The sequence below is a fragment of the Kitasatospora sp. NPDC088160 genome (assembly GCF_044741445.1).
Taxonomy (GTDB): domain Bacteria; phylum Actinomycetota; class Actinomycetes; order Streptomycetales; family Streptomycetaceae; genus Kitasatospora.
In genome coordinates this window covers 57,445-114,869 of record NZ_JBIUSS010000004.1, presented here as the reverse complement: position 1 = coordinate 114,869, position 57,425 = coordinate 57,445, and the positions used below count along the sequence as shown (strand labels likewise).

Here is a 57,425-nt window from a genome sequence, read left to right as displayed (position 1 = left end):
GCCGAGACCTTCCGCGAGCACAACGAGGCGCTGTACACCTCCAGCTTCCGGGCGCAGTTCATCTCCGGGATCATCCAGCCCGCGATGATGCTGATCGGCAACCTGCAGTACGTGCTGGTCGCGGTCGTCGGCGGCCTGCGGGTGGCCAGCGGCGCGCTGTCCATCGGCGACGTGCAGGCGTTCATCCAGTACTCGCGGCAGTTCAGCCAGCCGCTCACCCAGGTCGCCAGCATGGCCAACCTGGTGCAGTCCGGGGTCGCCTCCGCCGAGCGCGTCTTCGAGCTGCTGGACGCCCCCGAGCAGACCCCCGAACCGGCCGTGTCCGAGCGGCCCGACACCATCCACGGCCGGGTCGCCTTCCAGGACGTGTCCTTCCGCTACGACCCCGAGAAGCCGCTCATCGAGGACCTCTCGCTCAAGGTCGAACCCGGCCAGACCGTCGCCATCGTCGGCCCCACCGGCGCCGGCAAGACCACCCTGGTCAACCTCCTGATGCGGTTCTACGAGGTCAGCTCCGGGCGGATCACCCTCGACGGGGTCGACGTCTCCGCGATGTCCCGCGAGGAACTGCGCTCCGGCATCGGCATGGTGCTCCAGGACACCTGGCTGTTCGGCGGCACCATCGCCGACAACATCGCCTACGGCGCCCAGGGAGCCACCCGCGAGCAGGTCGTCGAGGCCGCCAAGGCCGCCCACGTCGACCGCTTCGTGCGCACCCTGCCGGACGGCTACGACACCGTCATCGACGACGACGGCGCCGGGGTCAGCGCGGGCGAGAAGCAGCTGATCACCATCGCCCGGGCGTTCCTCGCCCAGCCGTCGATCCTCGTCCTGGACGAGGCGACCAGCTCCGTCGACACCCGCACCGAGGTGCTGATCCAGCGGGCCATGGCCCGGCTGCGCACCGGCCGCACCAGCTTCGTGATCGCGCACCGGCTCTCCACCATCCGGGACGCCGACGTGATCCTGGTGATGGAGAACGGCTCGATCGTCGAACAGGGCTCGCACGACGAGCTGATCGCCGCGCACGGCGCCTACGCGCGGCTGTACCAGGCGCAGTTCGCGGAGGCCGTGGCCGAGGTGGACTGACCGTCGCACACCGCCGGTGCCGAGCCGGGGCGGGCCCGAACCGCCCCGGCTCCTCGTCCGTGGTGCGCTGCGGTGGCCCGCTCCGGCGGAGAGAACGAGGGTGGGGAGAACGAGGAGGGGCCCGGGCGGTTGTCCGCCCGGGCCCCTCTCACGCGCCTGTGGTTACTTCTTTTCCTTCGGCGCCTCGGCGTCGGTGGACAGCGCGGCGATGAAGGCCTCCTGCGGGACCTCCACGCGGCCGACCATCTTCATCCGCTTCTTGCCTTCCTTCTGCTTCTCCAGCAGCTTGCGCTTGCGCGAGATGTCACCGCCGTAGCACTTGGCGAGGACGTCCTTGCGGATCGCGCGGACCGTCTCACGGGCGATCACCCGGGAGCCGATGGCCGCCTGGATCGGCACCTCGAACTGCTGGCGCGGGATCAGCTTCTGCAGCTTGCCCGCCATCATCACGCCGTAGCCGTAGGCCTTGTCCTTGTGCACGATCGCGGAGAAGGCGTCCACCGCGTCGCCGTGCAGCAGGATGTCGACCTTCACCAGCTGGGCGGACTGCTCGCCGATGGGCTCGTAGTCGAGCGAGGCGTAGCCGCGGGTCTTGGACTTCAGCTGGTCGAAGAAGTCGAAGACGATCTCGGCGAGCGGCAGGGTGTAGCGCAGCTCGACCCGGTCCTCGGACAGGTAGTCCATGCCCTGGAGGTTGCCGCGGCGGGACTGGCAGAGCTCCATGATCGCGCCGACGAACTCGTTGGGCGCCAGGATGGTGCCGCGCACGACCGGCTCGTACACCTCGGCGATCTTGCCGGTCGGGAACTCGCTCGGGTTGGTGACGATGTGCTCGGTACCGTCCTCCATGATCACCCGGTAGACCACGTTCGGGGCGGTGGAGATCAGGTCGAGGTTGAACTCGCGCTCCAGGCGCTCCCGGATGATCTCCAGGTGCAGCAGGCCGAGGAAGCCGCAGCGGTAGCCGAAGCCGAGCGCGACCGAGGTCTCCGGCTCGTACACCAGCGCGGCGTCGTTCAGCCGCAGCTTGTCCAGGGCGTCGCGCAGCAGCGGGTAGTCCGAGCCGTCCAGCGGGTACAGGCCGGAGAACACCATCGGGCGCGGGTCCTTGTAGCCGCCCAGCGCCTCGGTCGCACCCTTGTGCATCGAGGTGATGGTGTCACCGACCTTGGACTGCCGGACGTCCTTCACGCCGGTGATGATGTAACCCACCTCGCCGACGCCCAGGCCGTCGGAGACCTTCGGCTCGGGCGAGATGACGCCGATCTCCAGCAGCTCGTGGGTGGCGCCGGTGGACATCATCGCGATCCGCTCGCGCTTGGTGAGCTGTCCGTCCACGACACGCACGTAGGTGACCACGCCGCGGTAGGAGTCGTACACCGAGTCGAAGATCATCGCGCGGGCCGGGGCGTCCTTGACGCCGACCGGGGCCGGGACGGTGTTGACGATGTGGTCCAGCAGGTCCTCGACGCCGAGGCCGGTCTTGGCGCTGACCTGCAGCACGTCCGAGGGGTCGCAGCCGATGATGTGCGCGATCTCCGCCGCGTACTTCTCCGGCTGGGCGGCCGGCAGGTCGATCTTGTTCAGCACCGGGACGATCGTGAGGTCGTTCTCCAGCGCCAGGTACAGGTTGGCGAGGGTCTGCGCCTCGATGCCCTGGGCCGCGTCGACCACCAGGATGGTGCCCTCGCAGGCCGCGAGGGAGCGGGACACCTCGTACGTGAAGTCCACGTGGCCGGGGGTGTCGATCATGTTGAGGATGTGCGTCGTCCCGGCATTCGGACCGGTCCTCGGCGCCCACGGGAGGCGGACCGCCTGCGACTTGATGGTGATGCCGCGCTCGCGCTCGATGTCCATGCGGTCGAGGTACTGGGCGCGCATCTGCCGCGGGTCGACGACGCCCGTGATCTGCAGCATCCGGTCTGCGAGCGTCGACTTGCCGTGGTCGATGTGGGCGATGATGCAGAAGTTGCGGATCAGCGCCGGGTCGGTACGGCTGGGCTCTGGCACATTGCTGGGGGTCGCGGGCACCTTGGTCCGATTCTCCGTTGGTCCGGGGCCGGGGGTGTCCTGGTCATCGCTGACCGGTTTTCCCGGGGACCGGACAGTCTCGTCCGATCGAAATAGTTCCTCCCATCCTCCCACGACCACGGCGCGGGCCGCCGTTCGGTCCGCCCGGACCTTCTCCGGGCCCGCGCCAGACGGCAGGATGGCACCCCGTGATCCTCGAAAGCGCCCTGCTCGACGTCCTGCCCGGCCAGGAGGACGAGTTCCTCGCCGCCTTCGCCGAGGCCCGGCCCCTGATCGCCGTCCAGCAGGGCTTCCGCTCCCTGCAACTGCGCCGCTGCCTCGACGAAGGACGCGGCTCGCGATTCCTCCTCCAGGTGGAATGGGAGACGCTCGCGGACCACACCGAGGGCTTCCGCGGCTCAGCCGAGTACCGGCGGTGGCGGGAGCTGCTGCACCGCTTCTACCGGCCGTTCCCGGAGGTCGAGCACTACGGGGAGCCGGTGCTCAGTGCGTAGACGGCCCACTACCGCGCAGGCGACCCGGCCACGGGGCCGGGCGCCCGGTTTGGGGCGGGTGGCGGGCCCCTGGTAGCGTGGGCTGCTGCACCTGGCCCCGGCATGCCCTCTCAGCTGCCCGGCGGCCGCGCGGTGCAGCCCGTTCAATCCTTTTAGACAAGACTGAGGCTCCTTCGTGGCGAACATCAAGTCCCAGATCAAGCGCAACAAGACCAACGAGAAGGCGCGCCTGCGCAACAAGGCCGTCAAGTCCTCGCTGAAGACCGCCCTGCGCAAGGCCCGCGAGGCCGCTGCCGCCGGCGAGACCGAGAAGGCCACCGTGCTGGCCCGCGCCGCCTCCAAGGCGCTGGACAAGGCCGTGAGCAAGGGCGTCATCCACGCCAACCAGGCCGCCAACAAGAAGTCGGCCATCACCAAGCGCGTCAACGCGGCCGCCCAGGCCTGACGCCCCGGGGGCCTCGGCCCCCACCGCCTCGGGACGGACCCGGCCCTCTACCCGGACCCCTGAGGCGCGAGAGACTCGCACCGCACGCGGCCTGCGTTCGCCACGCGGGTGCGGTGTACGAAGCAGTACGACAGGCGCCGTAGTCGGCCTCTCCCCAGAGGCCCGCTACGGCGCCTGTCGCGTTCCGCGGCCCGGTCGCTGTCGTCTGGCCGGTCACGCGCGTCCGGGGCTCCGGACGGCGCTGCGGGCCGATGCCTGGGAAGCCGTCCGCTCGATGGGCGCGTAGGCGGGTCGGCGGGTGAGCAGGTGGTGGCAGGCGGGTCGGCGGGTGGCCGGGCAGGCGCGGGCCGGGTCCGGCCCCGGTCCGGTGGACGGGTCCGGTCCGGTGGCCGCGCCGTCAGTACGCCGGGCGGGACCCGGCCCGGGCCGCCCGGGCGACGGCCACCACCGCGCGCTCCAGCGCGAAGGCCGGATCGTCCGAGCCGCCCTTGACGGCGGCGTCGGCCTGGGCGATCGCGGTCAGCGCGGTGGCCACCCCGTCGCCGGTCCAGCCGCGCATCTGCTGGCGCACCCGATCGACCTTCCACGGCGGCATGCCCAACTCGCGGGCCAGGTCCGCCGGACGCATGTTCCGCCCGGTGGTCGCCAGCCGCCCGATGCTGCGCACGCCGGAGGCCAGCGCGTAGGTGATACCGGTCGGCGGCTGGCCCACCGCCAGGGCCCAGCGCAGCCGCTCCAACGCCTCCGCGGCCCGGCCGGTGACCGCCAGATCGGCCACCTCGAAACCCGTCGCCTCGGCCCGGCCGCTGTAGTAGCGGGCCACCACCGTCTCGTCGATCGCGCCCTCGACGTCCGAGGTCAACTGGCTGCACGCGGCCGCCAGCTCGCGCAGGTCGCTACCGAGCGAGTCCAGCAGGGCCTGGCAGGCCTCCGGCGTCGCCGAGCGGCCCAGCGTACGGAACTCACCCCGGACGAAGGCCAGCCGCTCGCTCGCCTTGGTCAGCTTCGCGCACGCCACCTCGCGACCGCCCGCCTTGCGCCCGGCGTCCAGCAGGCCCTTGCCCTTGGCCCCGCCCGCGTGCGCCAACACCATGATCACTTCTTCGGCCGGCGCCTCGATGTACGCCTTGACCTCCTTCACCGAGTCGGCGGAGAGGTCCTGCGCGGCCCGCACCACGATCACCTTGCGCTCGGCGAACAGCGACGGCGTGGTCAGCTCGGCCAGGCTGCCCGGCTGCAGGCCGCCGGGCGGCAGATCCCGCACGTCGGTGTCCGGGTCCGCCGCCTTCGCCGCCGCCACCACCTGGGCGACCGCGCGGTCCAGCAGCAGCTCCTCCTGGCCGACCGCGAGGGTCAGCGGGGCGAGCAGGTCGTCGGGTGCACTCTTCCTGGCCATCGCCTACCAGCATCCCACGGGGCGCGGACACTCCCGCCCGGGGCGACCCCGGCCCCTGGCCCCGCCCGGTCCCGCCTCTCCGGCCCGACCTACCCGACCCGACCCGCCTGACCCGACCTGCCCGACCGTGCCGATCACCCGACCTGGAGAATGGTCCGGTGACCGAGAACCACACCACCGACCTGCCGGACGTCAACGACCCGCACGCCCGGCAACTGCTCGTCCTGCCCGACCGCGACGCCGCCGAGGACGCCGCCGAGGAGCTCAGCGCCGCCCACCCCGACCTCGGCGAGCTCGACCTCGTCCGGGACGCCCTGGCCGGCGAGGACGACGCCGAGGACGCCCAGTGGCTGGTCGTCGTCGAGCCCCCGGAGGACGGCTGGACCCCGGCCCTGCTGCACGCCCTGGACGCCATCGCCGTCGAGCACGAGGGCTGGCGCGAGGAAGGCTGACACCGACGGCCGGACCCCGGCCCGGCCCGGAACCTTCGAGGGGAACGGACCCGGACGCGGCGCTGCGCCCGTTCCGGGCCGAGGAGCACGAGGCCACCTCCACCCCGCGCCGCCGGGTCCGACCACCTCGGCGTCAACCCTCGACGAGCCACACCCCCGTCGAGTGATTCACCGTCAATTCCGTGCCTCCTCACACCAAGTGCGTGTCATTCTGCGCACGTTGCTTCGGCCACGAATCCTTGAGCGTCCGAGCCGGCTGCCCGCAGGGGCTCAGCGGCTCGGTCCACGCCACCGAAGGAGTGCAGATGTCCGTATCCCGCGCCCTGTCCCGGACCCGGTCCCGCGTTCTGGCCGTGCTGAGCGCCGCCGCAGTCGCGAGCGGGCTGGCGGTCGCCGTTCCGGCGACGCCCGCCTCCGCCGACGGGTTCGTGGTCAGCGAGGCCCAGTTCAACCAGATGTTCCCGAACCGGAACTCCTTCTACACGTACGACGGCCTGGTCAATGCGCTGAGCGCCTACCCCGGGTTCGCCACCACCGGGGACGACGCGACGCGCAGGCGGGAGGCGGCCGCCTTCCTCGCCAACGTCAGCCACGAGACCGGCGGCCTGCGGTACGTCGTCGAGCAGAACACCGCCAACTACAGCCACTACTGCGACGCCTCGCAGCCCTACGGCTGTCCGGCCGGCCAGAGCGCCTACTACGGGCGCGGCCCGCTCCAGATCAGCTGGAACTTCAACTACAAGGCGGCGGGCGACGCCCTGAACATCGACCTGCTGGACAACCCCTACCAGGTGGAGCAGGACCCCGCCGTCTCCTGGAAGACCGGCCTCTGGTTCTGGGACACCCAGAACGGCGCCGGGACGATGACCCCGCACGACGCCATCGTCAACGGCAGGGGCTTCGGCGAGACCATCCGCAGCATCAACGGCGCCCTGGAATGCAACGGCCAGAACCCGGACGAGCGCAACGACCGCATCAACCTCTTCCAGAACTTCGTCGGCATCCTCGGCACCGACGTCGGCGGCGGCAACATCTCCTGCTGACCCGGCTGGCCCTGCCAACAGCTCACGCTCGACGGTCGAGCGCGACGCACCACCGTAGGTGCCCGTACTTCGGCGCGCTCCGGGCAGGGCCCGGAGCGCGCCGCGATCGTTCTCCGGGCCCCGCCCCGCCCCCCTCCCTCCTCCCCACCCCCACCCCTTTCCCTTCCCCCACCTGATGGCTGGGAGGAGAGGAGGGCGGGGTCAGCCGGGCGGGGCTCGCGGGGTGTGCGAGCCCTGCCCGGTACGGGAGTCGGGCGCTCCGTCCGCAGCGCGCGAGCGGGGCTTGCGCGCCTCGTGCGCCGTCTGCGGGTGCACGGACACCCCGAGGACGGCCGGCGAGCCGCCCGTCACCGCGATGTCGCCCACCCGATCGGTGCGCAGCACGCTCGCGCCCAGCGCGCGCAGCCGGTCCACCGTCCGCACGGACGGATGCCCGTACGCGTTTCCCTCGCCGCACGAGATCAATGCCAGCCGGGGACGCAACGCACCGGTCAAGGCCCAGTCCTGATGCGCGGATCCGTGGTGCGCCACCTTCAGGACGTCCACCCGCCCCAACCGGCCCAGCAGCGCCGACTGGGCGGGCGGTTCGAGGTCCCCGAGCAACGCCATCCGCAGTCCGCCCGCCACCGACACCACCAGCGCGACGCTCGCATTGTTCGCCCCCGGTGCCTCGGCAGCCGCCCCGGCGTCGGGCCAGACCACCTCCCAGGACAGCCCCGGCCCCACCGAACGCCGTTCACCGCGCCCCGCGCGCAGCAGCGGGACTCCGGCACCAGCCGCCCAGCCCGCCACCCGGGCCGCCTCACCCGGTGGATCGTCCAGGGTCGTGCCCTCGATCGCTCCGACCCGGCGGCCCCGGAACACCCCCGGCACACCCTCGACGTGATCGGCGTGGAAGTGCGTCACCACCAACAACGGCACTTCCGTGACACCCAGATCCCGCAGGCACCTGTCGGCGGCGTTCGGATCCGGCCCCGCATCGACCACCACCGCACTGTCCTGTGCACCGGCCGCGAGCACCAGCATGTCCCCTTGGCCCACGTCGCACATCACCATCCGCCACCCCGGCGGCGGCCAGCCGGTCGCGATCCGGGTGAGCTGCGGTGGCCGCAGCAGCACGGCCAGCAGGACCACGAGCAGGACCCCCGCCACCAGCGCCCGCACCCACCGCCGCCGGGCGCGGACGGGCTTGCCGGACGGCGCCCGCCGTGGCAGCAGGAGCGGCATCACCCAGCAGACCGCCAGGGTGGCCAGCGCGACCGTCGCCGTCCCGAACCACCCGCCCGGCCAGGAAAGTTGGCTGCCCGGAAGTTCGGCACCGCGCCGCGCCACCAGGGCGAGCCAGCCGACCGGCACGCCGGCCGGCCCCGCGAGCAGCCGGGCCAGGTCCGGGAGGAGCGGCTGCAGCACGAGCACCCCGAAGCCGAGCAAGGTCGCCGGGGCCACCGCCAGTTCGGCCAGCAGGTTGCACGGGATCGCGACCAGGCTGACGTGCCCGGACAGCACCACCGTCACCGGCGCGCACAGGGCCTGGGCGGCGGCCGTCGCCGCCAGGGCACCCGCCAGGTGGTGCGGCCAGCGCCGGGACCGCAGCGCCTCGGCCCAGTGCGGCCCGAGGACGAGCAGCCCGGCCGTGGCGAGCACCGAGAGCAGGAATCCGAAGGAACGCGCCAGGAACGGGTCGAGCAGGACGAGCACCAGGACCGCCCCGGCGAGCGCGGGCACCGCCTGCCGGGGCCGGCCGGTGGCCAGCGCGAGCATGCCGATCAGCCCCGTCCCGGCCGCGCGCAGCACGCTGGGCTCCGGCCGGCAGACGGCGACGAAGGCCAGCGTCAGCGCCGTCCCGAGCAGCGCGCTGGTGCGCAGCGAGAGCCCCAGCAACGCGGCCAGCCCGCGCCGTTCCGGGGTGCCGGCCTGCCCCGGGGCGCCCAGCAGCGCGCCGAGGACGATCGCCAGGTTGGCCCCGCTCACCGCCACCAGGTGCACCAGGTCGGTGGCCCGGAAGGCGTCCTCAAGGTCATCGGGCAGTCGCGAGGTGTCGCCCACGACCAGGCCCGGGAGCAGTCCGCGCGCGTCCGGCGGGAGCCCGTCGCTGGCCGTGCGCAGACCGGCACGCAGCCGCCCGGCGATCCGCTGCGGCAGGCTCGGCGGCGCGAGGTGCCGGGGAGGGCCGTGGACGACCAGCAGCGCCGCGCACGAGGTGTCGTAGCCGTCTCCCGCGGGCCGCACCTCGGCCTCCACCGCCAGCCGCTCCGACGGGAGCAGCCCCTGCCAGGGCCCGGATTCCGCGCCCCGGACCATGACGGTCACCGGGGTCCGCGTCCGGGTGCTCCGCCCGTCCGGCAGGAGCGTGACCCGGTCGGCCACCGCGTCGACGGTGAGGAGGGTCTGCCCGCCGGTGGTCCCGCCCCGGGCCGCGTGGGCCTTCGGGTCCCCGGCGACGGTCAGCTCCACCTCCACCATCCGAACGGGCTCGCCCTGGGACCGCGGCGGGGCGTGCTCGGCCGCTCGGACGAGCTCCGGCAGCGGCCCCCGGTGCAGATCGGCGGTGTGCAGAGGGGTGGCCACCGCCGCGGCGGCTCCGGTGAGCAGGACGGCGGCCAAGGTCACCGCCGCTGCGCGTCGGCGCAGGAGCGCGGGCCTGACGAGCAGCAGGACGGCCGCCGGCGCGGCGGCACCCGCCAGGCCGAAGGCGAGGACGTCGTACCCCGGCTCCAGGCCGAGGAGCGCGGCCGTCACCACCCAGGCCGAGACGGCGGGAAGCAGCAGCCGGAAGTCGGCACCGGTGGAGCGGTTCGGCAGGTTCGGTTCGGTGGTGGCAGGCACGGCGGTACCTCCCTTCGGCGGGTGGCGGCGACGGACGAAGGACGACGGACGACGACGGACGGACGGGAGAACAGGCGGGCAAGGGGACGGACGGGGAGGTCAGAGGGTCAGCAGCGGACGGAGTTCCGCGAACGTGCGCGCCCCGATGCCGCTGACCTGCCGGAGCTGGTCGAGCGTGCGGAACGAGCCGTGCGATGTGCGGTAGGCGAGGATGCGCTGGGCGAGGGTCGGGCCGACGCCGGGGAGGGCGTCGAGCTGTTCGAGGCCTGCGCGGTTGAGGCTGACGGGCGGTCTGGGCGTGCCGGCCGCCGGCGGTCCGTTGCCGGCTCCGGCGCCCGGGGCGGAGGCCTGAGCCGGCTCGCCGACCAGGATCTGTTCACCGTCCGTCAGTACCCGGGCCAGGTTGAGGCTTCGGGTGTCCGTCTCCGGCAGCGGACCACCCGCCGCCCGCAGGGCGTCGGCCACCCGCGAGCCGCCGGGCAGGGTGTGCAGGCCTGCGAGGTGCACCCGCCCGCCGATGTCGACCACGACGACCGCCCCGCCCCCGGCGCCGACGGGATCGGCCGCCGAGACCGAGGCCGGGCCCGGGCCCGAGGCCGGAGCCGGCACGGACGCGGATGTCGCCCCCGGTGAATCCGGTGAATCCGGTGAGACCGGTGAGACCGGGGCAGAGGCCAACGCCGGCACGGCCACCGCCTGCGGTCTGGCCAGCCAGAAGTGCTGCACGGCGTAGCCGACCGCGAACAGCAGCAGGACGGCCAACCCGGCCACCGCCCGCCGGTCGAGTGCCATCGCCGAGCCGAATCGAAGACCCGACCCGGCCCCCGGCTCCGGCGGATCCATGTCACCGCCCGCCCTGACCGGGTCCAACGGCACAGGTGGCACAGGCGGCGCAGGCCCCGCCGGCGGAGGCCGTTCCCCCGCCCCGGACGGAACCGCGCCCGAAGGCTGCCCGGTCGACGCGAGCGCGCCCACCGCGGCACCGAAGCCCACCGGCCCGCCAGCCCCGACCCCGACCCCGACCCCGACCCCTGCCCCACCGCCCACGGCGCTGCTGCCGCCGGTCGGCAGCAGCGCCGCCATCCGCAGCCGGACGGTCTCGTTGATCTCGTGGCGCTTCGCCGCGCCCAGGCCCATGGTCGTCATGCCGAGGACGGTAGGAGTCCTCGGCAGAGTGCGCAGAAATTACCGAACCCCTGTGGATAACTCGGGGGTTGTGGACAAAACAGATCACTCACACGAGTGATCGGTGCCGCGAAAAGTTGACCAGAGCCCGCGACGCGGCGCGACCGGCCCGCTCAGCGCGGCGCGACGACCACCGCGAGCAGCCCCGGCCCGACGTGCGCGCCGATCACCGCCCCCACCTCGCCCACGTACAGCTCCCGCAGCCCCGGCACCCGGGCCCGCAGCCGCTCCGCGAGCGGCTCCGCCCGTTCCTCGGCCGCCAGGTGGTGCACGGTGATGTCGACCTCCCCGCCCCCCGACCGCTCGACCGCGATCTCCTCCAAGCGCGCGATCGCCCGTGACGCGGTGCGCACCTTCTCCAGCGGTTCGATCCGCCCCCCGTCCAGGTGCAGCAGCGGCTTGACCGCCAGCGCCGACCCGAGCAGCGCCCGCGCCGCCCCGATCCGGCCGCCCCTGCGCAGGTGCTCCAGGGTGTCGACGTAGAAGAACCCGCTGGTCACGGCCGCCCGCCGGGTGGCGGCCTCGGCCGCCGCCGCCAGGTCCCGCCCGTCCGCGATCGCCTCGGCCGCCGCCAGCACCGCGTATCCGAGGGCCATGCCGACCAGTCGGCTGTCCACCACCCGCACGGGTACCGGAGCCTCGGCGGCCGCCAGCCGGGCGGCCTCCACCGTGCCGGACAGCTCGCCGGAGATGTGCACCGAGACGATGCCCTTCGCCCCGGCCTCGGCGGCGGCCCGATAGGCGGCGGCGAAGGCCTCGGGGTTCGGTCGGGAGGTCGTCACCCGCTGCTTGTCGCGCAGCGCCTCGGCGACGTCCTTGGGGGAGATCTCAACGCCTTCGCACAGGACCGCGTCACCGACCGCGACGCTCAGCGGGACCACCGTGATCCCGTACCGGTCGAGGGTCTCCTGCGGCAGGTAGGCCGTGGAGTCGGTGACAAGTGCGAGGTCAGAGGGCATGAGGCGGAGATTACTCCCCGTTCGTCCGGGAGGACAGCGCCCGGGTGCGAACCCCGAAGGGCCCCGAGGGCGCCGCCGGAACAAGCACGCGGCACCCGCCGAAACACGGCCGCAGCACCCGGCGCGGGGTGCTCAGCCCGCCGTGGGCCCCGCCGACGGCTTCCGCAGCCGCTGGGCCAGCTTGGCCAGCGGGTCGGCGAGCCCGAGCAGTTCCTCCGCGCTCGGGCGCCCCTTCCCGTCCGTCAGCCCAGCCCGCGCAGCACCGCCGGAGGCCGCCCCTGAACGCGTACCCGCAGACGCGGACGCGGAGCCAGAGGAGCCAGCGGAACCAGTGGCAGCAGCGGAACCAGCGCCAGCAGCGGAGCCAGCGGCGGCAGCAGAGCCTGCGGAACCGGCGCCGGCAGCGGAGCCACCGGAGGAGGACGCGGACGACGACTCCCCCGAGGTGTCCCAGTGCCGCAGCGCCCCCGCCTCGCTCTCGCACTCCTGGCTGAGCCGGCTCAGCTCATCGTCCGCGAACCGGTGCATCCGGTCCTGCGCGGCCCAGCGCATGGTCTCCGCGGAGTGGGTGATCCGTTCGGCGCGCTCGCGCAGCTCCGGCAGCTTGGCCGCGATCCGCGCGGTGTCCGGCTCCCGCTCCAGCATCCGCAGTTCGCCGTCGAGTTCGGCGGCGTGCGTGTCGAGCCTGCCGAGCAGGGCGAGGGACTCGCCGAGCTGGCCGTCCTGGGGGAGGCCGCTCTCCAGCACCTGCCGGGTGCCGTCGAGCGAGGTGCGCAGGCCGAGCCGGACGGCGGCGATCTGGCCGGGCGGTCCGACCTTGGTGAAGGTCTTCGCCTTGAGGGTCGCGTTCTCCACGGCGCGCCGGGCATTGGCCTCGTGCCGCCCGATCTTCGTGGCTACGGCCTTCGCCGCCTTGACCGTGCCGACCACGGCCAGGACGAACGCCGCGATCCCGAAGAGCAGGACCAGGCCGATCATCACGCCGAACGCGTCCATCGCGAGCCACCTTCCGCCACCGTTTCGGCCCCCACCGGACCCAACGCGGGCCGTACTGCCGAGGGTTCCACGGTAGCCGCCGGATCGGGCCCGGAGCGGACGGAACGGGCCCGGGCGGCGGAGATCAGGGACAGATCGGGGATCTCCCCGAGGGTTCGCGGGTCCTCCCGGGGCTCCGGGCACGAGCAAGGGCGGGCGTCCCGAAGGACACCCGCCCCAGCAGCCTCAGCCGACCGACTACCAGTCGACCGACCTGAGCCTCGGCCTCTCAGCCTCAGCCGGTAACGATGTTCACCAGCTTCGGCGCCCGCGCGATCACCTTGCGCACCGGCGCCTCGCCGATCGCCGCGACGACGGCCGGGTCGGCCAGCGCCAGCGCCTCCAGCTCGGCGTCCGAGATCGTCGGCGCGACCTCCAGCCGGGCCTTCACCTTGCCCTTGAGCTGCACCACGCAGGTCACCGTCTCGTCCACCACGTACGCCGGGTCGGCGACCGGGTAGTCGGCGTGCGCCAGCGACTCGCCGTGGCCCAGCCGGCGCCACAGCTCCTCGGCGATGTGCGGGGCCAGCGGTGCGACGACCAGGACCAGCTGCTCGGCCACGGCGCGCGGCGTGGAGCCGCGCTTGACCAGGTAGTTGTTCAGCTCGATCGCCTTGGCGACGGCCGTGTTGAACCGCAGCCCGGCCATGTCGCCGCGGATGCCGTCGATCGCCTTGTGCAGGGCACGCAGCGTCGCCTCGTCCGGCTCCTCCTCGGTGACGACCAGGTCACCGGTGGCCTCCGAGACGACGTTGCGCCACAGCCGCTGCAGGAAGCGGTACGAGCCGACGACGGCGCGGGTGTCCCAGGGGCGGGAGACGTCCAGCGGGCCCATGGACATCTCGTACAGGCGCAGCGTGTCGGCGCCGTACTCGTCGGCGATGTCGTCGGGCGCGACGGCGTTCTTCAGGGACTTGCCCATCTTGCCGGCCTCGCGCTTGACGGCCTCGCCCTGCCAGAAGTACTGGCCGTCGCGCTCCTCGACCTCGGCGGCGGACACCGGGAAGCCGCGCTCGTCGCGGTAGACGTCGGCGGTGATCATGCCCTGGTTGAACAGCTTGTGGAACGGCTCGACGGACGAGACGTGGCCCAGGTCGTGCAGCACCTTGTGCCAGAAGCGCGCGTACAGCAGGTGCAGCACGGCGTGCTCGGCACCGCCGACGTACAGGTCGGCGCCGCCGGCCGGCTTGGTGGCCGTGGGGCCCAGCCAGTACTTCTCGTTGGCCGGGTCGACGACCGCCGAGGAGTTCGACGGGTCGACGTAGCGCAGCTCGTACCAGCACGAACCCGCCCAGTTGGGCATGGTGTTGGTCTCGCGCCGGTACGTGCGAACGCCGTCGCCCAGGTCCAGTTCGACGTTGACCCAGGCCTCGTTGCGCGACAGCGGGGTCTTCGGCGAGGAGGTGGCGTCGTACGGGTCGTAGGTGTGCGGCGAGTAGTCCTCGACCTCGGGGACCTCGACCGGCAGCATCGACTCGGGCAGGGCGTGCATGACGCCGTCCTCGTCGTAGACGATCGGGAAGGGCTCGCCCCAGTACCGCTGGCGGCTGAACAGCCAGTCCCGCAGGCGGTAGTTGACGGTGCCCTCGCCGATGCCGCGCTCGGCCAGCCAGGCGGTGACGGCGGCCTTGGCGTCGACGACGCTCAGCCCGTCCAGCGTCAGCCCGTCCCGGGAGGAGTTGACGATGACGGAGTCGTAGGTGTCGAAGGCGTCGTCCCAGGCGGCCGGGTCCTCGCCGCGCCCGTCGGTGGGCTGGACGACGCAGCGCATCGGCAGCGCGAAGGCGCGGGCGAAGGCGAAGTCGCGGTGGTCGTGGGCGGGGACGGCCATGATGGCGCCGGTGCCGTAGCCCATCAGCACGTAGTCGGCGATGAACACCGGGACGGACGCGCCGCTGACCGGGTTCACGGCGTAGGCGCCGGTGAAGACGCCGGTCTTGACCTTGGCCTCGACCTGCCGCTCGACGTCCGACTTGGCGGCGGCGGTGGCCCGGTAGGCGGCGACGGCCTCGGCGGGGGTGGCGGCGCCGCCGGTCCACTCGGCGGGCACGTCCACGGGCCAGGCGGCCGGGACGATCGAGTCGACCAGGCCGTGCTCGGGGGCCAGCACCATGTAGGTGGCGCCGAACAGGGTGTCGGGCCGGGTGGTGAAGACGGTGATCTTCTCATCGGAACCGACGGCGAAGTCGACCCGGGCGCCCTCGGAGCGACCGATCCAGTTGCGCTGCTGCAGCTTGATGGCCTCGGGCCAGTCCAGCAGGTCCAGGTCGGAGATCAGGCGGTCGGAGTACGCGGTGATGCGCATCATCCACTGGCGCAGGTTGGACTTGAACACCGGGAAGTTGCCGCGCTCGGAGCGGCCGTCCGCGGTGACCTCCTCGTTGGCCAGGACGGTGCCCAGGCCGGGGCACCAGTTGACCGGCACCTCCTTGGAGTACGCCAGCCGGTACTCGCCCAGCAGTTCGTCGCGCTCGGCGGCGGACAGGTCGGCCCACGGGCGCCCGTCCGGGGTCGGCTTCGCGCCGGACTCGAACCGGGCGATCAGCTCGGCGATCGGCCGGGCCCCGCCGGCCTGCTCGTCGTACCAGGAGTTGAAGATCTGCAGGAAGATCCACTGGGTCCAGCGGTAGTACTCCGGGTCGATCGTGGAGATCGAGCGGCGCGGGTCGTGGCCCAGGCCCAGCCGGCGCAGCTGCTGGCGCATGTTGGCGATGTTGGCCTCGGTGGAGACCCGCGGGTGGGTGCCGGTCTGCACCGCGTACTGCTCGGCGGGCAGGCCGAACGCGTCGTAGCCCAGCGTGTGCAGCACGTTGTGGCCGGTCATCCGCTGGTAGCGGGCGTAGACGTCGGTGGCGATGTAGCCCAGCGGGTGGCCGACGTGCAGGCCCGCGCCCGAGGGGTACGGGAACATGTCCATGATGAAGCTGTGCGGCTTCGCGGCGACGTCACCGGCCTCCGGGTCGGCCAGCGCACCGGCGGGGTTGGGGGCGTTGAAGGTGCCCTCCTTCTCCCAGAGGTCCTGCCAGCGGGACTCGATCTCCGCCGCCAGCGCGGCGCTGTACCGGAACGGCTCGGTCGCGGTCTCGGCCGTGCCGGACGCAGGGGTCGTCTCGCTCATGGTCCTTCAAGCTCCATCGATGTCAGTTGGCGAACCGCGCACACGGCCGGCCCGTGAACGGGGGCGGAAAACAAAAAATCCCCTCGCAGGAGGGGACGCCACGCCGACTCCGGCACCGCCCGAGGGCGTAACCGGTCCTGGTCAGCGCGGCCGGCTAAGGAGCAGGCGCACGGTTCGCATGGGCTCAGGGTACCGCAAGCAGATCAGCGCGCTCCCGGGTATCCACCGGGGCCCGACGGCCCCGGGCCCGCCCCCGCACGGGCCTCACCGCCCCGCCGACGCCGCCGCCCGCGTCGCCGCGTCGAAGTCGCGCAGCGCCCGCGCCAGCCGCTCGGACTGCATGCCCGCCGCGAGCGCCCGGGCGAGCGACGCGGTGCGGGCGGCCTCCCGCTGGTCGCCGAGGCGCCGGTGGGTCTCGGCGAGGCGGACCATCAGCAGCGCCTTGGACCGCCCGCGGCCGGCCCCCAGCCCGGCGACGGCCTCGGCGAGCAGCGCCTTGGCCATCCGGTGCTGGCCGAGTGCCAGCCGCCCCTCCCCCACCATCCCGGCGAGTTCGGCGCGGGCCGCCTCCGTGCCGGGCACGCCGTCGAGTTCGGCGAAGGCCCGGGCGGCGGCGGCCTCGGCCTGCTCGGCCTCGCCCCGGCGGCCGTGCGCGCGGGCGATCCGGCCGAGTTGCCGGGCCCGGCCGGCGGGGCTCAGTACGGAGCCGTGCCGGGCCAGGGCCGTGTTGAGCGCGGCGACGGCGTCCAGGCCGCGTCCGCCGGCGCCCTGGGTGGCGAGCACCACCAGGCCGCCGAGCACGGCGACGCCGAGCCGGGCGTCGCCGCTGACGTGGGCGGCCCGCAGGGCGGCGACGAAGGCGCGCTGGGCGGCCGCGTCGTGGCCGAGGTCGTACGCGGCCCAGCCGGCCAGCCGGGCGAGCCGGCTGGCCGTGCCGTACAGCTCGCGGCCGACCCGTTCGTCGTAGGCGCCGAGTTCCAGCAGCTTGGCCAGCATGGCGAGTTCGGCCCGGGTGGGGCCGAGGACGAGTCCGCCGCCGCAGGAGCGTTCGAGCCGCTGCTTGCTGCGGTAGGACAGGCCGAGGTCGCCGACGAGGCCGGGGTCGATGCGCAGCGCCCCTTCGCCGCCCCCGACGGGCGGGGGCGGGGAGGCGAGCCGTTCGGCGGCCTGGTCGAGGTCGGCGCCGCGGAAGAGGTCGGTGAGGCGGACGGGCCCGGCGTCGGTGGCGGCCTCGCGCAGCGCGGTCTGGGCGGTGTCGGCGGTCCACGGGTCGGTGAGCAGCCGGGGCGAGAGGATCTTGGCGCCGCGGTGGCCGCCCATCCGGCCCCAGAGCTGTTCGTAGGTGACGGCGATGCCGAGGGTGCGGCTGAGCACTTCGCAGACGGTCTGGTCGTGCGGGCTGCGAGGCACCATGCCGCGGTCGCGCCACTTGTAGGGGGCGGTGGAGCTGATGGCCAGGCCTGGCGGCAGGGCGAGGCTCACCTCGCGGGCGAGCCGTTCCGGACTCCAGCCGAGCTGGTGCAGTATCCGGGCCAGTTCCTCGTTCCGCCTTCTCTCCAGATCGGCCATGGAACGACGGTAGCGGTCTTTCCCGCCGTTCCGCCGGTGGCATGCGCAGAACGCCGAAGGGCCGCCCCCCATTTCGGGAGGCGGCCCTCGACTGCTGTGGAGCTACGGGGAATTGAACCCCGGACCTCTTGCATGCCATGCAAGCGCTCTACCAACTGAGCTACAGCCCCTTGACCTGCGATGTCACCGGGGGCTTTCGACCGTTTCCGTCCGGTTTCCCTCGGCGACATCGACTACTTTACACGGTCCCGGGGGTGCTCCACGAATCCGTTCCCGGGGGCCCGCGTTCCCACTCCCTCAGGCCCGCGCTCGCCCTCCCCGGAGCCCGCGCTCCCCCACCCCGGGCCCCGCACTGCCGCCCCCACTCCAAGCCCCGCACTGCCGCCCGCGCCCCGCCTCGGAGGCGGCCCGGCAACGCGAGAGGCCGCCACCCGGTGGGTGACGGCCCCTCAACTGCTGTGGAGCTACGGGGAATTGAACCCCGGACCTCTTGCATGCCATGCAAGCGCTCTACCAACTGAGCTACAGCCCCGCGACACGGGTGCTCCTGATCGAACAGGAGCGCTGGTGCGGAGTGGAGCTATGGGGAATTGAACCCCAGACCTCTTGCATGCCATGCAAGCGCTCTACCAACTGAGCTATAGCCCCGCAGTCGTCGGATCTCCCGCTTCCCTTCCGGGCCGCGTTCCTTCCCTGCGAACGAGGAAAACTCTAGCTGGTCAGGCCCGGAACTGCGAAATCCGCCCCCGCGGAGCCCCTGCAAGCCCCCTGCGAAGCCCCTGCACGCCCCTGGCGAGCCCCCGGCAAGCCCCGGCAAGCCCCTGCGAGCCCGCAACCCAGCCCCGCCCCACCCCACCCCGCGACGCGCCCGTCGCTCAGGTGTCGTCGCCGATGACCGGCTGCGGGAGCGTGCCCGCGTTGTGCTCCAGCAGGCGCCAGCCGCGCGCGCCCTGCCCGAGCACCGACCAGCAGCAGTTGGACAGCCCGCCGAAGCACTCCCACTGGACCGGATCCAGGTCCAGCAGCCGCCCGAGCATGGTGCGGATGGTGCCGCCGTGGCTGACCACCACCAGCGTCCCGTCCTCCGGCAGCTTGTCGACGGCCTCCAGCACGACCGGCACCGAGCGGTCGGCGACCTCGGTGGCCAGTTCGCCGCCGCCGCGCCGCACCGGCTCGCCGGCCGCCCAGGCCGCGTACTCCTCCGGGAAGCGGTCGCGGATCTCGGCGTTGGTCAGGCCCTGCCAGGAGCCCGCGTAGGTCTCCCGCAGGCCCTCGTGGTGCTGCACGTCGAGGCCGGTGACCTTGGCCAGTTCCTCGGCCGTGCGCTTGGCCCGGGTGAGGTCGGAGGAGATCAGCAGGTCGGGGCGCAGGCCGGAGAGCAGCCGGGCCGCCCGCTGGGCCTGGAGGACGCCCTGACCGGTCAGTTCGATGTCCGTGGTGCCCTGGAAGCGGGACTCCAGGTTCCACGAGGTCTGGCCGTGGCGCCAGAAGACGACGCGCGGCCCCCGCCCGTCCCGGCTCAGTGCAGGTCCTCGGGCTTGCCGAAGTCGTCGGCCGGGGCGACGACGTTGCCGGCCTCGTCGGTGTGGGCGTCGGGCCGGTTGCGCGTGGCCAGGGCGTCCTCGGGCAGCGGCAGCTCGGGGCAGTCCTTCCAGAGGCGGTCCAGCGAGTAGAAGGAGCGCTCCTCGGAGTGCTGGACGTGCACGACGATGTCCAGGTAGTCGAGCAGGATCCAGCGGCCGTCGCGCTCGCCCTCGCGGCGCACCGGCTTGATGTCCAGCTGCTCGCGCAGCTGGTCCTCGATCTCCTCGGCGATCGACCGGACCTGGCGGTCGTTGTTGGCGGAGGCGATCAGGAAGGCGTCGGTGATCGACAGCACCTCGCTGACGTCGAAGGCGATGATGTTGTGCGCGAGCTTGTCGGCCGCCGCCTGCGCGGCGACGGTGATGAGCTGCTGGCTGTGGTCGGTGACGGTCACGGTGTTCTTCCGGCTCGGCGGCTTGGGGGCGACCCCCGGCTCCTGGCCGGGGGTCGCCTTCCAGGATCTCACGCCGCCCGGGCGGCCCCGGAACGCTTTTCCGGGGCCGCCCGGGCCGGAGGCCGCGGCCTACTGGCTCTTCGGCGGCTGGTAGTCCTTGCCGAGCACGACCACCAGGTCCGCGTTCTGGGCGTCGCCGACCTTCTTCACCGCCGTGTCCGGCAGTCCGAGGCTGATCGCCAGCGACTTCGCCGCGGCCTGCCGGGCGTCGTCGGTGTAGCGGATCTCACTGGCGGCCTGCACGGCGGTCTTGGAGCCGCCGGGCAGGAAGGTCAGGCCGGAGTTCACGATCTGGACCTGTGCGGCGGCCGCCGCCTGGTCGTTGCCGGTGGCGTCCTGGAGCGAGACCCGGGCGGGGGCGTCGGCGGAGGCCGCGGACTTCACGGTGCCGCCGAGCACGTCCTTGACCTGCTTGCCGGCGGTGGCGTCGTCCAGGCCGCCGTCCGGTTTGACGGTCAGCGCGGTGGTGCCGAGGTGGCCGTCCTTCGCCTGCTGGGCGAGCTGGGCGAGCACCCCGGCGAGGGCGTCCTCGGGCAGCGAGGGGTCGAGCACCGCGTTCATCCGGTGCACGTCGTCCTTGGCGTCCTTGAACTCGGTGGGCATGGCGCGCACCACCGCGTCCATCACCTGTCCGAACCGGGCCAGTTGGGCGTCCCGGTTCTCGCCGGACGCCTGGAGGGTGGCGTAGGCGACCGCGGCCTTCCCGTTCAGCAGGGTGTTCTTGCCGGCCGCGGACAGCAGCTTGCCGTCCGGCTTTCCGCCCTCGTGGGTCTCCGCGTTGGTGTCCACCCGGACGCCGCCGAGCTGGGAGACCAGCATCTCCAGGTAGGGGGTGTCCAGCCGCCAGGTGCCCGCGACCGGGGCGCCGAGCACGGTGGACAGGCCGTCGCGGGTCGCGGAGGCGCCGATGCTGTCCATGGCCTGGCCGACGGTGGTGACCGGCGGGTCGCCGGGGCCGGGCAGCCGCAGGGTGTCGGGCAGCAGGAGCACGGTGCCCTTCTTCCCGGTGGAGTCGTTGACCAGCAGCGCGCTGGAGACCTTGCCCTGGAGGTCGCGCAGGTGGACCACGTTGACCTGGCGCGGACCGGCCGCGTTCGCCGCGGTCTGCTTGTCGCCGGTGAACCAGAGGTAGCCGCCGGTGCCGGCCGCCGCGAGCGCCACCACCACGCCGAGGCCGATCAGCCGGTTGCGCAGCCGGCGGCGGCGCTCGGCGCGCACCTCGCTGCGGGACTCGGCGAACTTCAGCCAGTCGATGACGTCCTCGGACTCCTCCCCCTCCTCGTCGACGAAGGTGAACTCGTCCGTGGGGTAGTCGTCCTTGGCGGCCTTGCCGCCGGACTTCCCGGCCCGGGCCCCGCCGACCAGTTCGGACGGCGGCTCGGGCTTGGCGCCCGCCGCCTCGGCGGCGGGCCGGGGCACGCGCGGGCGCGGCGGCGCGGGGGCGACGGGCGCGGGCGCGACGACGGCCTCGGGCTCGACCGCCGCCTGTGCACCCGCCGCAGGCGCGGCCGGGTAGGCCTGCTGCTGGTAGCCGCCCCCGGCCTCCGGCCCGGACGACCCCCATCCGCCGTACGCCGGGTCCTGGTAGCCGTAGCCCCCCTGCTGCTGGTACGCCTGCACGGGCTGCCCGTACTGGTCGTACTGCTGGTCGTACTGCTGCGGGGGCTGCTGGTGCGCCTGGTAGGGCTGCTGCTCCTGGTAGCCGCCGTACGGGTCCGCCGCGTACACCGGCTGCCCGTACTGGTCGTACTGCTGCTGGTCGTACTGCTGCTGCGGAGGTTGTTCAGGCTGCTGCTGGTAACCCTGGTACTGCTGGTACTGCCCGGTCGACCAGTCCTCCGGCTGCTGCTGGTGCCGCTGGCCTCCGCCGCTTCGCTCGGTCACGCCCGCTCCTGGTCAGGTCCGGTGCGGCGCGTAGAGCGCCCGCTTGTCGATGTAGCGGACCACGCCGTCCGGGACGAGGTACCAGACCGGTTCGCCCTTGGCGACCCGGTTGCGGCAGTCCGTGGAGGAGATGGCCAGCGCGGGGACCTCGACCAGGGAGACCCCGCCCACCGGGAGCCCGGCGTCCGACAGGGTGTGTCCCGGGCGGGTGCACCCGATGAAGTGCGCGAGCGAGAAGAGCTCGTCGGAGTCGCGCCAGGAGAGGATCTGGGCGAGCGCGTCGGCGCCGGTGATGAAGAAGAGGTCGGCGTCCGGGTGCTGGGAGCGCAGGTCGCGCAGGGTGTCGACGGTGTACGTCGGCCCCTCGCGGTCGATGTCGATCCGGCTGACCGAGAACTGCGGGTTCTCGGCGGTGGCGATGACCGTCATCAGGTAGCGGTCCTCGGCCGGGGTGACGTGGCGATCGCTCTTCTGCCACGGCTGCCCGGTCGGCACGAAGATCACCTCGTCCAGGTGGAACGCGCTCGCCACCTCGCTGGCGGCGACCAGGTGGCCGTGGTGGATCGGGTCGAAGGTGCCGCCCATCACCCCGAGGCGCTTCTTCACCGGTTCCGGTCCGCCGGGATTCCCGGCCTGCTCTCCCATGCCGCCACACCTTACGCGACGCCCGTTACGGTGCGGGAACGCCCGGGTGGGGGTTGTCCGAAGACGCGTGAGGGAGCGGCCGGCCGGTACGCCGGACGCTCCCCGAGCGGCCCCGGGAGGCGGCTCAGCGGTCCCGGTTGAAGCGGGTGGTCACGAAGAGCAGGAGCGCCAGGATGAACAGTGCGGCGCCACCCGTCAGGTACGGGTTCAGGCTCTCGTGGTTGCCCCCCTCGCTCTCGGCGAGCAGGTTCAGGACGGGGAGTGCGGCGGCAGTGTTCATGGTCGGCGGGACCTTCTCGGCTCGGGTGAACGGACCAGGGGTTCTTCCGGGCCGGTGAAGGCCCACCTGTCATCGTACGGGGGCTTACCCGACAACCGCTCGGCGGCCCACCGCCGCTGACCGGGCGTGAGCCTGAACCGGGGCGGCGGTGCTCAGTTGCCGCGGAAGGCCCGCGCCATGATCCAGACCAGCAGGCCGACGCCGACGAACGACGCCACCACGATGATCCGCAGGAACAGGCCCGGGCCGGCCTCGTTGGAGATGGGCGCGGCCAGGCTGACAAGCGCGTCGGTGGACATCTGCGGGGCTCCTCGAACTGCTCGGTACCGGGGCCGGGGCCGGTCTCGGTTCTCCAGGGCATTCAGGGTAGACCGGCCTCACACCGGCGGCGCCCACCGGCCCCTGCGGCGTGGCCCGGCCCGCGCGTACGCTGGCCGCGGGGACGAGTACGCAACCGCGGACGTTGCAAGGACAGTCGTTGCAGGCGTAGACCAGCGGGGGCCGGCCGCCGGGCCGGGGCCGCCGTCGACCAGGAGGTACTCAGACCATGACCGACCCGACCGCGAAGACCCCGAGCCGGCGCCGTCAGCGCTTCCCCGACATCTCCACCCGCGCCTGGGAGCACCCCGCGGACCGTTCCGCCCTGGTCGCCCTGCGCAAGCTCACCGGCTTCGACGACGTCCTGAGGAAGCTCGCCGGGCTGGTGTCCGAGCGCTCGATCCGGCTGATGTTCCTGGCCACCGCCGTGAAGACCTCCGAGCGCCAGTTCCCCGAGCTGTACGACATGGTGCGCGACGCCGCCTGCGTGCTCGACCTGGAGCAGGTCCCGGACCTGTACGTCACCCAGGACCCGACGGTCAACGCGTACTGCATCGGCATCGACACCCCGATCATCGTGATCACCAGCGGCCTGATCGAGCTGCTCGACGAGGAGGAGCTGCGCTCGGTCATCGGCCACGAGGTCGGCCACGCGATGTCCGGCCACGCGGTCTACCGGACGATGCTGATGATCCTCACCAACATCGCCACCCGGGTCGCCTGGGTGCCGCTCGGCAACCTGGCGATCATGGCGATCGTCACCGCGCTCAAGGAGTGGTTCCGCAAGGCGGAGCTGTCCAGCGACCGGGCCGGCCTGCTCGCCGGGCAGGACGTCCAGGCGTCCATGCGCGCCCTGATGAAACTGGCCGGCGGGCACAACCTGGCCGAACTGAACGTCGACGCCTTCCTGGAGCAGGCCGAGGAGTACGACAAGGCCGGCGACCTGCGCGACGGCGTGCTCAAGCTGCTCCAACTGCTGCCGCAGAGCCACCCGTTCGCGGTGGTACGGGTCGCCCAGCTGAAGAAGTGGGCGGAGAGCGACGAGTACCGCTCGATCCTGGCCGGCGCCTACCCGCGTCGCACGGACGACCCGGACACCTCGGTCGGCGAGCAGTGGAAGGCCGCCGCCGACCACTACACGACCTCGGTGAAGGAGAGCAAGGACCCGCTGATGGGCCTGATCCGCGACGTGGCCGGCGGCGCCGCGACCGTCGGCGGCAAGCTCCGCGACACCTTCGCCGACACGTTCACCGGCGGCTCCCGCGGCGGCTCCGCCACCCGCGAGGACGGCCGCACCGACCGGGGCGAGCGCACCGACGGCTGACCCGCCGCACCCGCGCCGACGGCCGGTGCGCCCCCGCCCGGGGTCACCGGCCGTCGGCCTGCCGGGGCCTACCCCGGCTGCCAGTGGTACACCGCCACCCCCGCCCCGTCCGCCACCCGCCGGTACCCGCCGCCGTCGACCAGGCCGGCCAGGAACCGCCGCTGCTCCGCCACCGGCACCGGGAAGGCGTCCGGCTCCTCCAGCACCGCCACCCACTCCGCCACCGGCCGCCCCCAGCCGCCCGGCCCGCCCACCCCGCCCGGCGGCGTCAGGTACGGGAACAGCGACACCGCGCAGCGCCCGGTCAGCTGCGGCGCCAGGCGGTTGGCGGCGGCCACCCGGGCGCCGTCCGGGACGACCGCCAGCACCCGGCGCACCTGCGCCGCCCGCCCGTCGCCCCGCCGGGCCTCCCCCGACAGCACGCCCGCCACCGGGCCGGTCGCGGTCAGCGCCACCGTGACGGCGAGCATCCCCGCCGCCACCGGCAGCCCCCGGCCCAGCCGGCCCAGCCGGGGCAGCCGGGGCAACAGCAGGCCCACCCCGTGCAGCCCCGCCGTGCACAGCAGCGGCACCAGCACCGCGTCGTAGTGCTGCCCGGTGCGCCAGAACGCCGGATTGACCACCCAGAACCGGGCCGCCAGCAGCACGCCCGCCAGCAGCACCAGCGGCGAGCGCAGCGCCAGCAGCAGCGTCGGCGCCAGCAGCAGCAGGACGGTCAGCGCCTTGACCTCCGGGAACAGCAGCCGGACCACCGGGTTCCCGCCGTCGAACTCCCCCATGTGCGCGTACGTGTACTCGCCGCCCGGGTTCACCGCCGGGATCACCACCAGGGTGACCAGCAGCCCGGCCGCCACCGCCACCAGCACGGTGACCGCCCCCAGCCGGCGCCGCCCGCGCCACCACACGTAGCCGCCGACCGCCGCGACCAGCAGCGCCTGGTCCTCCTTGACCAGCAGCAGCGGCAGCGCCCACGCCACCGCCGGGCCGTACCGCTCCCGGGCCAGCGCCACCACCGCGGCCGCCGCGAGCGGCACCGCGAAGGCCACCTCGTGGAAGTCGAACGCCACCGCACTCTGCAACCCCGCCGACAGCCCGTACGCGACCCCGGCGACCGCCCCGCCCGCCGGCCCCAGCACCCGCACCGCGTACGCCGTCACCGGCACCGCGGACAGCGCCACCAGCACCGCCTGCGCCACCAGCAGCGTGCCGGGGCCCGGCCAGAGCCGGTAGAACGGCGCCAGCACCGCCAGCACCGGGCTGAAGTGGTCGCCCAGGAGGTTGAAGCCCGTACCCTTCAGCGCGACCACCGGTGCTTCGAGCCGGGAGTAGGCGCGCACCGCCTCCTCGAAGATGCCCAAGTCGAAACCCGAACTCTCCAACCGGGCGTGCCGGGTGAGCGAGACCGCCGCGTACAGCGGGGCGAACAGGGCGGCCACCGACCACGGCAGCACACGTCGGAAATCCATGGTCCGGACGCTAGGAATTCCGCACTGAAGGGAAACTGAGGAAAGCTGAGGAAAACTTCAGTTCGGATATCCCGGGCAAGCCGGTCATGGCCGTTGCGGGAAAACTGAATTCCACCAAGGATGGGCGTCATGCGGCTACTGATCGTCGAGGACGAGGAGCGGCTCGCGCAGTCCCTGAGACAGGGACTGGCGGCCGAGGGATACGCGGTCGACCTGGCGGCCGACGGCGTCCAGGGGCTCGAACTCGCCCTCGTCGAGCCATATTCGGTGATCGTGCTCGATCTGATGCTGCCCGGCCTCAACGGCTTCAAGGTCTGCCGCGAACTGCGCGGCGCCGGGAATTCCGTACCGATTCTGATGCTCACCGCGAAGAACGGCGAGTACGACGAGGCCGAGGCGCTGGACTGCGGCGCCGACGACTTCCTCAGCAAACCGTTCTCCTACGTCGTGCTCACCGCCCGGCTGCGCGCCCTGCTGCGCCGCGGCGCCGTCGCCCGCCCACCGGTGCTCGCGGTCGGCGCGCTGCGGATCGACCCGGCGGCCCGCCGCTGCACCGCCGCCGACCGACAGGTCCGGCTCACCACCAAGGAGTTCGCCGTGCTGGAGTGCCTGGCCCACCGACCCGGCGAGGTGATCCCCAAGGGCGGCATCCTGGACACCGTCTGGGACGCCGCCTTCCGGGGCGACGTGAACATCGTCGAGGTCTACATCGCGGCCCTGCGGCGGAAACTGGACGTGCCCGGCATCGGCTGCCGGATCGAGACGGTGCGCGGCGCCGGATACCGGCTGGTGCCCGATGCGCGCTGACCGCCTCCGCCCGCTGCTGCGCCCCTGGCACCGCTCCTCGCTCCGCATCCGCGCCGCCCTCGGCGCGGCCCTCGCCTCGGTGCTGGCCTTCTCGGTGGCCAGCCTCTGGGTCGGCGGCGCGGTCCACGACCAGTGGACGGCCGTCACCGAGAAGCAGGCCGAGCGCAGCATCCAACTCGTCACCCACGACATACCCGGCGGTTCACAGACCTGGGTCGAATCCCTGCAGGAGTCCTTCGTCCTGGTCCTGGCGGACGGACGGCTGGCGTTCCCGGTCCGCCCCTGGGACGCCGGCCGCGTCTGGAACGACACCCGCACGAACGCCTCCTGGGTCCAGGCCAGCACCCTGCTGGAGGAGTACGCCGGTCTGCCGGTCGAACCCTTCGCCAAGATGCCGTCCTACCCCCAGAACGCCACACCGGGCCGCACCGACCGGATCCGGATCCACCTGCCCGTCCACACCCGGCTGTGGCACCCGCCGCGGAGCGGCCCCGACCTCACCGACCGGGACGTCACCCTGCTCAAGCGGATCACCGACCAGGCGTCCTCGGAGGCGCTGGAGAAGTACACCGGCATCGCGGGCCTGCCGGCCCAGCGCGTCACCGTCTACCTGCTGGTCAATCCCACCGCCGCCGACCAGGCCGAGGACCGGACCACCGGCATCCTGCTGCGCTACGTGCTGCCCGCCGCGACCCTGTTCACCGCCCTGATCGCCTGGCTGGTCACCGGCCTGGCGCTGCGCCCGGTGGAGTCGATCCGCCGGGGCATGGCCCGGATCGGCGCCGGCGCCTTCCACGAGCGCGTCCCGGTGCCGCCCTCGCGGGACGCCATCGCGCGGCTGGCCGAGACCACCAACACCACGCTCGGCCGCCTGGAACACGCGATCGACGAGCAGCGCCGACTGGTCTCGGACGCCTCGCACGAGCTGCGCAGCCCACTGGCCGCACTGCGCAACTCGCTGGAGGTGCCGCTGGCCCACCCGGCGGGCGTGGAGTGGCCGCAGGTGGTGCGCGACGCGCTCACCGACACCGAGCGGCTGCAACTGCTCACCGACGACCTGCTGCTGCTCGCCGCCGTCGAGGAGCCCACCGGGCCGCTCGGCGGCGAGCCGGTGGACCTCGCCGACCTGGTCGGCGAGCAGCTCGGCGAACGCACCCACCTGCCCTCCGGCGGGCCCGCCTTCCTGGCCGTCTCCCTGGAGCCCGCACCCGTCCCGGGCAGCGAACTGCGGCTGGGCCGGCTGGTGCGCAACCTGCTCGACAACGCCGCCCGGCACGCCCGCACCGCCGTCGCCGTCTCGGTGACCGTCGAGGACGGGCACGCCGTGCTGACCGTCACGGACGACGGCCCGGGCATCCCGCCGGAGGACCGGGAGCGGGTCTTCGACCGGTTCGTCCGGCTGGACGACGCCCGCTCCCGCGACGCCGGCGGCGCCGGCCTGGGCCTCGCCCTGGTCCGCTCGATCGCCCGCGGCGTCCACGGCACCGCCGCCTTCACCGACCCGCCGTCGCCCGGCCCGGGCGCCCGCGCGGTGGTCCGCCTCCCGCTCGCCGCCGGCGCCCCGGACAGGACCTGACTAAGGCGCGAGCACCCCGCACACCTGCCAGGCCGGCTGCGCGTGGTTGCCCGGGTCGATCGGCGCCGGCGGCGGGACCCGGGTGCCCTGCGGGGTGGCCAGCACCGGCTGGAGGAAGCCGGCCATCGAGGTGGTGCAGGGCTCCGGCCCGGCCTGGACCACCGAGTCCACCAGCCGCAGCTGGGCCGAGGCCAGGTCGACCCGGTCGAACTGGAAGGTCAGCTGCCGCCGGACGGTCTCCAGGGTCACCGGCGCACCGGCCGCGGCTCCGGCCGGCTTCAGCGCGTAGACGAAGGTGTGGTCGGTGGTGATCTGCAGCGTGCCGCCGTCGGCCTCGTCGATCCGCATCGCGCCGGTCACCTTCACGGTGTCGGCGGCCAGCGCGACCTGCGCCGGGTCGAAGCGCACCAGCCAGCCGGTCAGCGCGTGGTGCCGGTCGTCGACCGGCTGGGTCACGCTGGTGTCGAACTGGGCCTGCTCCCCGGGGGTGACGAAGGCCCGCACGTCGGCGGTCGCGCCCTGGACGAGGGTGGCCGGGGCCAGCGAGGAGGCCACCAGGTAGCGCTGGACGGTGTCGAGCGCCTTGGTCACCTCGACCCGGCTGAAGTGCTCGGTGGCGGCCCCGGTCGGGGTGCCCAGTCCGATCGCCCCGTCGCTGTACCCGACCGGCAGCGCGGCGAACGGGTTGGCCGGGTCGGCGACCGGCCGGACCACCGAGGCCGGGGTCAACGCGACCAGGCTGACGGTCAGTTGGCTGCCCTCGGGCCGGGCCGAGATCCGGTTCGGCGAGCTGACCCCGAAGTACACCGCGGCCCCGAAGGCCAGCAGCACGAGCAGCAGCAGCGCGAGCGCCTGCCGCGGCACGCTGCCCAGCGGGCCGAACCGCACCCGCGGGCGGGTGGCCCGGCCGAAGGACCCGGCCAGCCGCTCCCGGGCGGACAGCTCCTGGATCCGGGCAGCCCGGACGAAGGATTCGTCGAAGACGACGGACCGGTACTCGTCCTCATTGCCGGAACCACCGTCGGGCGCACCCTCAGGAGGCTCTCGCGGGTCACCCATGACACCAGGGTAAGGCGCGCCGTCGCCCCTCCACGAGGGTGCGACCGCAGATTCCCGGGAACGCCCCGCAACCGCCCGCCCCGGCGCGCACCACCCCTGCGCCACGCCCTACGACGTCACCCCGCAGGTGCCGTGACCACGAGCGACGGCTCGGCGGGCGCGGGCCTCGGGTCGGTCCCGGGGCTGCTGCTGCCGGACTCCGGGCGCCGGGGCGCGCCGGAGGAGCCGCCCACGCCCTGGTAGATCGCCGCGACCGCGACGGCCACCAGGCTCACGCCCATGATCACGGCGAGCACCCAGGCCACCGGCCGGTGCCAACGCTGCTGGGCCACGTACCGCCCGCGCCCGCGCGCCGGGTCGTAGCCGCGTCGGCGGCGGCCCGGGCGGCCGGGCGCCCGGCCGGGGCCCGACCAGGGATCGGAGTACAGGTGGTCGTCGTCGAGTCCGCTCGGGTGCGGGCGCAGCTCCAGCGGCAGCCCGTCCCCGGCGGTGACGTCATAGCCCCAGACCGGGCCCGCGGTGTCCGGCTCGAACCGGGCCTCGGCGGCGGCGAGCTGCCGCTCCTTGGCCGTCGGCTCGTGCACGGCGGCGGACCGGACGAAGGCCTCATCGAAGACCACGGTGGCGAACTCGTCGTCCGCACCACCGTGGTCGGCGCCGTCGGGGTACGGCGAGCCCCCCACATCGTCAGCCACGGCTTCAGCGTATTACCGGGCGGCCGATTTGTCTGTGGCTCATCGCAGTTGGTCCGTCACACGTGTGACGCGGGCCGCCGCGGACCGCCCCGGGGCCCGGCCGGCCCGCCGCGCGGGCCGCGCTCAGCGCACGTCCGCGTCCCCGCCCACGGTCTGCGTCGCCTCGCCGCGCACGTGCCCGTCACCAGTGACGATGTACTTGGTGCTGGTCAGCTCGGGCAGGCCCATCGGGCCGCGGGCGTGCAGCTTCTGGGTGGAGATGCCGATCTCCGCGCCGAAGCCGAACTCGGCGCCGTCGGTGAAGCGGGTGGAGGCGTTGACGGCCACCGTGGTCGAGTCGACCAGCCGGGTGAAGCGCCGGGCGGCGGCCTGCGAGGTGGTGACGATCGCCTCGGTGTGGCCGGAGGACCAGCGGCGGATGTGCTCGACGGCGGCGTCCAGCGAGGGCACCACGGCCGCGGCCAGGTCGTAGGACAGGTACTCCGCGCCCCAGTCCTCGTCGGTGGCGGGCACCACGGTGGCGGCGCCGCCCTCGGCGGCCTTGAGCACCGCGTCGTCGCCGTGCACGGTCACCCCGGCCTCGGCGAGGGCGGCCAGCGCGAGCGGCAGGAAGGCGTCCGCGACGTCCTGGTGGACGAGCAGCGTCTCGGCCGCGTTGCAGACGCTGACCCGCTGCGCCTTGGAGTTCAGCAGGATGCCGACGGCCATCGCCAGGTCGGTCTGAGCGTCCACGTAGACGTGGCAGTTGCCGGTGCCGGTCTCGATCACGGGCACGGTCGAGCCCTCGACCACCGTGCGGATCAGCGAGGCCCCGCCGCGCGGGATCAGCACGTCGACCAGGCCGCGGGCCCGCATCAGCTCCTGGACGGAGTCCCGGCTCTCGCCCGGGACGAGCTGGACGGCGTCGGCGGGCAGCCCGGCCGCGGCGACCGCGTCCCGCAGGACGGCGACCAGCGCGGTGTTGGAGCGGTAGGCGGAGGCCGAGCCGCGCAGCAGCACGGCGTTGCCGGACTTGAGGCAGAGCGCGGCGGCGTCCACCGTGACGTTCGGCCGGGCCTCGTAGATGATGCCGACCACGCCGAGCGGCACCCGCACCTGGCGCACGTCCAGGCCGTTGGGCAGGGTGTAGCCGCGCAGCACCTCGCCGACCGGGTCGGGCAGGCCGACGACGTCGCGCACGTCGGAGGCGATCGCGGCGATCCGCTCGTGGTCGAGGCTCAGCCGGTCGATCACCGACTCGGCGGTGCCGGCCGCGCGGGCGCGGGCCACGTCCTCGGCGTTGGCGGCGGTGATCTCGGCGCTGCGGGCCACCAGGGCGTCCGCGATCGCCAGCAGCGCGGCGTCCTTCGCCCTGCGCGGCAGCGGGGCGAGCGCGGCGGCGGCCTCCCGGGCTCGGCGCGCTACGGCGAGGACGGGGCTGTCGGCGGTGGCGAGGTCGCTGCTCATGCGCCAAGGGTAGCGACTGCGCAGGGCCCGCCGAGCGGCCATTTCGCCCGGTGAGACGGCCTGGCGGGACGGTTCTCCCCTGTGGCTCACCCGTCTCCGGGCCTCATTCCGGGGACCGCGCCCGGGGGCGTCCCCCTCAGTACGGGTGCACCCCGCCCAGGTGCGGCGGCGGATCGCCGAAGCCCTCCGCCACCCGCTTGTGGTACGTCGCCCGGTCGACCACCTCCAGGCCGACGATCTCCCACGGCGGCAGGTTCGCGGTGACCTTGTGCTCGCCCCACAGCCGCAGCGCTATCGCCGCCGCGTCGTGCAGGTCCCGGGCCTGCTCCCAGTACCGGATCTCGGCGTGGTCGGCGGCGTAGCGGGCGGTGAGGAAGAACGAGTGGTCGTGCGCCAGCCGCTCCAGCGAGGCCCGCAGCGAGGACAGCGGGGTGACCTGCCCGGACACGCTCAGCACCACGTGCCAGAGCCGGGCCTGCTCGGGCACGGTGGGCGGCTCCCCCGGGTCCGCGTGCTGCGACCGCGGCCTGCGCATCCCGCCGGGCCCCTGCGGCGGCGGACCGGCCGGCTCGGCGGGTCCGTCCCCGCGTCCGCCGTCGATGCTGGTCAGCCGCCGGCCCGCCGTCCCTGCGGTCAGCGTTGCCTCGCTTCTGCGTTCCACCGGCGGCCTCCTGTTCGGCGATGTCGTGTCGTCCCCCGCACCGGACCCGCCGGCCCGCGGCCGACCGGTACGGCTGCACCGCTCCTCGCCCGCGGCCGGGCCACTCCCCGTGCGGAGCGGCCCGCCCACCGCGCTCTGCCGATCGGCCGGTACCGGCACACCGGCCGGTCAGCCGCGCAGAACGACCAGGTCGTCGCGGTGGACGACCTCACGCTCGTACGCGGCGCCGAACTCCTGGGCCAGGTCGCGGGTGGACCGGCCGAGCAGGCGGGGCAACTCCCTCGCATCAAAGTTGACCAGTCCGCGAGCCACGATGTGGCCGTTTTCGGCAAGAAGGTCCACCGGATCACCCGCCGTGAACTCCCCGTCCACCTTGGTGACCCCGGCGGGCAGCAGCGAGGCGCCGCCGGAGACGACGGCCGTGACGGCGCCCGCGTCGAGGTGCAGGGCGCCGCGCGGGCTGCTCGCGTGGGCCAGCCAGAGCATCCGGTCGGAGGTGCGGCTGCCGGTGCGCAGGAACAGGGTGCCGGTGCGCCGTCCGGCCAGCGCGTCGGCGGCCTGGCTGGCGGCGGTGAGCACCACCGGGATGCCCGCGCCGGTGGCGATCCGGGCCGCCTCGACCTTGGTGACCATGCCGCCGGTGCCGACGCCGGCCTTGCCCGCGCTGCCGATCTCGACGCCGTCGAGGTCGTGCGGGCCGCTCACCTGGTCGATCCGGCTGGTGCCGGGCCGGGCCGGGTCGCCGTCGTAGAGGCCGTCCACGTCGGAGAGCAGCACGAGCAGGTCGGCCCGGACCAGGTGGGCGACCAGCGCGGCCAACCGGTCGTTGTCCCCGAACTTGATTTCGGCGGTGGCGACGGTGTCGTTCTCGTTGACGATCGGCATCGCGCCCATCGCCAGCAGCTGGTCGAGGGTGCGGTAGGCGTTGCGGTAGTGGGCGCGCCGGCTGGCGTCCTCGGCGGTGAGCAGCACCTGGCCGACCCGGATGCCGTACCGGGCGAAGGAGGCGGTGTAGCGGGCGACCAGCAGGCCCTGGCCGACGCTGGCGGCGGCCTGCTGACGGGCCAGGTCCTTGGGCCGCTTGTCCAGGCCGAGCGGGGCCAGGCCGGCGGCGATGGCGCCGGAGGAGACGAGGACGACCTCGGGTGCGTCCGGGCGGCTGCGCACCTTGGCGAGCGCGTCGACCAGGGCGTCGACCCGGTCGGCGTCCAGGCCGCCGGCCGCCGTGGTGAGGGAGGAGGAGCCGACCTTGACGACGATCCGCCGGGCGGTCAGCACCTCCTCGCGCAGTGAGTCCTCGCTCATCTCGCTGTACGCCCTTCCGGTGTGGTGCGGGTGCGGCGGGCCGGGCCCGGCCGTCACCCCCGAAATCTACGCGATCCGCGCAGGTCGCCCGCAGGGTGTTTCACCGTCCGGACCCGCCCCGGCCACGGCGCCGCCACGGCCGGATCGCCGGTCCGGACGGCCGGCGGGCCGGGGCCGGTACGGTCCCTGACCGTGGGCCCGACGAAAGTGACGTCCCGTCGGTTCCGAACGGGGGCCGGACACGCGAACGGCCCCCACCGCCCCGGAGGGTGGTGGGGGCCGTTCGCCCAGGCCGGCTCGGGACGCGTCCCGCCGGCCGGGTCACTCCTCGTCGTCGCCCTCGTCGATGGCGGCCGGGCGGGTGCTGGAGAGCGCCTCGAAGGCGAGGAACTCGGCCTCGGCCGCGTCCCGGCCCTTCTGCTTCTCGCGGCGGCGGTCGACCGCCGGGCGCGGGCTCTCCAGGCGGTGGTCCTCACCGCGGCGGCCGAGCATCTCGGCGCCGGCGGCCATGGTCGGCTCCCAGTCGAAGACGACGGCGTTCTCGTCCGGGCCGATGATGACGGTGTCGCCCTCGTGCGCCCCGACCTTCCACAGCTTGTCCTCGACGCCGAGGCGGGCCAGCCGGTCGGCGAGGTAGCCGACGGCCTCGTCGTTGGAGAAGTCGGTCTGGCGGACCCAACGCTCCGGCTTGGTGCCGCGGATGCGGTAGGCGCCGTCCTCCTCGGTGATGGTGAAGCCCTCGTCGTCAACGGCCTTGGGCCGCAGCACGATCCGGGTCGACTCCTCGACCGGCTTGGCGGCGCGCGCCTCGGCGACGATCTGCGCCAGCGCGAAGTTCAGCTCGCGCAGGCCCTTGCGGGAGGCGGCGGAGACCTCGAACACCCGGTAGCCGCGCTCCTCCAGGGACTCCCGGGTGAGGTCGGCGATGTCCTGGCCGTCCGGCACGTCCACCTTGTTGAGCGCGACCAGGCGCGGGCGCTCCTCCAGACCCCCGTACTCGGCCAGCTCGGCCTCGATGGTCTCCAGGTCGGTCAGCGGGTCGCGGCCGGGCTCCAGGGTGGCGCAGTCCAGCACGTGCACCAGCACCGAGCAGCGCTCGACGTGCCGCAGGAACTCCAGGCCCAGGCCGCGGCCCTGGCTGGCGCCGGGGATCAGGCCGGGCACGTCGGCGATGGTGTAGACGGTGTCGCCGGCGGTGACCACGCCGAGGTTGGGGATCAGGGTGGTGAACGGGTAGTCCGCGATCTTCGGCTTGGCCGCCGAGAGCACCGAGATCAGCGAGGACTTGCCGGCGCTCGGGTAGCCGACCAGGGCCACGTCGGCGACGGACTTGAGCTCCATCACGATGTCGCGGGCCTCGCCGGGCTCGCCGAGCAGCGCGAAGCCGGGCGCCTTGCGGCGGGCCGAGGACAGCGCGGCGTTGCCGAGGCCGCCACGGCCGCCCTGGGCGGCGACGAAGCTGGTGCCGTGCCCGACCAGGTCGGCCAGCACCTCGCCGTTGCGGTCCAGCACCACGGTGCCGTCCGGCACCAGCAGGACGAGGTCGCCGCCGTCCGCGCCGGTGCGGTGACCGCCCGCGCCGGGCTTGCCGTTGGTGGCCTTGCGCTTGGGCGAGTGGTGGTACTCCAGCAGGGTGGTGATCTGCGCGTCGACGGTGAGGATGACGCTGCCGCCCTCGCCGCCGTTGCCGCCGTCGGGGCCGCCGAGCGGCTTGAACTTCTCCCGGTGCACGGAGGCGCAGCCGTGGCCCCCGTTACCCGCGGCGACGTGAAGTTCGACGCGGTCCACGAAGGTGGTCATGGTGTGCCTCCAGTGTGCGAAAGTCTGCTGCTACCTGCGTAAAGCATGAAGGGTGGACCGGAACATTCCGGCCCACCCTTCACTGTGAGTCTGGTGTGACTCAGGCCTCGGAGGCCACGATGTTGACGACCTTGCGGCCGCGGCGGGTGCCGAACTGCACGGCACCGGCGGTCAGCGCGAACAGGGTGTCGTCGCCACCGCGACCGACGCCCGCACCCGGGTGGAAGTGGGTGCCGCGCTGGCGCACGAGGATCTCGCCGGCGGAGACGATCTGGCCGCCGAAGCGCTTCACGCCGAGGCGCTGGGCGTTCGAGTCACGGCCGTTGCGGGTAGAGCTTGCGCCCTTCTTGTGTGCCATATCTCGCTATCCCCTTACTTGCTGACCGAGTCGATGCTGGTGATGCGCACCGCGGTGTGCTTCTGACGGTGACCCTGGCGACGGCGGTAGCCGGTCTTGTTCTTGTAGCGCAGGATGACGATCTTGTCGCCCTTGGTCTGGTCGACGACCTCGGCGTGGGCCTTCACACCGGCCAGGACCCACGGGTCGGACGTGACGGCTTCGCCGTCGACGATCAGGATGGTCGAGAGCTCGACCGAGTCACCCGGCTTGGCCTCGATACGGTCGATCTCCAGCACGTCGCCGACGGCGACCTTGTGCTGGCGGCCGCCTGCGCGAACGATCGCGTACATGCGGTACCTGCTTTCCTTACTCGGTCGGAACTCCCGACGCCAGCCACCTGGGTACGGACACAGGGGCCTCTCCCCGCCCGCTGCCGCGCGAACGCGGCGCTTCGGGAAGGTGATGTGCTCGGGAGCGTGTGGCGTAGACACGCCGAGGGTCAAGAATACGGACCGGCCGCCCGGGGGGCAAACCGGCCCGTACGGCCCGGGGCGGGAAGGGTCCCGCCCCGGGCGCGTGGGCACTACTCGGCCGCCGTATCACCTTCGGCGGCCGCCGCCTTCTTGGCCGCCGCGCTCGTCCGCTTGGTCGCGGTCTTGCGGGCGGTGGTCTTCTTGGCCGCCGTGGTCGTCTTCTTGGCGGCGGTCTTCTTCGCGGCGGTCTTGCGGGCGGCCCGCTTCTTGGGCGCCGGGGCCTCCTCCGCGGGCGGCTCCTCGGCCTCGGCCTCGGTGGCCGGGGCCTCCGCCGCCGGAGCCTCGACGACGGCCTCCGCGGTCTCGACGGCCTGGGCCTCCTCCGCGGGAGCCTCGACGACGGCCTCCACGGCCTCGACGGCCTCGGGCGTCACCACGGCCGGGGCGGCCGGGTTGGCGGCCTCCAGGGCCGCCTCCAGCGCCGCGTCGGCCCGCGCCTGGAGCACCACGATCTCGGCCTCGCCCGGCGCCCCGGCCGGAGCCGTCGCCTTGCGGACCGCGCGGCGGCGGGTGCGGCCGGCCGGAGCCGCCGGGGCGGCGGGGATCTCGACCAGGTCCGGCTGGGCGGCCGGGGCCTCCTCGACGGCCTCCGCCTCGACGCCCGGGACCTCCAGGGCCAGCTGGCCCTCGATCTCCTCGCGCACCGGCTCGCCCTCGACGACCACCTCGGCCACCGCGGCCTCGACGGCCTGCGGCTCCTCGACGGCCGCCCCGCCCTTGCCCCGGCGACGGCGCTTGCTGCTGCCCGCGGCCGCCTCGGCCGACACGGCCGGGGTGTGGACGTGGGCGCTCGGCTGCTCCATGTGAACGATCACGCCGCGGCCGTTGCAGTGCACGCACGGCTCGGAGAAGGACTCCAACAGGCCCTGGCCGACCCGCTTGCGGGTCATCTGGACCAGGCCCAGCGAGGTGACCTCGGCCACCTGGTGCTTGGTCCGGTCCCGGCCCAGGCACTCCAGCAGTCGGCGCAGCACCAGGTCCCGGTTGGACTCCAGCACCATGTCGATGAAGTCGATCACGATGATGCCGCCGAGGTCGCGCAGCCGCAGCTGGCGCACGATCTCCTCGGCCGCCTCGATGTTGTTGCGGGTGACCGTCTCCTCCAGGTTGCCGCCCTGACCGACGAACTTCCCGGTGTTGACGTCGATGACGACCATCGCCTCGGTGCGGTCGATCACCAGCGAACCGCCGCTGGGCAGCCAGACCTTGCGGTCCAGCGCCTTCATCAGCTGCTCGTCGATCCGGTAGGTGGCGAACACGTCCACCTCGGAGGTCCACCGCTGGAGCCGCTCGGCGAGGTCCGGGGCCACGTTGGAGACGTAGTCGTGGATGGTGCTCCACGCCTCGTCGCCGGAGACGATGACCTTGGTGAAGTCCTCGTTGAAGATGTCGCGGACGACCCGGACGGTCATGTCCGGCTCGCCGTACAGCAGCGCGGGGGCGTTGCCGGTCGCGGCCTTCTTCTGGATGTCCTCCCACTGCTGCTGCAGCCGCTGGACGTCGCGGGTCAGCTCGTCCTCGGAGGCGCCCTCGGCGGCGGTGCGCACGATGACGCCCGCGTCGTCCGGGACGATCTTCTTGAGGATCTGCTTCAGCCGGGCGCGCTCGTTCTCGGGGAGCTTGCGCGAGATGCCGGTCATCGAGCCCTCGGGCACGTAGACCAGGTAACGGCCGGGCAGCGAGATCTGGCTGGTCAGGCGGGCGCCCTTGTGGCCGATCGGGTCCTTGGAGACCTGCACCAGCACGGACTGGCCGGACTTCAGCACCGACTCGATCCGGCGCGGGCCACCGTGGCCCAGCGCACCGAAGTTGACCTCGCCGGCGTACAGCACGGCGTTGCGGCCCTTGCCGATGTCGACGAAGGCGGCCTCCATCGACGGCAGCACGTTCTGGACCTTGCCCAGGTAGACGTTGCCGACGTACGAGGTGGCCTGCTCCTTGTTGACGTAGTGCTCGACCAGCACGCCGTCCTCGAGGACGCCGATCTGGGTCCGCTGGCCGTTCTGGCGCACCACCATGACGCGCTCGACCGACTCGCGGCGGGCCAGGAACTCGGCCTCGGTGATGATCGGCACCCGGCGGCGGCCCAGCTCGCGGCCCTCGCGGCGGCGCTGCTTCTTCGCCTCCAGACGGGTCGAGCCCTTGATGGACTGCACCTCGTCCGGGTCGAAGGACGGCTCGGTGGAACGGCGGCGCGGCTCGCGCACCTTCACCACCGTGCGGACCCCGTCCTCGGTGGTCTCGGCGGTCTCGACGGCACCGGCCTCACCGCTGCGGCGGCGACGACGGCGGCGACGGCGGGACGAGGACAGGCCGGCGGCCAGGTCGTCGTCGTCCTCGACGTCCTCCTCGACGTCCGCGGTCGGCTCCTCGACGACGGACTGCCCGGTCTCGACGGCCTCGGCCTCGAACTCCTCGGCCTCGCCACGGCGACGACGGCGGCCGCCCCGACGGCGACGGCGCGACGGACGGTCGTCCTCCCACTCGCCCTCGGTCTCCGGACCGGCGACGGGGGCCTCGACGACGGGCGCCTCGACCGGCACCTCGACGACCCGCTCGACCGGCTTCGCCTTCTCGGCGGCCTTCGCCCGCTCGATGACCTTGGCCTTCTCAGCCTTCTCGGCCTTCTCGGCGGCCTTCCTCTCGGCGGCCTTCGAACGGCTCGGCGGCTGCACCCGCACCGAAGTGCGCACCCGGCGGCGGCGGCCGACGCCGCTGTACTCGAACTCGTCCTCCTCGCGCTGCGCGGCGACCGGAGCCTCCACCGGCGCCGGAGCGGCGGCGGGCTGCTGCGGCGCCTGCGGCTGCGCGGCGGGGGCCGGGCCGGCGGCGGGCTCCTGGAACACCGGAGCCTGGAAGATCGCGGTGGACGGGCGGACCGCACGGCGGCGCACCCGGTGGGTCGGCTCGGCGGCCGGCGCGGGCTGGACGGCCACGGGCTCCTCGACCGGCTCCTCCTCGACAGGCTCCTCCGCGACGGCGGGCTCCTCGACGGAGGGCTCGACGACCTGCGCGGCCTCGACCACGCGGCGGCGACGGGCCCGGCGGGCCGGAGCGGCGGGGGCCTCCTCGGCAGCCTCCTCGGCGGCGGGGGCCTCGGCCACCGGGGCGGCGGCAGCGGGCTCCTCGGCCGGGGTCTCGGCGGCGGCCGGCGCCCCGGCGGGCGCCTCGGCGCGCTTGCGGGTGCGGCGGGCCCGGACCGGCTTCTCGGCCACCGGCTCGGCGGCCGGCTCAGCGGCGTTCTCGACCGGCTTCGCGGTCGCCTTCGCGCTCGCCTTCGCGGTCGTCTTCTCGGCGGCGGCCGGCTCGGTGGCCACGACCGGGGTCGTCTCCGGCGTCCCGGCCGGAGCCTCGGCGCGCTTGCGGGTCCGGCGGGCCCGGACCGGCTTCTCGGCCACCGGCTCGGCGGCCGGTGCGGCCTGCGCCTCGGCGACGGGCGCCTCGGCCGGAATGACCGTCTCGGCCGTCTCGGCGGCCGCACCCTGCGGGGTGCCCGCCGGGCGGGACACCGCACGGCGACGGCGGCGCGGCGGCGCCGCGGAGGTGCCCTCGCCGCCGGTCGCGGCGGTCTCGTTCTGTTCCGTCGCCGCGTTCTGCTGCGGATCGGTGTTATCGAGCATGCGGGTGGATCTCCCGTCAGGCCCCCGGGCTCCACATCCGGGCACGGCACGGCACCCGTGGCCGGCCGGCATCGTGACGATGCTCGGGCCGGACCCTTTCACGGTGCCGCCGCGCGGACGCGAGGCCGCACAGGGGCTCGTAGTCTCGCTCGGCGCCCCGCCGCTCGGCGGGGTGTCGAAAGTCTTCTGGTCTGACCAGTCTTCTGAGGTTTTCCCAAGCTGCGCCGTTCCCCAACCCCGGGTGGCTCCCGGACGGGGTTCCCGGGCCCACCGACCTTCCTGGTCGGCGGGCCTCAGGTGGCCGGCCTGTGCTGCGACGACGCTCGCTCCCCTGGGGAGCCGCGGGAACCTGGAGGACCGTCGGGCCCAGTGAGGCACTGGGCCCGGCCTCCGCCCGTCAGGCGGACGCGGCCCCGCGAACCCCGGCGGCTGTCAGCCGGCCGGAGCCGCGGCGCGGTCGAGCGCCAGCGGGTCGGTCACCGTGCCGGACTCCTCGTCGAGCGGCCCCTGCGCCAGCCTGGTCACCTCTGCGGGGACCGGCGGCGCCAGGTCGGCCGTCACACGGAGACCGGACAATACGTCGTCGGGTCGTACGGCGGGTGTGGCGTGTCGTACTACCAGGCGCAGTATCGCACAGGCACGGCCGGTCCGAACATTGCGGTCCGCTTCGGCCGCCGTGTCCGCACCGTCGACGACCTGCGGCGCGGCGATCTCGAGCACCGCCACCGGACCGCGCGCGTCGAAGACCCGCACGCCGTTCTTGGTCACGCGTTCGACCTCGACCCGCTCCGCGGCGAGGAACACCGCGACCGCGCGGGCGGCCTCCTGCGACTCGACGCCGTCCAGCCGGAGCAGCCACTCGGAGGCCTCCAGGCGCTCCACGAAGTTCGGCGTCCGGACCTCGACCGCGTCGATCACGTCCAGTCCGGTCGGCAGCGACTCGTCCAGCTGTGCCCGCAGTTCCTCCGGGTCACGGAGGGCGGCCAGGCCGATCTCCAGGTACTCCGCCTCGCTCGCCACCCCGGTCGGGGCCGCGTTGGCGTAGGACACCTTCGGGTGCGGGGTGAAGCCGGCCGAATAGGCCATCGGCACGGCGGACCGGCGCAGGGCGCGCTCGAAAGCGCGCTGGAAGTCGCGGTGGCTGGTGAAGCGGAGCCGGCCGCGCTTGGTGTAGCGGAGACGGATCCGCTGCACCGTCGGCGCGGGCGGAGGACCGTCGGGCGTACGGCGTGCCAGGGTCGCTCAGTCCTTAGTCAGTTGTCCCCGTCCGGCGCGACGGCTGCCGCCGCTGTCCGGACTCTGTCACCTCAAAGGGTACGCGCCCCGCCACCCCCCTCGTCCCGCCCCTGGTCAGCCGCACCCCGACGCCCCCGGCCGGGACGCTCCGACCGAGGGGGCGGCGCCCGCAACCCCCCGGCCACCCACGGCGAGCACGTCCCCGCAGGTGGCGGGCCGTTCTGAGGCCCTCGTCCGGCGGCGGGAAAATTCCCGGAACATCCCTGATGCCGTTCCTCCGTGTTGGGACGCCCGCCCGCTAGGCAGGATTCGAGCCGTCCGAGTGCGACTCACCCGGACCCACCGACCGCACACCGGGGGTGTGCGGCATGAGGAAGGGAACCTCCATGCGCAAGATCCTCGCCGGCCTCGCAGTGACCGGCCTCCTGTTCGCGGGCGGCGTCGCCACGGCGGGCAGCGCGTCCGCGGCGCAGGCCGGCAGCTACTGCGGGACCACCTACACGACCTGGGAGCCGCTGCTGCGCGGCGGCGAGCACAACGACGCCGTCAAGGCCCTGCAGTGCGAGCTCAACTCCTCCCTGAACACCACCCCCCTGAACGTCGACGGCGCGTTCGGACAGGACACCCTGAGCAGGGTGCTGCGGTTCCAGGCCTGTACCGGCCTCTCCCAGGACGGTCAGGTCGGCGCGCAGACCTGGGCCAAGCTGGACTCCATCAGCACCTCGACCAACTGGGCCTGCTGATCCCGCATCCGGGCCCCGCCCGACGACCGGAGGACGCGGCGGCGACACCCGCCGGCCGGCGCCTCACGCACCGGCCGTCGTCCGCTCGGCGAACGCATGGAGCCCTCCCCGATTCCCGGGGAGGGCTCCATCCGTCACGTCGAGCACGTCACGCGGCCCGGACCCACCCGATCCGCGCCACCCGCGCCACCCGCGCCATCAACTAGCCCTGCGGGTCAGCCCCGTTGACCACGGCCAGCGGCAGCAGCTTCTTCCCGGTGGGACCGATCTGGATCTTGAGGTCCATCTGCGGGCACACGCCGCAATCGAAGCACGGGGTCCAACGGCAGTCGTCGACCTCGACCTCCTCCAGGGCGTCCTGCCAGTCCTCCCAGAGCCAGTCCTTGTCGAGGCCGCTGTCCAGGTGGTCCCAGGGCAGCACCTCCTCGTAGGTGCGCTCGCGGGTGGTGTACCAGTCGACGTCGACGCCGGTGCCGGCCAGGCCCTTCTCGGCGGAGGCCATCCAGCGGTCGTAGGAGAAGTGCTCGCGCCAGCCGTCGAAGCGGCCGCCGTCCTCGTAGACGGCGCGGATGACGGCGCCGATGCGGCGGTCGCCGCGGGACAGCAGGCCCTCGACGATGCCGGGCTTGCCGTCGTGGTAGCGGTAGCCGATGTTCTTGCCGTACTTGCGGTCGCCGCGGATCGAGTCGCGCAGCTTGGCCAGCCGGGCGTCGGTGGCCTCGGCGGACAGCTGCGGGGCCCACTGGAACGGGGTGTGCGGCTTGGGCACGAACCCGCCGATGGAGACGGTGCAGCGGATGTCGTTCTGGCCGGTGACCTCGCGGCCCTTCTGGATGACGTTCTTCGCCATCGCGCCGATCTGGAGCACGTCCTCGTCGGTCTCGGTGGGCAGGCCGCACATGAAGTACAGCTTCACCTGGCGCCAGCCGTTGCCGTAGGCGGTGGCGACGGTGCGGATCAGGTCCTCCTCCGACACCATCTTGTTGATCACCTTGCGCATGCGCTCGCTGCCGCCCTCGGGGGCGAAGGTGAGGCCCGAGCGGCGGCCGTTGCGGGACAGCTCGTTGGCGAGGTCGATGTTGAAGGCGTCGACGCGGGTGGACGGCAGCGACAGGCCGATCTTGTCGTCGCTGTAGCGGTCGGCCAGGCCCTTGGCGATGTCCCCGATCTCGGTGTGGTCGGCGCTGGACAGCGACAGCAGGCCCACTTCCTCGAAACCGGTCGCCTTCAGCCCGCGCTCCACCATCTCGCCGATGCCGGTGATGCTTCGCTCCCGCACGGGGCGCGTGATCATGCCGGCCTGGCAGAAGCGGCAGCCGCGGGTGCAGCCGCGGAAGATCTCCACGGACATCCGCTCGTGCACGGTCTCCGCGAGCGGGACGAGCGGCTGCTTCGGGTAGGGCCACTCGTCGAGGTCCATCACGGTGTGCTTGGACACCCGCCACGGCACGCCCGGGGCGTTCGGCACGACGCGCCCGATCCGGCCGTCGGCCAGGTACTCCACGTCGTAGAACTTCGGCACGTACACCCCGCCGGTACGGGCGAGGCGCAGCAGCAGCTCGTCGCGTCCGCCCGGGCGGCCCTCGGCCTTCCAGCCACGGACCAGCTCGGTGATGTCGAGCACGGCCTGCTCGCCGTCGCCGACCACCGCGCAGTCGATGAAGTCCGCGATCGGCTCGGGGTTGAACGCGGCGTGGCCGCCGGCCAGGACGATCGGGTCCTCGTCGGTGCGGTCCTTGGCCTCCAGCGGGATGCCGGCCAGGTCGAGCGCGGTCAGCATGTTGGTGTAGCCGAGCTCGGTGGAGAACGACAGGCCGAACACGTCGAAGGCCTTCACCGGGCGGTGCGCGTCCACGGTGAACTGCGGGACGTCGTGCTCGCGCATCAGCGCTTCGAGGTCCGGCCAGACGCTGTAGGTGCGCTCGGCGAGCACGCCCTCGCGCTCGTTGAGCACCTCGTAGAGGATCATGACGCCCTGGTTGGGCAGGCCGACCTCGTAGGCGTCGGGGTACATCAGCGCCCAGCGGACGTCGCAGGCGTCCCAGTCCTTGACGGTCGAGTTGAGCTCGCCGCCGACGTACTGGATCGGCTTCTGGACGTGCGGGAGGAGGGCCTCCAGGCGTGGGAAGACCGATTCGACAGTCATGTACTAGGAACCCTTACGACGTGATTCGGTGCCGCGCGCATCGGCAGGCGACGGCGGGGAGGGGTGACCCTCAAGGGTAGCCCAATCCGGGGAAAGGCCCGCTGGCTCACCCCCGGGCTCACCGACGCCCGGCCCGGGCACCCGCCCGCGCTCCGGCGCGGCCGCCCCGCCCCGGCACGCGCAGTGCGCGCCCGCCGCCCGGCGCCGTCCGCCGTTGACATGCCCGGACCACCCATGCGGTACTGACAGGGCCCCGCCAGAGACCTCTGCACCCCTTCCGGACAAGGGAGTTGGGCCGTACGCTCAACCCTCGCCGACTCCCCCGGCGACCCGTCCCCGGCGCGCAGGGCCCCGCCCCCCGGCCCCGCAGGTCGCGTCCGTCGGCGCCCCCGCGCGCCCCGGCGGCCCGACAAGCCAGGCGGCCGCGCGGCCACGCGGCCACGCCCTAGGAGAGCCATGACCGACACCGACCGGCGGGTCCGCCCGCCCCGGCCCCTCGGCAGCCGGGCCGCCCGCTACCCCGCGCCGGCCCAGGCCGAGGCCGCGGCCCGGCGGCTCGCGCTGCGCCACCCGGAGCGGTGCCGGCTGCGCGAGGTGGGCCGCTCGCGGGCCGGGCGCCCGCTGCTGCTGCTGTCCGTCGACCGGGGCCCGCGCGCGGTGCTGGTCGTCGGCGGCCCGCACCCCAACGAGCCGATCGGCACAGCCGGCGCCCTGCGGCTGGCCGAGGTGCTGCTGGCGCGCCCCACCCGGCCCGGCCTGTCCTGGCACCTGCTGCTCTGCCTGGACCCGGACGGCGCCGCGCTCAACGCGGGCTGGCTGGACGGGCCGCTCACCGTGCGCCGGCACTACGAGCACTTCTTCCGCCCCTCGTTCGAGGAGCAGCCCGAACTGCTGCCGGCCGCCGACGCGGGCCGGCCCCCGATGCCGGAGAGCCTGGCGCTGACCGGCCTGATCGACGAGCTGCGCCCGTTCCTGCAGTGCTCGATGCACGGGGTGGACTTCGGCGGCGCCTTCATCCAGCTGACCGCTCCGGTGCCCGGGCTGCCCGAGCTCTTCGCCGCCTCGGTGCGCAGGGCCGGCATCCCGCTGGACGTCGACCCCTTCGACGCGGTCGGCTGGGCCAGCCCCTTCCCCGGCACCTATCTGATGCCCTCGGCGGACGGCGCGGGCCGGTCACGGGCGCTGCCGGACGAGCCGGAGCTGTCCACCTGGTCGTACGCCGGCCGTCACGGCGGGGTGACGGCCGTGCTGGAGGTGCCGATGTGGGCCGTGGACGCGGTCGGCGACGGCCGTCCGCACCCGGCGGCGGACCGGGCGGTCGGCGCCGCGGCCCGGACGCTGCGCGAGCGCGCCGAGGAGCTCTCCGGGCTGCTGGCCCACGTGCCCGCGCACACCCGGGCGGCGCACGGCGCGCTGGTGCGCGCGGCCGGGTTCACCCTGGAGTTCTGCCCGTCGGTGGCGGAGGAGTGGCTGGCCCGCTGGTGCGCCGAGCCGCTCACGGTGTCCCGGGTGACCACCGCCGAGATCGTCGCGGCCCGGATCCCGCTGCGGGTGGCGTCGACGGTGCTGCGGCTGCTGGCGGACACCGGCGGTCCGACCGTGGAGGCGGCCCGGGGCCGGGCCCGCGACATCGTCACCGAGGGCCTGGGCCTGCTTCACCACCGCTTCGGCGCCCGCTGGGTGCCGGTCCAGGAGCAGCTGGCCCACCAGGTCCGCGCGGCACTCACCGCCGCCGACCGCCTGCTCTGACCGGGGCCGAGGTCCGCCACAACCGGGCAGCAACCACCCACCCACAGAGCCCAGTTGAAAACCACCGAGGGCCGACCCGAGAGATTCCCGGGCCGACCCTCGACGGACGGACGCGCAGACGGACGCGCGGACGGACAGTCGGCTCAGGCCGCTATCGGCCGCTGGCTGCGGACCGCCTGGAGCAGCCCGATCGCGATCCAGACCGCGAACATCGACGACCCCCCGTAGGAGACGAACGGCAGCGGGATGCCCGCCACCGGCATGATGCCCAGGCACATCCCGATGTTCTCGAAGGCCTGGAAGGAGAACCAGGCGATGATCCCCGCGGCCACGATCGTCCCGTACAGGTCGGTCGCCTGCCGGGCGATCCGGCAGGCCCGCCACAGCACCACGCCGACCAGCAGGATGATCGCCAGCGCCCCGACGAAGCCCAGCTCCTCACCGGCCACCGTGAACACGAAGTCGGTCTGCTGCTCCGGCACGAACTGCCCGGTGGTCTGCGTCCCGTGGAACAGCCCCTTGCCGGTCAGCCCGCCCGAGCCGATCGCGATCCGGGCCTGCGCGGTGTTGTAGCCGACGCCGGAGGGGTCCAGCTGCGGGTTGGCGAAGGCCGCGAAGCGGTCGATCTGGTACTTGCTCAGCACCCCGAGCTTCCAGATCGCCACGCACCCGCCGGTGCCCGCCACCAGCAGCCCGAGCACCCAGCGGTTGGCCGCCCCCGAGCCGAGCAGGATGCCCAGCACGATCGCGGCCATCACCATCACCGAGCCGGCGTCCGGCATCAGCAGCACGACGCACATCGGCAGGAAGGCCCAGACCAGGCCGCGGAACACCGCCCGGTGCGAGGGGTACTCCCGCTCCCCCGCGTCCACCTGGTCGGACAGCACGACCGCCATCGCCAGCACGATCGCCAGCTTCGCGAACTCGGCGGGCTGGATGGAGAAGCCGCCGCCCAGCTGGATCCAGGAGTGCGCGCCGTTGATGGTCGAGCCCAGCGGGCTGAGCGTGGCGAGCAGCATCAGGATCACGCCGATGTACAGGAACGGCACGAGGGTGCGGAAGCGCCGGCTCCCTATCCCTATCACCACCGAGCACAGCACCAGCCCGACGACCAGGTTGGTCAGGTGCCGGTACAGGAAGTACTGCGGGTCGCCGTGGGTGAGCGAGTCCCGGCCGCGGGTGGCCGACCAGACCAGCAGGGAGCTGCCGAGCGACAGGGCCAGCGCGGCGAGCAGCAGTATCCAGTCCAGCCGCCACAGCGGCGAGTCCTTGGCCAGGGCCTTGGAGACCCCGCTGCGCTGCGGGCTCAGCCGCAGCTGCCGGTAGGAGCCGTAGGAGGTCATGCCCGCCCCCTTCCCGGGCCGCGGTTCGGTTCGAGTGCGGCCTCGGCCGCGGTGCCCGGGGCGGGCCGGTCGTTCGGCTGCGCCGGGTCCAGGAAGGCCGAGGCCGGGGCGGGCTCGCCCGGCACCTGTTCCAGGAGGGCCGGCGCCGGTCCGGGCACACCCTGCGCCTGGTTCGGCGCCGCCAGGAGGCCCGGGCCCGCGACGGCCTGCGCCGGGTCGACGGTGTTGCCGGTGTTGCCGGTGTCGGCGGTGTAGGCCGCCGGCTTGACGATCGCGGTGCCGTCCGGGTTGAACTTCGGCAGTTCGGCCTGCGGCGCGGGCAGCAGCGCCTTGCCGTTGTCGATGTTGCCCTTGTCGTCGACGCCGTACAGCGCCTGGTAGATCCGACGGACGGCGTCGCCGGAGCCGCCGGAGCCGGTGCCGCCCTGGCTTATCGTCATGACGACCGCGTAGTCCTTGCTGTACGTGGTCAGCCAGGAGGTGGTCTGCTTGCCCTCGACCTCGGCGGTGCCGGTCTTGGCGTGCAGCTCGATCTTGTTCTGCGGCCAGCCGGCGCCGGAGAACTTCCAGGCGGCGGTACCGCCGGTGATGACGCCCGCGGTGGCCTGGTCGATGTAGCTCAGCAGCTTCTGGGAGCCGGGGAACTTGCCGTCCTCGTGCGGAGCGATCTCGCGGACGAGGTCCCCGCTCGGGCTTATCACCGCCTTGGCGACGGTCGGCCGGTAGAAGGTGCCGCCGTTGGCCAGCGCCGAGTAGATCCGGGCCATCTGGACCGGGGTGACGAGCGTGTCGCCCTGGCCGATCGCGAAGTTGACGGCGTCACCGGCGCGCATCTGGTAGCCGTCGACGCAGTTCTCCTTGGCGATCTGGTCGGAGAAGCTGGTGCCGCCCTTCTGCGCCTGCGCGCACCAGGCGTCCTTGTTGTTGTCGTAGAAGGACTGCTTCCACTGCCGGTCCGGCACCCGGCCGGTGACCTCGCTGGGCAGGTCGATGCCGGTCTTGGCGCCGAGGCCGAACTGGTGGGCGGTCTTGAAGAACCAGTCGCCCGGCTCCTTCTTCGGCTTGATGCCGCCGTCCTTCATCCACTGGTCGTACGCCAGGCCGTAGAAGACGGTGTCGCAGGAGACCTCCAGCGCCTTCTCCAGGGAGATGGAGCCGAAGTTCTCGCTCTCGAAGTTCTTGAACTCACGGCCGCCGATGGTCATGCTCTTCGGGCACGCGTACGTCCCGTCCAGCGAGTAGCCGGCCTCCACGGCGGCGGTGGTGGAGACGACCTTGAAGGTCGAGCCGGGGGCGGACTGACCCTGTATGGCCCGGTTCAGCAGCGGGAAGTTGGAGTCCTTGCTGGTCAGCGACTGGTAGTCCTTGCCGGTGATGCCGCCCACCCAGAGGTTGGGGTCGTAGGTCGGCGCGCTGGCCATCGCGACGATCCGACCGGTGTGGACGTCCATCACCACGGCGGCGCCGGAGTCGGCCTCGTAGTTGCGGTTGGTGACCTTGTCGAAGGTCTTCCGGGCGTCGGCCATGGCCTGCGCCAGGTTGTCCTCGACCACCTTCTGCACCCGGGCGTCGATGCTGGTGACCAGGTTGTTGCCGGTCTGCGGGGCGGCGGTGCCGGCGGTGCCGATCACCCGGCCGAGGTTGTCCACCTCCAGTTGGGTGATGCCGGCGGTGCCGCGCAGGTCGCGGTCGTACACCGACTCCAGGCCGGCCCGGCCGATCTGGTCGGCCGGCAGGTAGCGGTCCAGGCCGGACTTGGAGGCGGTCTTGCCGACCTCCTCGTCGGTGACCGGCGAGAGGTAGCCGAGCACCTGGGCCATGTTGGCGCCCTCGGCGCCGGTGTAGCGGCGCACGGCGGTGGGCTGCGCGGTGACCCCGGGGAAGTCCTCGCGGCGTTCCATTATCTGCATCGCCTGCTGGGTGGTCGCCTCCTTGGTGACCGGGATCGGCTGGTAGGGCGAGCCGTTCCAGCAGGGCTGCGGGGTCTTGGCGTCGCAGAGCCGGGTCTTCTCCTGCACGTCCTTGGCGGGCATCCCCAGCACCTCGGCCAGCCGGCCGAGCACCGCCTTGCCGCCGTCCTTCTGCTGCAACAGCGAGGTGCGGCTGACCGAGACCACCAGCCGGGCCTCGTTGCCGGCCAGGATCCGCCCGGAGGCGTCCAGGATCTCGCCGCGGACGGCCGGTTCGACCACCTCACGGATGTGGTTGCCGGTCGCCTTGGCGGTGTAGACGCTGGCGTTGCGGATCTGCAGGTACCACAGCCGCCCGCCGAGAGTGGCGAGCAGCGACAGGACCAGGATCTGCAGCACCACCAGACGGATCGTCACCCGCCGGGTACGGCCGGTCTCGGGGATGTTGCTCACGTCTCGTGCGCTCCAGGATGCGGGAAGTCGGGAGGTCGGGGGCCGGGCCGGTTACGGGCGCCGGGCGAAGCCGGGCATGCGCCGCTTCTTGTAGGACGGGCCGGCCGAGGCCTCGCGCGTGGTGCGGTAGCGGGCCAGCGTGCCCAGACCGGAGCCGCCCTCGTCGTCATCGGTGGCCGCGGTCACCGGGTCGCGCCCGAAGCGGCGGCCGACCAGCATCACCAGCGGCACCACGAACGGCGCCAGCAGCACGTCGTACAGCAGGGCGCTGACCACCAGGCCGCCGAGGCCGACGTGCCGGGCCGCGGTGTCGCCGACCAGGGCGCCGACCATCGCGTACAGCAGGGTGGAGGCGACCGCCGCGGCGGCCACCACCATCAGCGCGCTGGACACCGACCGCTGGCGGCCGTGGTCCGGGCGCAGCAGCCCGGCGGCGTAGCCCATCAGGCAGAGCACCAGCGCGTAGCGGCCGATCGCGTGGTCGGAGGGCGGCGCGAGGTCGGCGAGCAGGCCGGCCGAGAAGCCGACCACGCAGCCGCCGGACGGCCCGTAGACCAGGGCCAGGCCGACCACGACGAGCAGCAGTATGTCCGGGGTGGCCCCCGGGAGCTGGAGCCGGCCGAAGACGCTGACCTGGAGGATCAGGCCGAGCAGGATCAGGCCGGCGGAGACGGGGATGCGGGCGAGGCGCATGGCTCAGTTCCCCCCAGTGGGCTTGGCGGGCGGGGCGGCGGGCGCGGCCGGGGCGGCCTGTCCCTGGGCGGGGGCCGGCGGCAGGACGGCGTCGCGCGGGTCGGCGCGCGGCGGCACGACCACCACGCCGACCAGGTCCAGCCGGGTGAACTGGACGAAGGGCTCGACCAGGATGGTCTTGGTCAGCTGGCCCGGGGTGGCCTCGACCTCGACGACCTTGCCGACCGGCACGCCGGGCACGAACGGGCGGCCGCTCTGCGAGCCGAAGGTGACCAGCCGGTCGCCGGCCTTGACCTGGGCCTTGCCGTTGAGCAGCGAGACCTTCATCGGGCTGGTGCCGCCGCCGGAGGCGAAGCCGATCTCGCCGCTGGCCTCCAGCCGGGTGCCGGCCGAGAAGCCGGGGTCGGAGGCGAGCAGCACGGTGGCGGTGGTCGGGGCGACGGTGGTGATCCGGCCGACCAGGCCCTGACCGTTGATCACCGTCATGTCGCGGGTGAGGCCGTCGTCGCTGCCGGCGTCGATGGTGATGGTCCAGGAGAAGCCCTGGGCCGGGCCGATCGCGATGACCTGGGCGGCCTTGACGGTGTAGCCGCCGGCGCCGGCGGTGCGCAGCAGGTCGTCGAGCTGCTTGGTGCGCCCGGTGGCCATGTCGGAGGAGGCGAGCTTCTGCCGCAGTTCGGTGTTCTCGCGGGCGAGCTGGTCGGTGCGGCCGTTGTTGGACGCGGCGTCGCGGAAGGCCCGGACGGTGTCGGCGACCGGGTCGACGACGGTGGCGGCGCCGCGCTCGACCGGACCGAGGACGCTGGCGGCGGCGTGTCGGGCACCGCCGAGGGGGGAGCTCTCACCGCCCTTGATGTCCACGGTGACGAGTGCGAAGGCGACGGCCACCAGCAGGATGAGCAGCAGCCGGCTCTCTCGTGTGTCCCTCACGGTGCTGGTACTGCCCCTTCGTACCTGGTCGGCCGCCCGGGCTGTGGGGCCCGGGCGGCAGCCCGTTCAGTTGAGTGTCGGATGTCTCGGTGGTGCTAACGGCGCGGGGAGGCGTCCAGTACCTGCTGGAGCGCCTCGAACTCCTCGACGCACTTGCCGGAGCCGAGCGCGACCGAGTCGAGCGGGTTCTCGGCGATGTGGATCGGCATGCCGGTCTCGCGGCGCAGCCGCTCGTCGAGGCCGCGCAGCAGGGCGCCGCCGCCGGTGAGCACGATGCCGCGGTCCATCACGTCGCCGGCCAGCTCGGGCGGGCACTGGTCGAGGGTGGTCTTCACGGCGTCGATGATCGAGTTGACCGGCTCGTCGATGGCCTCGCGGACCTCGGCGGCGGAGATGACCACGGTCTTGGGCAGGCCGCTGACCAGGTCGCGGCCGCGGATCTCGGCGTGCTCGTCCTTCTCGCCCTCCAGGCCGAAGGCGCTGCCGATGCTCATCTTGATCTGCTCGGCGCTGCGCTCGCCGAGGAGCAGCGAGTACTCCTTCTTGATGTGCTGGACGATCGCGTTGTCCAGCTCGTCGCCGGCGACCCGGATGGACTGGGCGGTGACGATGCCGCCGAGGGAGATGACCGCGACCTCGGTGGTGCCGCCGCCGATGTCGACGACCATGTTGCCGGTGGCCTCGTGGACGGGCAGCCCGGCGCCGATGGCGGCGGCCATCGGCTCCTCGATGATGTGCACCTGGCGGGCGCCGGCCTGCGAGGAGGCCTCGATCACGGCGCGGCGCTCGACCCCGGTGATGCCGGAGGGCACGCAGACCACGACCCGGGGACGGGCGAGGTAGCGGCGGCGGTGGATCTTGAGGATGAAGTAGCGGAGCATCCGCTCGGTGATCTCGAAGTCGGCGATCACGCCGTCCTTGAGCGGGCGGATGGCGACGATGTTGCCCGGCGTCCGGCCGATCATCTTCTTCGCCTCGGCACCGACCGCCAGGATGCCGCCGGTGTTGGTGTTCACCGCGACGACGGACGGCTCGTTGAGGACGATCCCCTTGCCCCTGACGTACACCAGCGTGTTGGCAGTTCCAAGGTCGATCGCCAAGTCGCGGCCGATGAACGACAGGTTGCTCGCCATGGGGTGTGGTTGCCTTCCCGGGCTCGGAGTTCATGGGGGTGGGACGAGAGCGCGCCCACGCTCGGGCGGAGCCAGCTGAGCTGCCTTACCGGGCCCTTGAGTCGCGTCCATCGTAGTCACGCGGCGCGGTACGGACGTCGATGCGGGGCATACCGTCCATTGTCCGGAGCGTGTTCGCTTCTCCGGGCATTGGGACGCCGTGTCGGCGCCACTGGTTGCTTATTTCACGATAAAAGTGCCCCGGCCGGGCCAATGGTCCCGACCGGGGCAGTGCCAAGGTCCCTCGGGCGTGTCGCCCGGCTGGACTCAGGCGTGCGCCGGGAAGAAGATCTTGATCTCGCGCTCGGCCGACTCCGGGGAGTCCGAGGCGTGGATCAGGTTCTCGCGGGTGATCGTCGCGTAGTCGCCGCGGATGGTGCCGGCCCCGGCCTCCAGCGGGTTGGTCGCACCGGCCAGCATCCGGATGCCGCGGACGACCTCCTCGCCCTCGACGATCAGCGCGATCGACGGGCCGGAGGTCATGAACTCCAGCAGCGGCTCGTAGAACGGGCGGCCGACGTGCTCCGCGTAGTGCTGCTCCAGCGTCGCCCGGTCGAAGGTGCGCAGCTCGACGGCGGTGAGCCGCCAGCCGGCCTTGCGCTCGATGCGGCTGATGATCTCGCCGGCCAGGCCACGCTGGACGGCGTCGGGCTTGAGCAGGACGAGAGTGCGCTGGGACACGGTGCGTCTCCTGGGGATTCGGTACGGCAAGGCAGTCGGGCCGACGGGCGGGAGCCGACACGGCAGAGATTACCTTGCGTGTGCGGCGTGTCGGCCCGCCGGTCCGGGCCCTAGACCGGTACGGCGGCCGCCTCGGCGGCGGCCCTGGCGGCCTTGAACTCGTCCACCTTGCGGCCGTAGTGCACCGAGCACCACCACAGGCCGGCGAAGACCACACCGAGGCCGAACATGGTCGGCAGGATGAAGCCGCTGGCGATCAGTCCGATCTGCAGCGCCCAGCCGACGGCCACCGCACCAGGGCGGTTGATCATGCCGCAGAGCGCGATGCAGAGCGCCATGACGATCCCGGTGACGATCCAGATCGTGGCCGTGGAGACGCTGGACAGCTGCATCGCGACCAGCGCGGCGAACATGGCCAGGAGCGCCTCGCCGATCAGGGTCGAGGAGCAGAGGGTCCTCATGTCACTTCCTCCCGAGCAGCAGGCGGGCCTCGCCCACCGTGATGACCGAACCGGTGACCAGCACCCCGGCGCCGCCGAGGTCGCCCTCCTCCTCGGCGAGGGTGACGGCGGCCGCGATGGCGTCGTCGAGCCGGGGCTCGACCTGGACGCGGTCCTCGCCGAAGATGTCGACGGCCAGCGCCGCCAACTCGTCGACGTCCATCGCGCGGTGGGTGGAGTTCTGGGTGATGACGACCTCGGCGAGGATCGGCTCGAAGGCCTCCAGCACGCCGGCCACGTCCTTGTCCCCGGAGGTGCCGATCACGCCGACGAGCCGGGTGAAGCCGAAGGACTCGCCCAGGGCGGCGACGGTGGCGCGGGCGCCGTGCGGGTTGTGCGCGGCGTCCAGGACGATCGTGGGGCTGCGGCGGACGACCTCCAGGCGGCCGGGCGAGGAGACGCCGGAGAAGGCCTGGCGGACCTTGTCCACGTCGAGCTGCCCGCCTCGGGCGCCGCCGACGCCGAAGAAGGCCTCGACCGCGGCCAGCGCCAGCACCGCGTTGTGCGCCTGGTGCTCGCCGTGCAGCGGGATGAAGACGTCCTCGTACTCCTCGCCGCCGAGCCCGCGCAGCGTCACCAGCTGGCCGCCGACGCCGAGCTCACGGCGGATCACGCCGAACTCCATGCCCTCGCGGGCCACCGTGGCGTCGACCTCGACGGCGCGACGCAGGATGTTCTGGGCGGCGTCCAGCTGCTGCTGGGCGACGACGGCGACGGCTCCGGACTTGACGATCCCGGACTTCTCGACCGCGATCTCGCCGGTGGTCTCGCCGAGCTTGTCGGTGTGGTCCAGCCCGATCGGGGTGATCACGGCGACGGCGGCGTCGATGACGTTGGTGGCGTCCCAGGAACCGCCCATGCCGACCTCGACCACGGCGACGTCCACCGGGGCGTCGGCGAAGGCGGCGTAGGCCATGCCGGTCAGCACCTCGAAGAAGGACATCGGCACCGGCTGCGCCGCGTCGACCATCTGCACGTACGGCTCGATGTCGCGGTAGACCTCGACGAAGCGCTCGGGGGTGATCGGGGCGCCGTCCAGGGTGATCCGCTCGGTGACACTCTCCACGTGCGGGCTGGTGTAGCGGCCCGTGCGCAGTTCGAAGGTGTTGAGCAGCTGCTCGATCATCCGGGCGGTGGAGGTCTTGCCGTTGGTCCCGGTGATGTGGATGGAGGGGAAGGACCGCTGGGGCTGGCCCAGGATGTCCATCAGCGCCTCGATCCGGTCGAGCGAGGGCTCCAGCTTGTTCTCCGGCCAGCGCTTGGAGAGCTCCACCTCGACATCGCGCAGGGTGTCGTCGGTGTCGCCGTCGGCGGGACGGAGGGTGTACGGGTTCGGGTCGGCCTTGTCACTCACGACCACAGTCTACGGAGGGTTGGCGGGCCGTCCTCACGGGGTGAGAACGACCACTTTGGTCGGGGTTTCCAATTTGCCCCCTTTACTATCTCTTTGGCGAGTTTGAACCGCAATGAAGCATCGATTCGCACCCCCTGGAGCCGCACCGCCTTTGATCATGAGGAGTACCACGCCATGCCCGACGCCCTGCACGACTGGATCGTGCTCCGCCAGGACGCCGTCGTCTGGTTCGCCGGACTGGTCTCACTGGCGCTCGTCGGCTACATGGCCTTCGTCTTCGGACGCTTCCTCCTGTACTGGGCCGGCTCCCGGCACGCCTTCCGGCACAACCGGCCCGCCGAGCCCGGCGACCCGGCCGCCTTCCAGTGGCACCTGGTGATCCCCTGCCGCGACGAGGAGGCCGTGGTCACCCAGACCCTGGCCGGCCTACGCGAGAACGCACCCGAGGCCCACCTGTGGGTGATCGACGACGACAGCGAGGACGCCACCCGCGACCTCGTCCTCGCCGCCGCGGCCCACGACGACCGCGTCCACCTCGTCCAGCGCCGCCGCCCGCACGCCCGGATCGGCAAGGGCGCCGCCCTCAACGCCGCCTACCGCGAGATCACCGCCTGGCTGCCCGGGGGCACCGACCGCTCCCGCGTGGTGATCGGCGTCGTCGACGCCGACGGACGGCTCGACCCCGGCACCCTTCCCCAGGTCTGCAACGACAAGGCACTCGGCCGCCCCGACACCGGCGCCGTCCAGATCGGCGTGCGGATGCGCAACGCCGACGACGAACTCCCGCTGCCCGGCCGAGGCCGCGCCGCCAACGCGTTCGCCCGCGCCCTGGTCCGGATGCAGGACGTCGAGTTCCAGGCCAACAACGCCGGCATGCAGCTGCTGCGCCGCCGCACCGGCAGCGTCGGCCTCGGCGGGAACGGCCAGTTCGTCCGCCTCACCGCCCTCGACTCGCTCACCGCCGAGGAGGGCCGGGCCGGCCGCCCCTGGCCCGAGCGCGCCCTGCTGGAGGACTACGAGTCCGGCCTCGACCTGCGCCTGGCCGGCTGGCGCCTCACCCACGTCACCGAGACCCAGGTCTCCCAGGAGGGCCTGATCTCGCTGCGCCGCTTCCTCACCCAGCGCACCCGCTGGGCCCAGGGCAACATGCAGTGCCTGCGCTACACCGGCCGGGTGCTGCGCTCCCCCTTCTACACCTGGTCCGGCAAGGCCGAGGTGCTGTACACCTTCCTCCAGCCCGTCGTCTGCGTCCTGCTGGTCCTGCTGTTCCCGCTCTCGCTCGGGATCACCGCGGCCGGGCTGGTGCTCTTCCCCGCCGAAACCGCAGACTTCCACGTCAGGTTCGGCCCGTGGATGCTGCTCGCCTTCGCGGTCGCCACCCTGCCGATGATGCTCTGGGGCTTCGCCTACCGCCGGCTCGTCCACCCCGACCGCGGCCGGCTCACCGGGCTGCTCTGGGGCGTCCTGATCTGGCTCTACGCCTACCACCTCTTCGTGGTCGCCACCCGGGCCGCAGCCCGGATGCTGCTCGGCCGCAACGGCTGGGCCAAGACCCGGCGCAACGCCGAGAAGGTCGCCCTCGGCGCCCCCACCGCCCTCGAGTCCTGAGCCTCGGTCCTGAGCCCCGCGCCTGAGCCCCGCGCCCGAGCCCCGCGCCCGAGCCCCGCGCCCGAGCCCTGAGCAGCCCCACCCCCTCGGAGCCTCCCCATGAGCATGTGCCTTGCCCCCGCCAGCGTCGCCGTCGTCCTCGGCACCCGCCCCGAACTGGTCAAGCTCGCCCCGCTGATCCACGAACTCGGCGACGCCACCCGCCTGGTGCACACCGGCCAGCACTGGGACGAGGCGATGTCCGGCCGCTTCCTGCGCGACCTCGACCTGCCCCGCCCCGAACTGCTCACCGGCGTCGGCGGGCGCCCCCGGGCCGGCCAGATCGCCCAGTCCCTCGGCCAGCTGGACGCCGCCTTCGCCGAGGACCGCCCCGCCGCCGTGGTCGTCCAGGGCGACACCAACGCCACCCTCGCCGGGGCGCTGGCCGCCAACGCCCGGGAGATCCCGCTGGTGCACGTCGAGGCCGGGCTGCGCAGCTTCGACCGGGCGATGCCCGAGGAGCACAACCGGGTGATGGTCGACCACGTCTCCGACCTGCTCTGCGCCGCCACCGGGGACAACGTCGCCAACCTGCGGGCCGAGGCCCTCGCCGAGGAGCGGATCGCGCTCACCGGCAACACCGTCGTCGAGGTGGTCCGCCGCCAGCTGCCGGCCGCGGCCGACCGCGCCGCGCTGCTCGCCGCGCACGGGCTGCGCCCGGACGGCTACGTGCTGGCCACCGTGCACCGCCCGGAGAACACCGACACCGCCGAGGCACTGGGCGCCGTGCTGGCCGAACTGGACCGGATCGCCCGGGCGGGCACCCCGGTGCTGTTCCCGATGCATCCGCGTACCCGGGCCGCCGTCGAGCGCTTCGCGCTGGACGCCCTGCTGGAGCACCTGGCCGTCACCGGGCCGGTCGGGTACGCCGACTTCCTGGGCCTGGCGAGCCACGCCGCGCTACTGGTCTCCGACTCCGGCGGCGTGCAGGAGGAGTGCACCGTGCTCGGCCGCCCGCTGCTGGTGGTGCGCCGCTCCACCGAGCGTCCGGAGGCGGTGGCGGCGGGCTTCGCCGCGCTGGTGGGCCCCGACGAGGACCTGGGCGCGCTGGCCCGGACCTGGCTGGCCGACACCCCCGAGCGGCTCGCCCGGCTCGCGGCCACCCCGAGCCCGTACGGCGACGGCCTGGCCTCGGCGCGGATCGCCGCGCTCACCGCCGCGGTCGCCGAGCCGGCCGAGCCCGGAGCAGCCGACTCCAGGGCACGGCCGTCGGCCGCCTAGCGCCCTCTTGACAGCCGGATTGGTCTACTCCACCTTGTGAGTCAAGTCTCCTCCCACGACAGGGACTTGAGTTGTCGGTAGCTCCCGCACGCGCACCATCAACACCCCGGACGGCGCTCCACCCCCACCACCCAGGCGCGCCGCCGGGCCTCCCCCCACAGGAGATGGAGTCATGCCACCTGCCCGACACCGGCGCCCACGCGCCGCC

Annotated in this window: 47 protein-coding genes and 3 tRNA genes (2 of these 50 only partly in view); 13 read left to right on the top strand and 37 right to left on the bottom strand. The window is 73.2% G+C overall.

Translation table 11 applies throughout. From position 1 onward, the window contains the following. A protein-coding gene (locus tag ACIOGZ_RS07320) for an ABC transporter ATP-binding protein (protein ID WP_363588280.1) crosses the window boundary here: on the top strand, nt 1-1,089 show its 3' portion. Its footprint begins 810 nt before the window's first position; only the last 1,089 of its 1,899 coding nucleotides appear in the window; its start codon lies beyond the left edge, outside the window; it ends in the stop codon at nt 1,087-1,089. A 162-nt stretch (nt 1,090-1,251) separates the two neighbouring features. Here ACIOGZ_RS07320 and lepA read toward each other — a convergent pair whose 3' ends face one another. Next, entirely contained in the window at nt 1,252-3,120 is a 1,869-nt protein-coding gene (gene lepA / locus ACIOGZ_RS07315; RefSeq protein ID WP_400985155.1) for a translation elongation factor 4, read from the bottom strand. 188 nt (nt 3,121-3,308) lie between these two features. On the opposite strand from lepA, the gene ACIOGZ_RS07310 reads away from it, so the two are divergent. Together ACIOGZ_RS07310 and rpsT are read left to right on the top strand one after the other, a co-directional pair. Continuing rightward, on the top strand, nt 3,309-3,614 hold the full coding sequence (locus tag ACIOGZ_RS07310) for an antibiotic biosynthesis monooxygenase (RefSeq protein ID WP_363588270.1): 306 nt from the start codon (nt 3,309-3,311) through the stop codon (nt 3,612-3,614). A 175-nt stretch (nt 3,615-3,789) separates the two neighbouring features. Next, nucleotides 3,790-4,059 carry a 30S ribosomal protein S20 gene (gene rpsT, locus ACIOGZ_RS07305; protein WP_270147017.1) on the top strand — a complete coding sequence of 90 codons (270 nt, stop codon included), beginning with the start codon at nt 3,790-3,792 and terminating at the stop codon, nt 4,057-4,059. A gap of 397 nt (nt 4,060-4,456) precedes the next feature. On the opposite strand, the gene holA is transcribed toward rpsT, so the two are convergent. Next, nucleotides 4,457-5,455 carry a DNA polymerase III subunit delta gene (gene holA / locus ACIOGZ_RS07300; protein WP_363588272.1) on the bottom strand — a complete coding sequence of 333 codons (999 nt, stop codon included), beginning with the start codon at nt 5,453-5,455 and terminating at the stop codon, nt 4,457-4,459. 158 nt (nt 5,456-5,613) lie between these two features. Here holA and ACIOGZ_RS07295 point away from each other — a divergent pair, with 158 nt between their 5' ends. Both ACIOGZ_RS07295 and ACIOGZ_RS07290 read left to right on the top strand, forming a co-directional pair. Then, nucleotides 5,614-5,907, top strand: coding sequence for a hypothetical protein (locus ACIOGZ_RS07295; protein ID WP_363588274.1), 294 nt, complete (start codon nt 5,614-5,616; stop codon nt 5,905-5,907). Nucleotides 5,908-6,212: 305 nt separating this feature from the next. Continuing rightward, the gene (locus ACIOGZ_RS07290; protein ID WP_363588276.1) at nt 6,213-6,950 is read left to right on the top strand and encodes a chitinase; all 738 of its coding nucleotides are present in this window, start codon (nt 6,213-6,215) and stop codon (nt 6,948-6,950) included. Nucleotides 6,951-7,151: 201 nt separating this feature from the next. On the opposite strand, the gene ACIOGZ_RS07285 is transcribed toward ACIOGZ_RS07290, so the two are convergent. The 15 genes from ACIOGZ_RS07285 to ACIOGZ_RS07215 all read right to left on the bottom strand — a co-directional run bounded on the left by ACIOGZ_RS07285 (nt 7,152) and on the right by ACIOGZ_RS07215 (nt 22,788). Next, complete coding sequence (locus tag ACIOGZ_RS07285; RefSeq protein WP_363586401.1) at nt 7,152-9,776, bottom strand: ComEC/Rec2 family competence protein; 2,625 nt, start codon at nt 9,774-9,776, stop codon at nt 7,152-7,154. A gap of 99 nt (nt 9,777-9,875) precedes the next feature. After that, nucleotides 9,876-10,922: a helix-hairpin-helix domain-containing protein gene (locus ACIOGZ_RS07280; protein WP_400985154.1), complete on the bottom strand. Its 1,047-nt coding sequence runs from the start codon at nt 10,920-10,922 to the stop codon at nt 9,876-9,878. Nucleotides 10,923-11,074: 152 nt separating this feature from the next. Next, entirely contained in the window at nt 11,075-11,920 is an 846-nt protein-coding gene (locus tag ACIOGZ_RS07275) for a DegV family protein (protein ID WP_363620261.1), read from the bottom strand. Between the two features lie 132 nt (nt 11,921-12,052). Next, nucleotides 12,053-12,916 carry a hypothetical protein gene (locus ACIOGZ_RS07270; RefSeq protein ID WP_363629201.1) on the bottom strand — a complete coding sequence of 288 codons (864 nt, stop codon included), beginning with the start codon at nt 12,914-12,916 and terminating at the stop codon, nt 12,053-12,055. Nucleotides 12,917-13,190: 274 nt separating this feature from the next. Further along, nucleotides 13,191-16,073 (bottom strand): leucine--tRNA ligase, encoded by a 2,883-nt coding sequence (gene leuS, locus ACIOGZ_RS07265; RefSeq protein ID WP_400985151.1) that lies wholly within the window; start codon nt 16,071-16,073, stop codon nt 13,191-13,193. A 264-nt stretch (nt 16,074-16,337) separates the two neighbouring features. Then, nucleotides 16,338-17,642: a hypothetical protein gene (locus ACIOGZ_RS07260; RefSeq protein ID WP_350878238.1), complete on the bottom strand. Its 1,305-nt coding sequence runs from the start codon at nt 17,640-17,642 to the stop codon at nt 16,338-16,340. A 97-nt stretch (nt 17,643-17,739) separates the two neighbouring features. Next, a tRNA-Ala gene (locus ACIOGZ_RS07255) sits at nt 17,740-17,812 on the bottom strand. Nucleotides 17,813-18,101: 289 nt separating this feature from the next. Further along, nucleotides 18,102-18,174 (bottom strand) — tRNA-Ala (locus ACIOGZ_RS07250). A gap of 43 nt (nt 18,175-18,217) precedes the next feature. Further along, nucleotides 18,218-18,290: transfer RNA gene (locus ACIOGZ_RS07245), tRNA-Ala, on the bottom strand. Between the two features lie 227 nt (nt 18,291-18,517). Beyond that, on the bottom strand, nt 18,518-19,165 hold the full coding sequence (locus tag ACIOGZ_RS07240) for a histidine phosphatase family protein (protein ID WP_350878282.1): 648 nt from the start codon (nt 19,163-19,165) through the stop codon (nt 18,518-18,520). Next, nucleotides 19,162-19,620, bottom strand: a complete 459-nt coding sequence (gene rsfS, locus ACIOGZ_RS07235) for a ribosome silencing factor (protein WP_063347541.1) — start codon at nt 19,618-19,620, stop codon at nt 19,162-19,164. Before rsfS ends, ACIOGZ_RS07240 begins: the two co-directional genes overlap by 4 nt. Before the next feature lie 129 nt (nt 19,621-19,749). Next, nucleotides 19,750-21,564, bottom strand: coding sequence for an LCP family protein (locus ACIOGZ_RS07230; protein ID WP_400805367.1), 1,815 nt, complete (start codon nt 21,562-21,564; stop codon nt 19,750-19,752). 12 nt (nt 21,565-21,576) lie between these two features. Further along, complete coding sequence (nadD, locus tag ACIOGZ_RS07225; RefSeq protein ID WP_363586407.1) at nt 21,577-22,209, bottom strand: nicotinate-nucleotide adenylyltransferase; 633 nt, start codon at nt 22,207-22,209, stop codon at nt 21,577-21,579. Nucleotides 22,210-22,333: 124 nt separating this feature from the next. Beyond that, entirely contained in the window at nt 22,334-22,489 is a 156-nt protein-coding gene (locus tag ACIOGZ_RS07220) for a hypothetical protein (protein ID WP_167745857.1), read from the bottom strand. Between the two features lie 152 nt (nt 22,490-22,641). Then, a complete protein-coding gene (locus ACIOGZ_RS07215) occupies nt 22,642-22,788 on the bottom strand; it encodes a hypothetical protein (RefSeq protein WP_159398425.1) in 147 nt (48 codons plus the stop codon). Between the two features lie 248 nt (nt 22,789-23,036). Between ACIOGZ_RS07215 and ACIOGZ_RS07210 the strand changes: the two genes are divergently transcribed. Beyond that, complete coding sequence (locus ACIOGZ_RS07210) at nt 23,037-24,131, top strand: M48 family metallopeptidase (RefSeq protein ID WP_400985150.1); 1,095 nt, start codon at nt 23,037-23,039, stop codon at nt 24,129-24,131. Nucleotides 24,132-24,199: 68 nt separating this feature from the next. Here the strand turns inward: ACIOGZ_RS07210 and ACIOGZ_RS07205 are convergent, their stop codons facing one another. Next, nucleotides 24,200-25,597 carry a DUF2079 domain-containing protein gene (locus ACIOGZ_RS07205; RefSeq protein ID WP_400805364.1) on the bottom strand — a complete coding sequence of 466 codons (1,398 nt, stop codon included), beginning with the start codon at nt 25,595-25,597 and terminating at the stop codon, nt 24,200-24,202. Nucleotides 25,598-25,726: 129 nt separating this feature from the next. Here ACIOGZ_RS07205 and ACIOGZ_RS07200 point away from each other — a divergent pair, with 129 nt between their 5' ends. Both ACIOGZ_RS07200 and ACIOGZ_RS07195 read left to right on the top strand, forming a co-directional pair. Further along, nucleotides 25,727-26,404, top strand: coding sequence for a response regulator transcription factor (locus ACIOGZ_RS07200; protein WP_363586409.1), 678 nt, complete (start codon nt 25,727-25,729; stop codon nt 26,402-26,404). Next, the gene (locus ACIOGZ_RS07195) at nt 26,394-27,980 is read left to right on the top strand and encodes a sensor histidine kinase (RefSeq protein WP_400985148.1); all 1,587 of its coding nucleotides are present in this window, start codon (nt 26,394-26,396) and stop codon (nt 27,978-27,980) included. Before ACIOGZ_RS07200 ends, ACIOGZ_RS07195 begins: the two co-directional genes overlap by 11 nt. On the opposite strand, the gene ACIOGZ_RS07190 is transcribed toward ACIOGZ_RS07195, so the two are convergent. The 10 genes from ACIOGZ_RS07190 to ACIOGZ_RS07145 form a co-directional block, all read right to left on the bottom strand. Beyond that, the gene (locus ACIOGZ_RS07190) at nt 27,981-29,039 is read right to left on the bottom strand and encodes a hypothetical protein (RefSeq protein ID WP_363586411.1); all 1,059 of its coding nucleotides are present in this window, start codon (nt 29,037-29,039) and stop codon (nt 27,981-27,983) included. It lies immediately after the preceding gene. Between the two features lie 116 nt (nt 29,040-29,155). Next, entirely contained in the window at nt 29,156-29,734 is a 579-nt protein-coding gene (locus tag ACIOGZ_RS07185) for a hypothetical protein (RefSeq protein ID WP_363586412.1), read from the bottom strand. Nucleotides 29,735-29,857: 123 nt separating this feature from the next. Beyond that, nucleotides 29,858-31,180, bottom strand: a complete 1,323-nt coding sequence (locus ACIOGZ_RS07180; RefSeq protein WP_363586413.1) for a glutamate-5-semialdehyde dehydrogenase — start codon at nt 31,178-31,180, stop codon at nt 29,858-29,860. Between the two features lie 136 nt (nt 31,181-31,316). After that, nucleotides 31,317-31,841, bottom strand: coding sequence for a hypothetical protein (locus ACIOGZ_RS07175; protein WP_400332296.1), 525 nt, complete (start codon nt 31,839-31,841; stop codon nt 31,317-31,319). Between the two features lie 168 nt (nt 31,842-32,009). Beyond that, complete coding sequence (proB, locus tag ACIOGZ_RS07170; protein WP_363586414.1) at nt 32,010-33,146, bottom strand: glutamate 5-kinase; 1,137 nt, start codon at nt 33,144-33,146, stop codon at nt 32,010-32,012. Nucleotides 33,147-33,467: 321 nt separating this feature from the next. Further along, entirely contained in the window at nt 33,468-34,946 is a 1,479-nt protein-coding gene (obgE, locus tag ACIOGZ_RS07165; protein ID WP_363586415.1) for a GTPase ObgE, read from the bottom strand. Nucleotides 34,947-35,046: 100 nt separating this feature from the next. Next, nucleotides 35,047-35,304 (bottom strand): 50S ribosomal protein L27, encoded by a 258-nt coding sequence (gene rpmA / locus ACIOGZ_RS07160; RefSeq protein ID WP_400985146.1) that lies wholly within the window; start codon nt 35,302-35,304, stop codon nt 35,047-35,049. Between the two features lie 14 nt (nt 35,305-35,318). Then, nucleotides 35,319-35,636 (bottom strand): 50S ribosomal protein L21, encoded by a 318-nt coding sequence (gene rplU / locus ACIOGZ_RS07155; RefSeq protein WP_280677087.1) that lies wholly within the window; start codon nt 35,634-35,636, stop codon nt 35,319-35,321. A 233-nt stretch (nt 35,637-35,869) separates the two neighbouring features. After that, nucleotides 35,870-39,439 (bottom strand): Rne/Rng family ribonuclease, encoded by a 3,570-nt coding sequence (locus ACIOGZ_RS07150; RefSeq protein WP_363586416.1) that lies wholly within the window; start codon nt 39,437-39,439, stop codon nt 35,870-35,872. Nucleotides 39,440-39,871: 432 nt separating this feature from the next. After that, a complete protein-coding gene (locus ACIOGZ_RS07145) occupies nt 39,872-40,633 on the bottom strand; it encodes a TIGR03936 family radical SAM-associated protein (RefSeq protein ID WP_363629191.1) in 762 nt (253 codons plus the stop codon). Between the two features lie 410 nt (nt 40,634-41,043). Here ACIOGZ_RS07145 and ACIOGZ_RS07140 point away from each other — a divergent pair, with 410 nt between their 5' ends. After that, nucleotides 41,044-41,418, top strand: a complete 375-nt coding sequence (locus ACIOGZ_RS07140; protein WP_363586418.1) for a peptidoglycan-binding domain-containing protein — start codon at nt 41,044-41,046, stop codon at nt 41,416-41,418. 202 nt (nt 41,419-41,620) lie between these two features. Here the strand turns inward: ACIOGZ_RS07140 and ACIOGZ_RS07135 are convergent, their stop codons facing one another. Beyond that, complete coding sequence (locus ACIOGZ_RS07135; RefSeq protein WP_363586419.1) at nt 41,621-43,564, bottom strand: TIGR03960 family B12-binding radical SAM protein; 1,944 nt, start codon at nt 43,562-43,564, stop codon at nt 41,621-41,623. 456 nt (nt 43,565-44,020) lie between these two features. Here ACIOGZ_RS07135 and ACIOGZ_RS07130 point away from each other — a divergent pair, with 456 nt between their 5' ends. Further along, complete coding sequence (locus ACIOGZ_RS07130; RefSeq protein ID WP_363586420.1) at nt 44,021-45,313, top strand: M14 family zinc carboxypeptidase; 1,293 nt, start codon at nt 44,021-44,023, stop codon at nt 45,311-45,313. A 143-nt stretch (nt 45,314-45,456) separates the two neighbouring features. Here the strand turns inward: ACIOGZ_RS07130 and rodA are convergent, their stop codons facing one another. The 8 genes from rodA to ACIOGZ_RS07090 form a co-directional block, all read right to left on the bottom strand. Beyond that, nucleotides 45,457-46,656, bottom strand: a complete 1,200-nt coding sequence (gene rodA, locus ACIOGZ_RS07125) for a rod shape-determining protein RodA (protein WP_363586421.1) — start codon at nt 46,654-46,656, stop codon at nt 45,457-45,459. Next, nucleotides 46,653-49,019 carry a penicillin-binding protein 2 gene (gene mrdA, locus ACIOGZ_RS07120; protein ID WP_400985145.1) on the bottom strand — a complete coding sequence of 789 codons (2,367 nt, stop codon included), beginning with the start codon at nt 49,017-49,019 and terminating at the stop codon, nt 46,653-46,655. The genes rodA and mrdA overlap by 4 nt, the downstream gene beginning before the upstream one ends. A 51-nt stretch (nt 49,020-49,070) precedes the next feature. Then, complete coding sequence (mreD, locus tag ACIOGZ_RS07115) at nt 49,071-49,712, bottom strand: rod shape-determining protein MreD (protein WP_363586423.1); 642 nt, start codon at nt 49,710-49,712, stop codon at nt 49,071-49,073. A 3-nt stretch (nt 49,713-49,715) separates the two neighbouring features. After that, nucleotides 49,716-50,642 (bottom strand): rod shape-determining protein MreC, encoded by a 927-nt coding sequence (mreC, locus tag ACIOGZ_RS07110; protein WP_363586424.1) that lies wholly within the window; start codon nt 50,640-50,642, stop codon nt 49,716-49,718. Nucleotides 50,643-50,737: 95 nt separating this feature from the next. After that, nucleotides 50,738-51,763, bottom strand: a complete 1,026-nt coding sequence (locus tag ACIOGZ_RS07105; RefSeq protein ID WP_031076009.1) for a rod shape-determining protein — start codon at nt 51,761-51,763, stop codon at nt 50,738-50,740. A 318-nt stretch (nt 51,764-52,081) separates the two neighbouring features. Beyond that, nucleotides 52,082-52,495 carry a nucleoside-diphosphate kinase gene (ndk, locus tag ACIOGZ_RS07100; RefSeq protein ID WP_063347562.1) on the bottom strand — a complete coding sequence of 138 codons (414 nt, stop codon included), beginning with the start codon at nt 52,493-52,495 and terminating at the stop codon, nt 52,082-52,084. Between the two features lie 110 nt (nt 52,496-52,605). Beyond that, entirely contained in the window at nt 52,606-52,956 is a 351-nt protein-coding gene (locus ACIOGZ_RS07095; RefSeq protein WP_063347563.1) for a DUF4233 domain-containing protein, read from the bottom strand. Between the two features lies 1 nt (nt 52,957). Then, the gene (locus ACIOGZ_RS07090; RefSeq protein ID WP_400985143.1) at nt 52,958-54,349 is read right to left on the bottom strand and encodes a bifunctional folylpolyglutamate synthase/dihydrofolate synthase; all 1,392 of its coding nucleotides are present in this window, start codon (nt 54,347-54,349) and stop codon (nt 52,958-52,960) included. A 174-nt stretch (nt 54,350-54,523) separates the two neighbouring features. Between ACIOGZ_RS07090 and ACIOGZ_RS07085 the strand changes: the two genes are divergently transcribed. The 3 genes from ACIOGZ_RS07085 to ACIOGZ_RS07075 all read left to right on the top strand — a co-directional run. Next, entirely contained in the window at nt 54,524-55,957 is a 1,434-nt protein-coding gene (locus ACIOGZ_RS07085) for a glycosyltransferase family 2 protein (protein ID WP_363629185.1), read from the top strand. 99 nt (nt 55,958-56,056) lie between these two features. Further along, nucleotides 56,057-57,217 (top strand): non-hydrolyzing UDP-N-acetylglucosamine 2-epimerase, encoded by a 1,161-nt coding sequence (gene wecB / locus ACIOGZ_RS07080; protein WP_400985141.1) that lies wholly within the window; start codon nt 56,057-56,059, stop codon nt 57,215-57,217. A gap of 172 nt (nt 57,218-57,389) precedes the next feature. Further along, on the top strand, nt 57,390-57,425 hold the start of the coding sequence (locus ACIOGZ_RS07075; RefSeq protein WP_400985140.1) for a chitinase. It continues 1,503 nt past the right edge of the window; 36 of the gene's 1,539 nt are visible here — the first part of the coding sequence; its start codon is at nt 57,390-57,392; the stop codon falls past the right edge of the window.

What these genes read in the sequence shown, in the direction of transcription:
- holA (WP_363588272.1), bottom strand. Translation starts at nt 5,455, where the DNA reads ATGGCCAGGAAGAGTGCACCCGACGACCTGCTCGCCCCGCTGACCCTC.
- ACIOGZ_RS07290 (WP_363588276.1), top strand. Translation starts at nt 6,213, where the DNA reads ATGTCCGTATCCCGCGCCCTGTCCCGGACCCGGTCCCGCGTTCTGGCC.
- ACIOGZ_RS07280 (WP_400985154.1), bottom strand. Translation starts at nt 10,922, where the DNA reads ATGACGACCATGGGCCTGGGCGCGGCGAAGCGCCACGAGATCAACGAG.
- ACIOGZ_RS07275 (WP_363620261.1), bottom strand. Translation starts at nt 11,920, where the DNA reads ATGCCCTCTGACCTCGCACTTGTCACCGACTCCACGGCCTACCTGCCG.
- ACIOGZ_RS07270 (WP_363629201.1), bottom strand. Translation starts at nt 12,916, where the DNA reads ATGGACGCGTTCGGCGTGATGATCGGCCTGGTCCTGCTCTTCGGGATC.
- leuS (WP_400985151.1), bottom strand. Translation starts at nt 16,073, where the DNA reads ATGAGCGAGACGACCCCTGCGTCCGGCACGGCCGAGACCGCGACCGAG.
- ACIOGZ_RS07260 (WP_350878238.1), bottom strand. Translation starts at nt 17,642, where the DNA reads ATGGCCGATCTGGAGAGAAGGCGGAACGAGGAACTGGCCCGGATACTG.
- nadD (WP_363586407.1), bottom strand. Translation starts at nt 22,209, where the DNA reads ATGGGAGAGCAGGCCGGGAATCCCGGCGGACCGGAACCGGTGAAGAAG.
- ACIOGZ_RS07220 (WP_167745857.1), bottom strand. Translation starts at nt 22,489, where the DNA reads ATGAACACTGCCGCCGCACTCCCCGTCCTGAACCTGCTCGCCGAGAGC.
- ACIOGZ_RS07215 (WP_159398425.1), bottom strand. Translation starts at nt 22,788, where the DNA reads ATGTCCACCGACGCGCTTGTCAGCCTGGCCGCGCCCATCTCCAACGAG.
- ACIOGZ_RS07210 (WP_400985150.1), top strand. Translation starts at nt 23,037, where the DNA reads ATGACCGACCCGACCGCGAAGACCCCGAGCCGGCGCCGTCAGCGCTTC.
- ACIOGZ_RS07205 (WP_400805364.1), bottom strand. Translation starts at nt 25,597, where the DNA reads ATGGATTTCCGACGTGTGCTGCCGTGGTCGGTGGCCGCCCTGTTCGCC.
- ACIOGZ_RS07200 (WP_363586409.1), top strand. Translation starts at nt 25,727, where the DNA reads ATGCGGCTACTGATCGTCGAGGACGAGGAGCGGCTCGCGCAGTCCCTG.
- ACIOGZ_RS07195 (WP_400985148.1), top strand. Translation starts at nt 26,394, where the DNA reads ATGCGCGCTGACCGCCTCCGCCCGCTGCTGCGCCCCTGGCACCGCTCC.
- ACIOGZ_RS07190 (WP_363586411.1), bottom strand. Translation starts at nt 29,039, where the DNA reads ATGGGTGACCCGCGAGAGCCTCCTGAGGGTGCGCCCGACGGTGGTTCC.
- ACIOGZ_RS07180 (WP_363586413.1), bottom strand. Translation starts at nt 31,180, where the DNA reads ATGAGCAGCGACCTCGCCACCGCCGACAGCCCCGTCCTCGCCGTAGCG.
- proB (WP_363586414.1), bottom strand. Translation starts at nt 33,146, where the DNA reads ATGAGCGAGGACTCACTGCGCGAGGAGGTGCTGACCGCCCGGCGGATC.
- obgE (WP_363586415.1), bottom strand. Translation starts at nt 34,946, where the DNA reads ATGACCACCTTCGTGGACCGCGTCGAACTTCACGTCGCCGCGGGTAAC.
- rpmA (WP_400985146.1), bottom strand. Translation starts at nt 35,304, where the DNA reads ATGGCACACAAGAAGGGCGCAAGCTCTACCCGCAACGGCCGTGACTCG.
- rplU (WP_280677087.1), bottom strand. Translation starts at nt 35,636, where the DNA reads ATGTACGCGATCGTTCGCGCAGGCGGCCGCCAGCACAAGGTCGCCGTC.
- ACIOGZ_RS07150 (WP_363586416.1), bottom strand. Translation starts at nt 39,439, where the DNA reads ATGCTCGATAACACCGATCCGCAGCAGAACGCGGCGACGGAACAGAAC.
- ACIOGZ_RS07140 (WP_363586418.1), top strand. Translation starts at nt 41,044, where the DNA reads ATGAGGAAGGGAACCTCCATGCGCAAGATCCTCGCCGGCCTCGCAGTG.
- ACIOGZ_RS07135 (WP_363586419.1), bottom strand. Translation starts at nt 43,564, where the DNA reads ATGACTGTCGAATCGGTCTTCCCACGCCTGGAGGCCCTCCTCCCGCAC.
- ACIOGZ_RS07130 (WP_363586420.1), top strand. Translation starts at nt 44,021, where the DNA reads ATGACCGACACCGACCGGCGGGTCCGCCCGCCCCGGCCCCTCGGCAGC.
- rodA (WP_363586421.1), bottom strand. Translation starts at nt 46,656, where the DNA reads ATGACCTCCTACGGCTCCTACCGGCAGCTGCGGCTGAGCCCGCAGCGC.
- mreD (WP_363586423.1), bottom strand. Translation starts at nt 49,712, where the DNA reads ATGCGCCTCGCCCGCATCCCCGTCTCCGCCGGCCTGATCCTGCTCGGC.
- ACIOGZ_RS07095 (WP_063347563.1), bottom strand. Translation starts at nt 52,956, where the DNA reads ATGAGGACCCTCTGCTCCTCGACCCTGATCGGCGAGGCGCTCCTGGCC.
- ACIOGZ_RS07085 (WP_363629185.1), top strand. Translation starts at nt 54,524, where the DNA reads ATGCCCGACGCCCTGCACGACTGGATCGTGCTCCGCCAGGACGCCGTC.
- wecB (WP_400985141.1), top strand. Translation starts at nt 56,057, where the DNA reads ATGAGCATGTGCCTTGCCCCCGCCAGCGTCGCCGTCGTCCTCGGCACC.